Source organism: Candidatus Acidulodesulfobacterium sp. H_13 (assembly GCF_048541835.1).
In the GTDB taxonomy this organism is placed as follows: domain Bacteria; phylum SZUA-79; class SZUA-79; order Acidulodesulfobacterales; family Acidulodesulfobacteraceae; genus QIJE01.
On sequence record NZ_JBLEOY010000002.1, the window covers coordinates 506,830 to 564,500 of the forward strand.

55 protein-coding genes and 5 tRNA genes (1 of these 60 running past the window's edge) are annotated in these 57,671 nt (G+C 35.6%); 43 read left to right on the forward strand and 17 right to left on the reverse strand.

All coding sequences use genetic code 11. The features are described 5' to 3' along the window. Positions 1-208 precede the first annotated feature (208 nt). The 15 genes from ACMCNP_RS06970 (at position 209) to ACMCNP_RS07040 (ending at position 16,312) form a co-directional block, all read left to right on the forward strand. Positions 209-619: a hypothetical protein gene (locus ACMCNP_RS06970; RefSeq protein ID WP_419315648.1), complete on the forward strand. Its 411-nt coding sequence runs from the start codon at positions 209-211 to the stop codon at positions 617-619. Continuing rightward, positions 612-1,586 carry a type I CRISPR-associated protein Cas7 gene (locus ACMCNP_RS06975; protein ID WP_419315649.1) on the forward strand — a complete coding sequence of 325 codons (975 nt, stop codon included), beginning with the start codon at positions 612-614 and terminating at the stop codon, positions 1,584-1,586. Before ACMCNP_RS06970 ends, ACMCNP_RS06975 begins: the two co-directional genes overlap by 8 nt. 70 nt (positions 1,587-1,656) lie before the next feature. Continuing rightward, positions 1,657-2,430 carry a type I-B CRISPR-associated protein Cas5b gene (gene cas5b / locus ACMCNP_RS06980; RefSeq protein ID WP_419315652.1) on the forward strand — a complete coding sequence of 258 codons (774 nt, stop codon included), beginning with the start codon at positions 1,657-1,659 and terminating at the stop codon, positions 2,428-2,430. Between the two features lie 167 nt (positions 2,431-2,597). After that, positions 2,598-5,156: a CRISPR-associated helicase Cas3' gene (gene cas3, locus ACMCNP_RS06985; RefSeq protein WP_419315655.1), complete on the forward strand. Its 2,559-nt coding sequence runs from the start codon at positions 2,598-2,600 to the stop codon at positions 5,154-5,156. Between the two features lie 25 nt (positions 5,157-5,181). Further along, on the forward strand, positions 5,182-5,682 hold the full coding sequence (cas4, locus tag ACMCNP_RS06990; RefSeq protein ID WP_419315657.1) for a CRISPR-associated protein Cas4: 501 nt from the start codon (positions 5,182-5,184) through the stop codon (positions 5,680-5,682). A gap of 26 nt (positions 5,683-5,708) precedes the next feature. Continuing rightward, the gene (locus ACMCNP_RS06995; protein ID WP_419315660.1) at positions 5,709-7,052 is read left to right on the forward strand and encodes a hypothetical protein; all 1,344 of its coding nucleotides are present in this window, start codon (positions 5,709-5,711) and stop codon (positions 7,050-7,052) included. Positions 7,053-7,062: 10 nt separating this feature from the next. After that, positions 7,063-8,493 carry a Cas10/Cmr2 second palm domain-containing protein gene (locus tag ACMCNP_RS07000; protein WP_419315663.1) on the forward strand — a complete coding sequence of 477 codons (1,431 nt, stop codon included), beginning with the start codon at positions 7,063-7,065 and terminating at the stop codon, positions 8,491-8,493. Further along, positions 8,490-9,143 carry an RAMP superfamily CRISPR-associated protein gene (locus ACMCNP_RS07005; RefSeq protein WP_419315666.1) on the forward strand — a complete coding sequence of 218 codons (654 nt, stop codon included), beginning with the start codon at positions 8,490-8,492 and terminating at the stop codon, positions 9,141-9,143. Before ACMCNP_RS07000 ends, ACMCNP_RS07005 begins: the two co-directional genes overlap by 4 nt. Then, on the forward strand, positions 9,124-10,608 hold the full coding sequence (locus tag ACMCNP_RS07010) for a hypothetical protein (RefSeq protein WP_419315669.1): 1,485 nt from the start codon (positions 9,124-9,126) through the stop codon (positions 10,606-10,608). The genes ACMCNP_RS07005 and ACMCNP_RS07010 overlap by 20 nt, the downstream gene beginning before the upstream one ends. Further along, positions 10,608-11,975: an RAMP superfamily CRISPR-associated protein gene (locus ACMCNP_RS07015; RefSeq protein ID WP_419315672.1), complete on the forward strand. Its 1,368-nt coding sequence runs from the start codon at positions 10,608-10,610 to the stop codon at positions 11,973-11,975. The genes ACMCNP_RS07010 and ACMCNP_RS07015 overlap by 1 nt, the downstream gene beginning before the upstream one ends. Next, positions 11,968-12,525 carry a type III-D CRISPR-associated protein Csx19 gene (gene csx19 / locus ACMCNP_RS07020; RefSeq protein WP_419315675.1) on the forward strand — a complete coding sequence of 186 codons (558 nt, stop codon included), beginning with the start codon at positions 11,968-11,970 and terminating at the stop codon, positions 12,523-12,525. The genes ACMCNP_RS07015 and csx19 overlap by 8 nt, the downstream gene beginning before the upstream one ends. Beyond that, entirely contained in the window at positions 12,522-14,552 is a 2,031-nt protein-coding gene (locus ACMCNP_RS07025) for a TIGR03986 family type III CRISPR-associated RAMP protein (RefSeq protein WP_419315678.1), read from the forward strand. The genes csx19 and ACMCNP_RS07025 overlap by 4 nt, the downstream gene beginning before the upstream one ends. A gap of 34 nt (positions 14,553-14,586) precedes the next feature. Next, a complete protein-coding gene (locus tag ACMCNP_RS07030) occupies positions 14,587-15,051 on the forward strand; it encodes an FAD:protein FMN transferase (RefSeq protein ID WP_419315681.1) in 465 nt (154 codons plus the stop codon). A gap of 185 nt (positions 15,052-15,236) precedes the next feature. Further along, positions 15,237-15,710 carry an SsrA-binding protein SmpB gene (gene smpB / locus ACMCNP_RS07035; protein WP_419315684.1) on the forward strand — a complete coding sequence of 158 codons (474 nt, stop codon included), beginning with the start codon at positions 15,237-15,239 and terminating at the stop codon, positions 15,708-15,710. Positions 15,711-15,754: 44 nt separating this feature from the next. Continuing rightward, on the forward strand, positions 15,755-16,312 hold the full coding sequence (locus ACMCNP_RS07040; RefSeq protein WP_419315688.1) for a TlpA family protein disulfide reductase: 558 nt from the start codon (positions 15,755-15,757) through the stop codon (positions 16,310-16,312). Here ACMCNP_RS07040 and ACMCNP_RS07045 read toward each other — a convergent pair. Continuing rightward, positions 16,304-17,284 carry a diguanylate cyclase gene (locus tag ACMCNP_RS07045; RefSeq protein WP_419315691.1) on the reverse strand — a complete coding sequence of 327 codons (981 nt, stop codon included), beginning with the start codon at positions 17,282-17,284 and terminating at the stop codon, positions 16,304-16,306. The two genes, ACMCNP_RS07040 and ACMCNP_RS07045, sit on opposite strands and share 9 nt — an antisense overlap. 215 nt (positions 17,285-17,499) lie before the next feature. On the opposite strand from ACMCNP_RS07045, the gene ACMCNP_RS07050 reads away from it, so the two are divergent. The 5 genes from ACMCNP_RS07050 (at position 17,500) to ACMCNP_RS07070 (ending at position 20,000) form a co-directional block, all read left to right on the forward strand. Further along, complete coding sequence (locus tag ACMCNP_RS07050; RefSeq protein WP_419315694.1) at positions 17,500-18,066, forward strand: protein phosphatase CheZ; 567 nt, start codon at positions 17,500-17,502, stop codon at positions 18,064-18,066. A gap of 72 nt (positions 18,067-18,138) precedes the next feature. Beyond that, positions 18,139-18,215: transfer RNA gene (locus ACMCNP_RS07055), tRNA-Glu, on the forward strand. A 211-nt stretch (positions 18,216-18,426) separates the two neighbouring features. Further along, entirely contained in the window at positions 18,427-19,110 is a 684-nt protein-coding gene (locus ACMCNP_RS07060; protein ID WP_419315697.1) for a hypothetical protein, read from the forward strand. A 44-nt stretch (positions 19,111-19,154) separates the two neighbouring features. Further along, on the forward strand, positions 19,155-19,874 hold the full coding sequence (locus ACMCNP_RS07065; protein ID WP_419315700.1) for a DUF8082 domain-containing protein: 720 nt from the start codon (positions 19,155-19,157) through the stop codon (positions 19,872-19,874). 51 nt (positions 19,875-19,925) lie between these two features. Continuing rightward, a tRNA-Thr gene (locus ACMCNP_RS07070) sits at positions 19,926-20,000 on the forward strand. A gap of 331 nt (positions 20,001-20,331) precedes the next feature. Here ACMCNP_RS07070 and ACMCNP_RS07075 read toward each other — a convergent pair. Continuing rightward, complete coding sequence (locus tag ACMCNP_RS07075; protein WP_419315702.1) at positions 20,332-20,742, reverse strand: Fur family transcriptional regulator; 411 nt, start codon at positions 20,740-20,742, stop codon at positions 20,332-20,334. A 108-nt stretch (positions 20,743-20,850) separates the two neighbouring features. On the opposite strand from ACMCNP_RS07075, the gene rbr reads away from it, so the two are divergent. After that, the gene (gene rbr / locus ACMCNP_RS07080; protein ID WP_419315704.1) at positions 20,851-21,435 is read left to right on the forward strand and encodes a rubrerythrin; all 585 of its coding nucleotides are present in this window, start codon (positions 20,851-20,853) and stop codon (positions 21,433-21,435) included. A gap of 259 nt (positions 21,436-21,694) precedes the next feature. On the opposite strand, the gene ACMCNP_RS07085 is transcribed toward rbr, so the two are convergent. Both ACMCNP_RS07085 and ACMCNP_RS07090 read right to left on the reverse strand, forming a co-directional pair. Beyond that, positions 21,695-21,979, reverse strand: coding sequence for a peptidylprolyl isomerase (locus ACMCNP_RS07085; protein ID WP_419315707.1), 285 nt, complete (start codon positions 21,977-21,979; stop codon positions 21,695-21,697). 766 nt (positions 21,980-22,745) lie between these two features. Further along, positions 22,746-23,651, reverse strand: coding sequence for a c-type heme family protein (locus ACMCNP_RS07090; protein WP_419315709.1), 906 nt, complete (start codon positions 23,649-23,651; stop codon positions 22,746-22,748). Between the two features lie 297 nt (positions 23,652-23,948). On the opposite strand from ACMCNP_RS07090, the gene ACMCNP_RS07095 reads away from it, so the two are divergent. The 6 genes from ACMCNP_RS07095 (at position 23,949) to ACMCNP_RS07120 (ending at position 29,607) form a co-directional block, all read left to right on the forward strand. After that, positions 23,949-24,434: an FxsA family protein gene (locus tag ACMCNP_RS07095; RefSeq protein ID WP_419315712.1), complete on the forward strand. Its 486-nt coding sequence runs from the start codon at positions 23,949-23,951 to the stop codon at positions 24,432-24,434. Next, positions 24,434-25,909, forward strand: a complete 1,476-nt coding sequence (pyk, locus tag ACMCNP_RS07100) for a pyruvate kinase (protein WP_419315715.1) — start codon at positions 24,434-24,436, stop codon at positions 25,907-25,909. Before ACMCNP_RS07095 ends, pyk begins: the two co-directional genes overlap by 1 nt. 23 nt (positions 25,910-25,932) lie before the next feature. Continuing rightward, the gene (locus ACMCNP_RS07105) at positions 25,933-27,168 is read left to right on the forward strand and encodes an EAL and HDOD domain-containing protein (protein ID WP_419315718.1); all 1,236 of its coding nucleotides are present in this window, start codon (positions 25,933-25,935) and stop codon (positions 27,166-27,168) included. Positions 27,169-27,260: 92 nt separating this feature from the next. Next, a tRNA-Ser gene (locus tag ACMCNP_RS07110) sits at positions 27,261-27,355 on the forward strand. A gap of 486 nt (positions 27,356-27,841) precedes the next feature. Then, positions 27,842-28,684 carry a DNA-methyltransferase gene (locus ACMCNP_RS07115; RefSeq protein ID WP_419315721.1) on the forward strand — a complete coding sequence of 281 codons (843 nt, stop codon included), beginning with the start codon at positions 27,842-27,844 and terminating at the stop codon, positions 28,682-28,684. A gap of 2 nt (positions 28,685-28,686) precedes the next feature. After that, positions 28,687-29,607 (forward strand): type II restriction endonuclease, encoded by a 921-nt coding sequence (locus ACMCNP_RS07120; RefSeq protein WP_419315724.1) that lies wholly within the window; start codon positions 28,687-28,689, stop codon positions 29,605-29,607. Positions 29,608-29,753: 146 nt separating this feature from the next. Here the strand turns inward: ACMCNP_RS07120 and recD2 are convergent, their stop codons facing one another. Together recD2 and ACMCNP_RS07130 are read right to left on the reverse strand one after the other, a co-directional pair. After that, the gene (gene recD2, locus ACMCNP_RS07125; protein WP_419315727.1) at positions 29,754-32,195 is read right to left on the reverse strand and encodes an SF1B family DNA helicase RecD2; all 2,442 of its coding nucleotides are present in this window, start codon (positions 32,193-32,195) and stop codon (positions 29,754-29,756) included. 91 nt (positions 32,196-32,286) lie between these two features. Further along, the gene (locus tag ACMCNP_RS07130) at positions 32,287-33,594 is read right to left on the reverse strand and encodes an arsenic transporter (protein ID WP_419315730.1); all 1,308 of its coding nucleotides are present in this window, start codon (positions 33,592-33,594) and stop codon (positions 32,287-32,289) included. A 151-nt stretch (positions 33,595-33,745) separates the two neighbouring features. Here ACMCNP_RS07130 and ACMCNP_RS07135 point away from each other — a divergent pair, with 151 nt between their 5' ends. Next, complete coding sequence (locus tag ACMCNP_RS07135) at positions 33,746-34,198, forward strand: c-type cytochrome (RefSeq protein ID WP_419315733.1); 453 nt, start codon at positions 33,746-33,748, stop codon at positions 34,196-34,198. A 7-nt stretch (positions 34,199-34,205) separates the two neighbouring features. On the opposite strand, the gene ccsB is transcribed toward ACMCNP_RS07135, so the two are convergent. Genes ccsB through ACMCNP_RS07150 form a run of 3 tightly spaced genes read right to left on the reverse strand, consistent with a single transcriptional unit; the run spans position 34,206 to position 37,117 of the window. Next, on the reverse strand, positions 34,206-35,084 hold the full coding sequence (gene ccsB / locus ACMCNP_RS07140) for a c-type cytochrome biogenesis protein CcsB (protein ID WP_419315736.1): 879 nt from the start codon (positions 35,082-35,084) through the stop codon (positions 34,206-34,208). 19 nt (positions 35,085-35,103) lie between these two features. Further along, positions 35,104-36,519 (reverse strand): cytochrome c biogenesis ResB family protein, encoded by a 1,416-nt coding sequence (locus ACMCNP_RS07145; protein WP_419315741.1) that lies wholly within the window; start codon positions 36,517-36,519, stop codon positions 35,104-35,106. Between the two features lie 37 nt (positions 36,520-36,556). Continuing rightward, on the reverse strand, positions 36,557-37,117 hold the full coding sequence (locus ACMCNP_RS07150) for a TlpA disulfide reductase family protein (protein ID WP_419315743.1): 561 nt from the start codon (positions 37,115-37,117) through the stop codon (positions 36,557-36,559). A gap of 723 nt (positions 37,118-37,840) precedes the next feature. Between ACMCNP_RS07150 and ACMCNP_RS07155 the strand changes: the two genes are divergently transcribed. The 6 genes from ACMCNP_RS07155 (at position 37,841) to ACMCNP_RS07180 (ending at position 44,626) form a co-directional block, all read left to right on the forward strand. After that, positions 37,841-38,530 (forward strand): ubiquinone/menaquinone biosynthesis methyltransferase, encoded by a 690-nt coding sequence (locus ACMCNP_RS07155; RefSeq protein WP_419315747.1) that lies wholly within the window; start codon positions 37,841-37,843, stop codon positions 38,528-38,530. A gap of 129 nt (positions 38,531-38,659) precedes the next feature. Next, complete coding sequence (locus ACMCNP_RS07160; RefSeq protein ID WP_419315750.1) at positions 38,660-40,039, forward strand: TolC family protein; 1,380 nt, start codon at positions 38,660-38,662, stop codon at positions 40,037-40,039. Between the two features lie 69 nt (positions 40,040-40,108). After that, positions 40,109-41,290, forward strand: a complete 1,182-nt coding sequence (locus ACMCNP_RS07165; protein WP_419315753.1) for an HlyD family secretion protein — start codon at positions 40,109-40,111, stop codon at positions 41,288-41,290. Positions 41,291-41,306: 16 nt separating this feature from the next. Beyond that, positions 41,307-41,708 (forward strand): c-type cytochrome, encoded by a 402-nt coding sequence (locus ACMCNP_RS07170; RefSeq protein ID WP_419315756.1) that lies wholly within the window; start codon positions 41,307-41,309, stop codon positions 41,706-41,708. Positions 41,709-41,753: 45 nt separating this feature from the next. Next, complete coding sequence (gene ispG, locus ACMCNP_RS07175; RefSeq protein WP_419315758.1) at positions 41,754-42,851, forward strand: flavodoxin-dependent (E)-4-hydroxy-3-methylbut-2-enyl-diphosphate synthase; 1,098 nt, start codon at positions 41,754-41,756, stop codon at positions 42,849-42,851. Positions 42,852-42,895: 44 nt separating this feature from the next. Beyond that, positions 42,896-44,626 carry a proline--tRNA ligase gene (locus tag ACMCNP_RS07180; RefSeq protein WP_419315760.1) on the forward strand — a complete coding sequence of 577 codons (1,731 nt, stop codon included), beginning with the start codon at positions 42,896-42,898 and terminating at the stop codon, positions 44,624-44,626. 48 nt (positions 44,627-44,674) lie between these two features. Here ACMCNP_RS07180 and ACMCNP_RS07185 read toward each other — a convergent pair whose 3' ends face one another. From ACMCNP_RS07185 to ACMCNP_RS07195, 3 genes are all read right to left on the reverse strand, one after another. Beyond that, the gene (locus ACMCNP_RS07185; RefSeq protein ID WP_419315764.1) at positions 44,675-44,884 is read right to left on the reverse strand and encodes an FmdB family zinc ribbon protein; all 210 of its coding nucleotides are present in this window, start codon (positions 44,882-44,884) and stop codon (positions 44,675-44,677) included. A gap of 44 nt (positions 44,885-44,928) precedes the next feature. Then, positions 44,929-45,204: an ArsR/SmtB family transcription factor gene (locus ACMCNP_RS07190; protein ID WP_419315767.1), complete on the reverse strand. Its 276-nt coding sequence runs from the start codon at positions 45,202-45,204 to the stop codon at positions 44,929-44,931. Between the two features lie 205 nt (positions 45,205-45,409). Beyond that, complete coding sequence (locus ACMCNP_RS07195; protein WP_419315770.1) at positions 45,410-45,880, reverse strand: DsrE/DsrF/DrsH-like family protein; 471 nt, start codon at positions 45,878-45,880, stop codon at positions 45,410-45,412. A 338-nt stretch (positions 45,881-46,218) separates the two neighbouring features. Between ACMCNP_RS07195 and ACMCNP_RS07200 the strand changes: the two genes are divergently transcribed. Next, positions 46,219-47,037, forward strand: coding sequence for a lytic transglycosylase domain-containing protein (locus ACMCNP_RS07200; protein ID WP_419315773.1), 819 nt, complete (start codon positions 46,219-46,221; stop codon positions 47,035-47,037). Between the two features lie 188 nt (positions 47,038-47,225). On the opposite strand, the gene ACMCNP_RS07205 is transcribed toward ACMCNP_RS07200, so the two are convergent. Further along, positions 47,226-47,302 (reverse strand) — tRNA-Pro (locus ACMCNP_RS07205). 180 nt (positions 47,303-47,482) lie between these two features. Between ACMCNP_RS07205 and ACMCNP_RS07210 the strand changes: the two genes are divergently transcribed. Then, a complete protein-coding gene (locus ACMCNP_RS07210) occupies positions 47,483-50,209 on the forward strand; it encodes a cation-translocating P-type ATPase (protein WP_419315775.1) in 2,727 nt (908 codons plus the stop codon). A gap of 82 nt (positions 50,210-50,291) precedes the next feature. Further along, the gene (locus ACMCNP_RS07215) at positions 50,292-50,732 is read left to right on the forward strand and encodes an Hsp20/alpha crystallin family protein (protein WP_419315777.1); all 441 of its coding nucleotides are present in this window, start codon (positions 50,292-50,294) and stop codon (positions 50,730-50,732) included. A 109-nt stretch (positions 50,733-50,841) separates the two neighbouring features. On the opposite strand, the gene ACMCNP_RS07220 is transcribed toward ACMCNP_RS07215, so the two are convergent. Next, the gene (locus ACMCNP_RS07220) at positions 50,842-51,744 is read right to left on the reverse strand and encodes an urease accessory protein UreH domain-containing protein (protein WP_419315780.1); all 903 of its coding nucleotides are present in this window, start codon (positions 51,742-51,744) and stop codon (positions 50,842-50,844) included. Positions 51,745-52,208: 464 nt separating this feature from the next. Next, positions 52,209-52,284: transfer RNA gene (locus ACMCNP_RS07225), tRNA-Lys, on the reverse strand. A gap of 333 nt (positions 52,285-52,617) precedes the next feature. Between ACMCNP_RS07225 and ACMCNP_RS07230 the strand changes: the two genes are divergently transcribed. The 3 genes from ACMCNP_RS07230 (at position 52,618) to ACMCNP_RS07240 (ending at position 55,039) form a co-directional block, all read left to right on the forward strand. Then, positions 52,618-53,295 carry a phosphoribosyltransferase gene (locus tag ACMCNP_RS07230; protein WP_419315783.1) on the forward strand — a complete coding sequence of 226 codons (678 nt, stop codon included), beginning with the start codon at positions 52,618-52,620 and terminating at the stop codon, positions 53,293-53,295. A gap of 137 nt (positions 53,296-53,432) precedes the next feature. Next, the gene (locus ACMCNP_RS07235; RefSeq protein ID WP_419315786.1) at positions 53,433-53,741 is read left to right on the forward strand and encodes a metal-sulfur cluster assembly factor; all 309 of its coding nucleotides are present in this window, start codon (positions 53,433-53,435) and stop codon (positions 53,739-53,741) included. A gap of 59 nt (positions 53,742-53,800) precedes the next feature. Continuing rightward, complete coding sequence (locus ACMCNP_RS07240) at positions 53,801-55,039, forward strand: hypothetical protein (RefSeq protein WP_419315788.1); 1,239 nt, start codon at positions 53,801-53,803, stop codon at positions 55,037-55,039. A 23-nt stretch (positions 55,040-55,062) separates the two neighbouring features. Here the strand turns inward: ACMCNP_RS07240 and ACMCNP_RS07245 are convergent, their stop codons facing one another. Both ACMCNP_RS07245 and ACMCNP_RS07250 read right to left on the reverse strand, forming a co-directional pair. Beyond that, a complete protein-coding gene (locus tag ACMCNP_RS07245; RefSeq protein ID WP_419315791.1) occupies positions 55,063-55,605 on the reverse strand; it encodes a DUF2249 domain-containing protein in 543 nt (180 codons plus the stop codon). Positions 55,606-55,634: 29 nt separating this feature from the next. Beyond that, positions 55,635-56,129: a hemerythrin domain-containing protein gene (locus ACMCNP_RS07250; protein WP_419315794.1), complete on the reverse strand. Its 495-nt coding sequence runs from the start codon at positions 56,127-56,129 to the stop codon at positions 55,635-55,637. A gap of 270 nt (positions 56,130-56,399) precedes the next feature. Between ACMCNP_RS07250 and ACMCNP_RS07255 the strand changes: the two genes are divergently transcribed. The 3 genes from ACMCNP_RS07255 to ACMCNP_RS07265 all read left to right on the forward strand — a co-directional run. Then, positions 56,400-56,849 carry a biotin/lipoyl attachment domain-containing protein gene (locus ACMCNP_RS07255; protein ID WP_419315797.1) on the forward strand — a complete coding sequence of 150 codons (450 nt, stop codon included), beginning with the start codon at positions 56,400-56,402 and terminating at the stop codon, positions 56,847-56,849. 56 nt (positions 56,850-56,905) lie between these two features. Then, positions 56,906-57,169, forward strand: a complete 264-nt coding sequence (locus ACMCNP_RS07260) for a thioredoxin family protein (protein ID WP_419315800.1) — start codon at positions 56,906-56,908, stop codon at positions 57,167-57,169. A gap of 336 nt (positions 57,170-57,505) precedes the next feature. Then, positions 57,506-57,671 carry the 5' portion of a hypothetical protein gene (locus ACMCNP_RS07265; RefSeq protein WP_419315803.1) on the forward strand. It continues 830 nt past the right edge of the window, so the window shows 166 of its 996 coding nt (coding positions 1-166); it begins with the start codon at positions 57,506-57,508; the stop codon falls past the right edge of the window.

Consider the following 57,671-nt stretch of genomic DNA (forward strand, 5'->3'; position numbering starts at 1 on the left):
TGGAGATTTACGAAATGATGGAGATTTACGAAATGATGGAGATTTACGAAATGATGGAGATTTACGAAATGATGGAGATTTACGAAATGATGGAGATTTACGAAATGATGGAGATTTACGAAATGATAAAGAGTTTTCAATAAAAGAAAAACTAAATATATGGTTTAGTTTATATAACCATTTTATCGACAATAAAGGGAGGTATGAAATGGCATCAAAAATTCCCGAATTATTGGAAAAAATAAAAAAAGTGGCAAATAATTCCGAGGAACACTTTGAAACACCGGAGGAATTTTCTTTTGGAGCGGGACAAGTAATTTATTTTTTGCTCAGTAAGAGTAAGGCGGGCGAGAGAACACATGCCTTGTTAGAGCCTTTCATTCAAAAAGTCAAAGCAGAGCAACTGCAAAATTCTATTGCGCAAACTATCAATACTTACAAGCATGAGATAAGTTTTGGGCAAGGGCGTTTTGAAAGACTCTCTGCAGAGGTGTTAGGTTTTGATATGGATGAAAATTTGAAGAAGTATCAAAGATTTTTGCTTGCGGGGTATTTCGCAACACCTATTATTTACAAGAAAGAAAATCAAAATGATAAAGGAGAGGTTTCGAATGACTAATGAAAAAGAAGAAAGCAAAAAATTTGAAAGCAGAGCTTATGGATTTGTAGCAATAAAATCAATCAATTCAAACTATAATGCTGATTTTAGCGGACAACCAAGAACATTGCCAAACGGAAAAGTTTATGCAACAGATAAAGCGCTGAAATATACTGTTAGAAATTTTTTAAAGGACATGTATTCTAATGAAACAGTGTTTTATTTTAAAAGATTAAATAAAGAAATGAAACCATTGAGCTTAGATCACGCTTATTCTAAAGTTTTTCCCGAACATAAAGATTTGAATGTGAAGGAAAAAAATAATGATACTAAATCAATCGTTACCAAAGATATTTTAAGTTGCATTGATATTAGATTATTTGGTTCTACTTTTGCAAAAAAAGCAAAGAAGGGGAATATAGCTCTTTCAATCCATGGACCTGTGCAAATAAATCATGGAGTAAATATTTGGGATGAAGGAAATATATTTTCTGAACAAATAACATCACCATTCAACTCTAACGAGGACAGCACCACTAACGAGCAAACTACAATTGGTCGTCAATCAAAGTTAGAGGAAGGCCATTATATCCATCATTTTTCCATAAATCCAAAAAATCTTGAAGATATTGTTTCTAATGGAGCAGAAGGAACTCAAACTTTAACGGAAAATGATATTGAACTTCTAAAAGAGGGGCTTAGAAAAGGAGCAACATATTATGACTCTGCTGCAAAAGCGGGAACGGAAAATGAAATTTTATTTTATCTGGAATTAAAAAAGGATTCCAGACTTGTCTTGCCAAATTTCACTGAAATGGTGAAAATTTCTGATTCAAAAGAAAACGGTAAAAGATATTTTGATTTGCAAAAAATAAAGGAGGAATTAAAAAAACATTCTGCAGAGATTGCAAAATGTGAAATCTATTATAACAATAATATTACAACTATTGATAATTTACCTGAAAGTTGCATAATCAAGGAATTATGATTTTGAAAATTTGTATGCAAAACTTTGAGAAATTTTCTCATAGATTTATATGTTTGGAGAAGGTAAAAATATGAAACAATTACTATCTTTTGTTATTAGGGCTGAAAAGGGTTTTTTAAAAAAACCGGATATAAATGATGGAATTTATCTAACATATAATATGCTTCATAAACCGGCAATTCTTGGAATCCTAGGGGCTATTATCGGTTTAGGAGGATATGAACAGAACTGTGTTTTTCCTGAATATTACAAGAAATTAAAAGATATTCTAATCGGAGTTAAACCAATTGGTGACGAAAATGGCAGTTTTCAGAAAACGATAATCACATATAACAATACGACGGGTTTTGCAAGCGGTGAAGGTGGCGGTAATTTAATAATTACAGAACAGACATTAATCAAACCATCCTATAAAATTTATATTTTGCTTGATTTAGAGAATAGTGACCAGAGACAACTGTATGAAAACATAAAAAATCAAAGAGCAGAATATTTGCCGTACCTTGGTAAAAACGATTATTCTCTTTGGTGGAATAAAGATGAAGTTGAAGAATATGAGTGTGAATCGTTTAAAAAGAAATCAAATTTTACAATATCTACAATTTTTAAAAAAAATAAGCCAATCATAAAATATGTCGTAAAAGCAATTGGAAGAAAATCTTTAAAGGAACAAAATAATTTTTATTATTTTGAGCAAATTCCGATCTCTTTTAACGAAAAGCTATTTCAATACAATATGATTGATTTTGCCTATTCCAATGCAACTTTGATTGATGCTATTGATATTGACTGTGACAATTTATTTATTTTAAAGGATAAAAATGAAGTTATATTTATTTACTGACAACAACTATGAACCTATTTGACTTTGTCTATTCTAATGAAGACCTGAAAAAACTGATTAAGAATCAAGAGTGCTATTTTGGACACATATCGCTTGATGAGCAAGATAAAGAAACCTTGATAGGGCATATATTGTTAGTCCAGGATTATTTCCTGAGATGCATCAAGATGCATCATTTAGAAAAGACAATTATTGGGTTGATAGCCGAGATATCTGATGATCAAATGATTCAAGGGCTTATATTGGAGTTATTTGTAAAATCGGTAGGGTCGCATGATTTTGGAAAAATAAACCCTGAATTTCAAAAACAAAAAATGCAAAATGCAAGGCCATGCTTTAAACATGATCTTTCTTCCGGACACTCCTTGATAAGCGGCTATATTTTTTCATTACTGTCAGAAGCAACTGCCGCTAAAAAAAATATTCCACATGAAAAAGAGTCCTTAATAGATTTTCTTATCCTTTCATTTTCATACCCTATTTTAAAACATCATTCGTCAAAATTAGATTATATTAAAACAGATATTGCATATAAAGAAAAATTATCTGACTTACGAAAGTTTGTAGAGTTTTTCGATTATTCCGAAACACCAGATTTTATTGAGGAAATACATGAATGTGTATTTAAAGAAAGTAAAAAAATTTTTGACCGTGACAACAATGAAATTAAAACTCAATTTCCTTTGTTTGCTCTTATCAAACTAAATTATTCATTATTAACAGTATCAGATTATTATGCTACTACGCATTATATGGATGGCTGGAAAGATATGGCAAATGATTTTGGTACTTTTAATGATAAGTTGAAAAAGAAAATTATAAATAATATTGAAACCACAAAATCATATAACGAAAAGACTTACAAGGAATTGGATAACTATAAATTTAACTTTCCGAAAGCAACCAATAACAAGAACTTAAATAGACTCAGGCAAAATCTTTCAGTAGAAATTATTCAGGGAATAAGGAATAATCTTAATAAGAATCTTTTTTACATTGAAGCTCCTACTGGTGGTGGAAAGACAAATCTTTCAATGGTAGCTCTTGCCGAACTGTTAAGAAATGATGTCAATGAAAGCTTGAACAATATAACTAAAGTCTTTTATGTTTTTCCTTTTACGACGCTTATTACTCAGACTTTTATGGCCTTGCAAGATACTCTCGGATTGGATAATGATGAAATTGTTCAAATTCACTCGAAAACCGGTTTTTCACAAAAGGGTAATGATGATAATTATGGAAATAATAAAGAAAATATTATCGACTATCAATTCGTAAATTATCCCGTAGCGTTGATTTCTCACATTAAATTTTTTAATATACTAAAATCCAATAAAAAAAATTCCAATTATCTATTGCATCGTCTTGCAAATTCAGTTGTTATTATTGATGAATTGCAAGCATATCCACCTAAAGAATGGGATAAAATAATTTATTTTATTAATAGTTATGCCAAATACTTTAATATCAAGTTTATATTGATGTCTGCGACTTTACCTAAAATAGACAAGTTGCTTTCTCCTGAAGCCAGAAAAGAAAATTTTGAAAAAGAAGACTTTGTTTTGTTAAACCGACCAGAATATTTTATGAATCCTAATTTTAAAAACAGAATTGAATTTGATTTCAGTATGCTTAAAAATAGTGATTTCAATAGGGAAAATAGAGAAGATTTTTTATCAAATCTTTGGAATAAAATATTAAGGGAATCCAAGGAATATAAAGATAAAAGCAAATCCGAAACAGTTCATACAATAATTGAATTTATTTATAAACAAACGGCAGACGAATTTGCCAAGCTGGTAAATAATAAAAAAGATTTTTTCGATGAAATATTTATTTTATCGGGAACTATACTCGAGCCGAGACGAAAAGAAATAATAACAAAATTAAAAAGTTCAGAATATCGCTTTAAAAATATTTTGCTTATCACAACGCAAGTTGTTGAAGCTGGAGTGAACATTGATATGGATATAGGTTTTAAAGATTTATCATTAGTAGATTCAGACGAACAACTTGCAGGGCGAATCAACAGAAATTTTAACAAATCAGAATGTAAACTTTTTATTTTTGATTTAGATGATGCTAAAGTGATTTATGCAAAGGATGACAGATATAATAAAATCCAGGATGAATTTAAGTCGGAATATTATGATATATTGAAGGAAAAAACTTTCGACAAAATTTATAATTCGATAATGGAAGACAGAAACAAAATTAATGCCGCGCCTGATTTTATAAATTTAGGAGAGTATGTACGTAAAATTGGTAAACTTGATTTTGCATCAGTGGATAAAGATTTTAAAATAATTGATGATGATTGTCGCAATGTATCAATATTTGTCCCCATAGATATTCCCATTAAAATTTCAAATAGTGAAGAAGTTAATTTCACTAAAGAGGAGTTACAATTTTTAATTGACAAAAAAAAATATTCAAAAGCAGAACCGTTTGTCATAGGTGAAAAGGTTTGGGATTTATATTGCGATATAATCCAAAACAGGGATGAGGATTTTGCAGTGCGAAGAATGCAAAAAGTAATAATGCAAGGATTAATAGCAAAGTTTTCCTTTTCGATAGGAATTTATAGTAAAAATTTTAAATTTTTGTCAACTTGGAGTTGTGAAGGAGAAAAGTATGGATTTTATAAGCTGAATGATTGTGGCAAATTTTACGATTATTATTCCGGAATTAAAACATTAGAATTTAAAGATACAAATTTTTTTTAATATTGCACATTATCTGTCGAATATTATGAAAGTTAACGGTTCTTTGATTCAGGCTTATAATATTTGTCCCCGTCAAGCATGGCTTATGTCAAGGCAGATGTCCTCAAATCAGAACAACTCTTTTCTCGAAATAGGACGGCTGATTGATCAAACTACATTTAAGCGCGAAAAGAAAAAGATATACCTTGCAGAGTTCGCTGCAGAGATTGATTTTATAACCCTTAAAAATGGAAATTTATTTGTAGCGGAAATAAAAAAATCTTCCCGCACGATGGCAAGCGGTATAAAACAGCTAAAATATTATCTCTATCTGCTGAATAAAAAAGGCATTAAGTGTAAAGGGTTAATTAAAATTCCAAAGGAAAAAATATCTATTACGGTAGAGCTCAAAGAAAATGATGAAGCGTTAATAAAAGATGAGATAGATGAAATAGTGGCCTTTTTATCATCGAATGATGACGCTCCGGTTCCTAAAAAGATTAAATTTTGCGGGAAATGCTCATATTTTGAATTTTGCTGGAGTTAGAGATAAACATAAATGGAGGTGCTTTTGTGGCTTCAGATTTTACGGATCTTGTTTTATTAATCGGCACAAACCCGTTGCCCGGTTATGTTGCTGTAAAATATTTTATGAAAAAAAATTCAAAGTTAGACAGGATTTGGATGGTTTGCTCTGCAAAATCGGGTAACCAAAGTTCAACAGTAGAATATGCTGAATCACTGAAAGATTTGTTGAAAGATAGTGAACTTAAATTTCAGGAACTGATATATGTAGATGATATAGACTCTAAAAGCTCTATTCAATCCGAATTAGGAAAAATAATTAATGAATCTGAGAGAGTTCATCTCTTTTTTTCCGGCGGAACAAAAACTATGGCGGCATATTCATATTCATATCTGAAAGATAAGAAGGAAGGAGAGTTTTCTGCATCTTATCTGTCCGCTCGCAGTTTTAAAATAAATTTTGATGATGAAATTGCAAGTAAGGATCTCAGAGATGCAGCAAAGATTACATTCGATGAATTGCTGAAACTTTATTTATTTGAAGAAAAAGAAGAAAAACCCGACAGATATGCGTCTCTTAACAGTGTTGGCATTAAATTTACAGAATTGATCGATGAGAAGAAGATAAACAATTTCTATTCAAAGAAGGGTGGTTTCCGGAGGGATATTTTTAAGATAGATGGGAATGATTTAGACAAAATATTTACAAATTTGTCGGATTCTGAGTCTGATATACGAAAGTCGGCTGTTTGCAAAACGTTTTTTCAAGCTAAGCTTAATAAATTAAAAGGTAATGAAGCAGATAATTTTGAGCGAAGGGTGGATATTTTTAAAAAGATTTTAGAATATAAACCTAACGAAGAATTTCAGGGTATCATCAACGCTTTTCCGGAAGGATTTAGGCTTCGCGAAAACGAAACATTTAATACAGACATAAAGAAAAAAGATTACGATACATGTGTTGAATATATGGATGGTTTTTGGTTTGAAAAATATATTAAAAAACTGATTCAAAATAAATTTAAAGATAACTTTGACGAAATACTGTTCAATAAAGAATTGTTCAAAAAAGATGATTATGAAAATAAATTCGAGTTGGATTTAATCTTGATGAGGGGCTATCAGCTTATCGGTATCAGCTGCACAACAGCAGAAAAAAAGGGCATATGCAAGGAAAAAGGTTTTGAGATTGTTTTAAGAACAGGGCAGATTGGCGGCAAAGAAGCAAAGGCTATTTTAATAACACGTGCCGATACTAAAACAGTGTCGGATCTTCAAAGTGAACTTATATCCAGTACCGGTACAAACAATAAAAATATTCTTGTTTTGGGCATAGACGATTGGTCTGAGAACAAATTTGTGGAAAAAATGAAAGATTATTTTCTTAATTAACGGAGGCAATATGGGTAAAACAGCAGTATTTATCGGGATGATGTCGATACAAAAATATATCTTTGCATCAAACAAGCTCAAAGAAAATATAGGAGCATCCTATATAGTGAAAGATATCTTTAAGAATCTGGAAGAATTTGCCCATAGCTATATTGGCGGAGGAAATGCGCTTATTTACTTTGATTCATTAGAGGAGGCAAAAGATGCAATGAAAGATTGGAGCCGTACCCTGTTGCAGTCAGCCCCTGGTATTATTCCCAATATCACAATAGATGATACATTTGATGATAACAATTACTCCGAATCACGAACAAAACTTATAAGAAAGGCAAAAATGCAAGAGAATAGAACAATACCGCAAACAGAACTCGGTTCATTTGGAATAACGACGGATTGTCCGAGAAGCGGATTATCTGCTGAAATATGGGGATATAAACTGCCTAAAAATGAAGAAGGTTATATTTCTTCAGCAAATTATACGAAAATTTCAGCATCAGAAAAATCTAATGCCGAGCTCCAAGAAGAGTTCGGTTCTGTTATAGGTGATTTTAAATTTACCGATGAAATGGATAAGTTGGGCGGTTCGGCGGGTGAGAATAATCATATTGCAATTGTTCATATTGATGGCAACGATCTTGGAAAAAAGTTTAAGGAAGAAGCAAATGAGGAAGGGGTAAAGGCATTTTCAACAAAATTAGAAGAGGCGGTAGAAAATGCTTTTAAACAAACATTGAAAGAATTGATCAAATTGAAAAGCGAAGACAAAATTTCATTTAAAGAAAATTACTTGCCTGTTCGTCCGATAGTCATCGGCGGAGATGATATAACATTTGTCTGCGATGCCAGGGTGGGCATGTTTCTCACTGTAGAATTCATCAAAGCCTTTGAGAATCAGGGCATCTGTAAAGAAAAAAGCATAACGGCATGCGCGGGCATTTCTATTGTAAAAACCAAATATCCCTTTTATAGGGCTTATAAGATGGCGGAAGCCCTCTGCAAAAATGCAAAGATGGTAAGAAAGGAGTCAAGGAAAGAGGAGGGCAGTTCATTCATAGATTTTCATATTTCATTTGGCGGATTGGGCGGAAGCCTTGAAGAGATTAGGGATGCTAATTATAAAAGCGCCGATGGTCAGACCCTTTATATGAGGCCATACTCAATCAATAATATGCAGAAATTGTTAGGATGCTTAACAGAGATATCTGAACTTCCCCAATCAAATATAAAAAAACTAAGAGAAGCGTTATATGACGGAGAAACTGCTACGGTCGAATTTATTAAAGAGTTGGAATATAGATATAAAAAATTACCCTTTTTTAGTCATTCCGATGAATCTATAAAAGGGTTCTCAAATGGTAAGAGCCCGTACATAGACATGATCGAACTGATTGATTTTTATCCAAAAAACACTTCTAAATCTAAAACAGGGGGAGATCAATGAATGAATATAAGATAAAAATAGATTTTAAATCAGATGTGCTTGTTGGAATAGGGGAGGGTTACGGCACAATTGTGGATTCGGATGTCGTGCTCGATGAAGTTGGGTTGCCCTACATTCCATCAAAACGAATAAAGGGTATTATGCGTGAATCGGCCGAAGAGGTCAACGAAATGCTCGAATCTTTTAATATACATATTGACATTGATAAAATATTCGGGACTGCGGGGGCGGCGGAGGGGGCGCTTCATCTCTCAAACTTTTTTTTAACGGAATATGAAGATTGCAAGGCATGGTTTAAATATCTTATCAACGATAAGAATATCATCAATAAGCAAAACATTACCGAGCAGCTCACATCATTAAGATATTCAACCGCCATTGACATGGGAACAGGATGTGCCAAGGAGCATTCTTTAAGGATAGAACGAGTGATTGAGAAGGATAATACCTTTATCGCGCATGCAGATCTCTATGAAAGTTCTGAGATTTATTTGGCTCTGATATGTCAAAACATACGCAGAATGGGTACCAAGCGGACGAGAGGCTTAGGTGAAATAGATGTTGTCCTGATGAAAAACGAAAAATCTCTTAACGATAATGCTATAAAGTTCTTAAAAAAGGGGGCGAATTGTGAAAGCGATAATGTATAAAATAAAAACTGTAAATCCGGTCATTATCAGATCTACAAGGGGTGATGCCAATATGGTGAATACCAAATCTTATATTCCAGGCAATACCGTCTTAGGCGTATTTACATCTTTATATATCGGAAAGAGAGAATTAAAGGATGCCCATAAGGACAGTATATTTTATGACTGGTTTTTAAAAGGCGATTTGACATTTACGGATGCTCACACATCAGATGATAAAAGAAGGTATTTTCCAAATCCCTATTCGATAAAAGAAGAAAAATACAAGAGACATTTAGCCTATGATCTTATGTTTGAGGGCGATTCTTTTGATAAATCCACAAGATCGGGAGAAGCATTTATTGATATCGAAGGTTCAACTATTTACGATAAACCCGTTAAGAAATCTATTTCTTTTCATCACTCTAAGGAGGATAATGCAGACAATAAAATATTCAACTATGAATCGATTAATGCTAATCAGATTTTTGAGGGTAAAATTATCGGCAGCGAAGAACAGATTTCTGTATTCAAAGAATGTTTTCCTTTGAAGATTACGGCATATATGGGTTTGTCAAAGAACTCTCAATATGGAAGGGTCGCAATTGAATTAGCAGATGTGTCTGATTACTGTCAAGAGATAAAAACCGGCACTGAATCTAATGATAAGGATGTTGTGATGACACTTTTATCCGATACGATTATATATAATGATAATGGGTTTTCTACTGCCGATACGGATAACCTTGAGAAATTACTGGGTGTGAAAATAAAAAATTCCTTTATCAGAAAAGATGTGATAGAGCAATTTGTCGGAGTGTGGAAACTTAAAAACCAAAGTGAAACTGCTTTTAAGGCAGGAAGTTGTTTTAAGTGCGATATATTGCCGGGTAATTATGAAAAACTTCAGATAGAAGGTATTGGCGAAAAAATACATGAAGGGTTTGGGAGGGTTATTTTTGGATGGCAAGTTAAACAAGATGAATACTTAAAAAAATCAGAAAAAGAAACTTCTAAAAAACCGCAGGGCAGTCCGCCTGATTTTGTAAACAAGATTGTAACTCAGATTATGCGAAACAGGATTAAAGATCAAGTTGTTTTAAAAGCCATGCAGGATAAAGACTCATTCTTCAATCTTCCGACAAAATCATTATGCGGAAAAATGCAATCTATTGCGATGAATATTAATACGTTTGATGAGAACTTTAAGAAGGTTGCAAAAAACAAGATTGCGCGAACGCAACTTGAAAAATGTAACAATAAAGGAAAAGTTGAAAATCTCTTGGATTATATTCAGGGTAAAAAGTCTATTGTTGATATAGATAGTTTCTTAAACAAGATAGATAATTTGAACGAGTTTACTAATCCCTTAAAAAACAAAGATGGCTTTTCAAATGAGATGAAAAAAGTTTACCTGAGAACATTCTTTAATTTTATGCGGAAAGGAGTAAATGAGGAAAAGGAACAAAGGGGGGAGAGTAAATAATGAGCGAAAATCATAAATTTGACAGGTATAAAATAGTATTGAATGGTATTATAAGCAATGTATCGCCGCTTCTTGTCGGCGGAGGAGGAGACGAAGAGACCGACAGTGATATTTTGCGGGATAAAAACGGCAAACCCTTTATTCCGGGGGCTTCACTTGCGGGGATTTTGCGGCATCATCTATTTAAACATTATAAAGAATTCGAGAGTAATGATGCGAACGATTCGGGATTGACCCTTCTTGAAAGCTATTTTGGTTCTGCAAATTCTGACAATGGAAATATCAGCAAGATCATATTCAGCGATTTAGTATTGGTGAATGATGCACATATCCAAATCAGAGACGGAATTAGTATCGATAATAAAACAGGAATCACATTCTCTAAGGCAAAATTTGATTATGAGGTGATAGAACCGTGCGCCGAATTTAAATTTAAAATTGAAATTGGCGGAGATAACAGGGATGAACTCTTGGGTTTTATCTCAATATTAGAAGATGATATCAGAGAAGACAAGATAACAATAGGCGCTAAAACAAACCTAGGATTCGGCAGGATTGCGTTAGAGGATAGCAGTCTCAGCTTTTATGATCTAAAAGACAAATGCGACATAATTAAATGGATTAAAAAAGAGGATAACCCCTTTGTCGGCAATTCGTTGAGGCAGTATAAATATCAATCGGACAGCTTTAGAATGGAGTTTGATTTTGTTATCAAGAATTCATTAATTATAAGACACTATTCAGATGATGCCGCCGCACCCGATTCATCTCATATTAAATCTTCAGGACATAATGTTATACCGGGAACGTCTATGAAAGGCGCAATACGAGCAAGGGCCGAGAGGATTTTGAATACACTAAAAACAGCAGACGGAAGTGAGTTGCTGTTAGATTGTATTTTCGGCAACCCTTCAAAACCAAGCAGATTAAAAATTAATGAGGTTGTTGTTGTTCAGAATGTTGTAAGCGATGTTCAGCAACGCATTAAAATTGATAGGTTTACGGGCGGAACGATAGAGGGGGCTCTTTTTGACAGTATGCCCATATTCGCTGAAGATACTAAGAATACCAATAAATTGATAATGGAGCTGTATAAGCCGATAGATACAGAGATCGGATTGCTGCTTTTAATATTAAAAGATTTATGGACAGGTGATTTGCTGATCGGGGGAGAGAAAAATATCGGAAGAGGCGTTCTTGAGGGCAAGAGGGTAAAGATTTCACACAAAGATTTTAATGTGACAATAGATGACATTAATTCTATTTCTGAATCAGACAAAACGAAACTTCAGGAGTATGTTTATGAATTTAATAGTTTTGTCACAAATGAGAACGATTCATCACAGAAGGGGGCCGTAAATGAATAGAATTGAAAATGGTTTGAAATGGACGAGTATCAAAAGCAGCACCAAAACCAAGTTGATATTGGAGGATATTAAAGAGATAAAGGGTTATATAAAAGGAGAATCCAATGTCGTTGCATATCTTGATAATGAGGTATTAATCGGCAGGTATGATGGCAATTTTAGCTTTCCGGAAGACAAACGGATAGAAAAACGATTTATCAGGAGACTGCGTATATTCAATAAAGATGAAGAATTGCATCTATGGCGTTCCAACGGCAGATTAAATGGACGATACAGGTCTGATAGCGAAGGTGAAGAAACTTATGCTATTGAGGCGAATCAGGTTATTTTTGGAACTAAGGCAGAGATTTGCAACGAATATACCATTTTAACCGAGCAAAGGGGGACAAAAATAACAATTCCTGGAAAATGGGAAACAGATAACAAAAGAATGAGGGTAGCGATTAAAACGAGACACTATATAGGTTATAAAAATGGCTATCAGGCTGCATACGTCGATGTAAGGTTTGTGAAATTTGTGCAATTGCCACTTATGGAGGGAGAACGATGATGGAGAAAGCAATTTTACTAACAAGAAAATCTAAAAAGGGCAAGCTCATTGCAGAAGTAAAGATTGGAGATAATCAACCGATGGCCATTCAGGAGGGGTTTGTTGTTGATATGGATATGAATAACGAAGCATGCGAGGTTGAAAGAGTTAGCGGATTAATTACAAGAGTTTTAATTAAAGGTAAAGAATTAGAATTAAAGGCGAGCAAGAATAAAGCTAATGTCTCCAATAAAGCTAATGTCTCCAAAGCAACTGCCCCATATAACTTTGTGCCATTAAATGAGCAAACAGTTATGCAGGATGAACCTGATTCGTTTGATAAATACTACGGAAACACGGGATATATAGGTATGGAAATTGAGACAAAAACGCCGCTATATATCAGAAGATCCGGAAAAGAAGGCGAAGCGGGGGACTCAGATTTCTACAAGCAGGCGGGCAAGTATCGCATCCCCGGAAGTTCCCTGCGGGGAATGATTCGAACGATGGTTGAAATAACAAGTTGGAGCAGGTTTGGGTATTCGATAGCCAGTGATGACGAAGGCAAGGGGATAAAATACTTTTATCGTACATTTGGGTCGAAGGTTGTGAAAAATGATTATAGTAAATGTTTTATCGGAGGGGATAAAGCAAACAATCTTTATGGCAAAGTAAAAGCGGGCTATTTTTATAAGAAGGGGCTTAACAGCTACGAAATAAGATCGGCAAGTATTATCGGTAAAAAACAAATTTTTAGGGTAGAAGATAATTTGGTTGTAGAACAGGGGTTGAATAAAAGTATTTCCATTAAAGATCCTGAAAGTCATAAATTCAAATTAAATAAGGATTATGACGAAAAGTCTGAACATGTTTATTTTAAGTATAGAGAAGAGACAGCCCATAAGCATACGGTACCCATGGAATATACTAAGGTTACGATCAGGAAATATGACGGAAATCCAAAGGCAGATGAAGAATTTGAAGGATATTTAATCTGTTCCGGATATATGCCGAACAACGAAAGAGGAAAACATCTGCATTGGGTTATTTCTCATGAAGATACAAATCCGAAAATATTGAAGATTAGCAAGGATTTGATGGATGCTTACAAAGATGATTGCGATAGAATAAAACCTGCAAAAGACGACAAGGAATCAAAGATAAAAGGAAATGCAGTCCCATGTTTTTATTTGACGGATGAGCGCGGGGATGTTAAGAGTTTTGGTTTTACAGGTTATTTTAGAATTCCTTACGAAAAGAAAGTAACGGATTTTTTACCTAAAGATACACAATGCGGTGTTGATATTGCTGAATCTATTTTCGGAGACAAAGATAGCTTTATGACGCGTGTGTTTTTTGAAGATGCCCTTTTAGCTGAAAATTCCGCTGATAAAGTAACTACAAGTTATAAAATACCTAAAATACTTTCAGGACCAAAACCGACATCATTTCAATTATATTTGGAACAAAGTACAAATGTTATAAAAAACTACAACGATCAAACTAAAATTAGGGGCAATAAACTCTATTGGCATCAAGATGGAAATAATTGGGATGAACGTGCCATAAAAGGGAATGAAACACAATATACCAAAATTAAACCGATTAATGCAGGTGCCAAATTTCAAGGCAGGATAAGATTCGAAAATCTGAGTGATGTTGAAATGGGAGCGCTCTTATTTGTGCTTGACCTGCCGGAAGGTTTGGCGCATAAAATCGGAATGGCAAAGCCGTTGGGCTTGGGATCCATTAGGATGAATGCAAAGCTGTATCTTTCCGACAGGGGTGATAGATATAAAAATCTTTTTGCCGAATGGAACGGTTTGACGGAGGAAAGCGGAAAGGTGGAGCAATTTAAGCAGAAGTTTGAAAAATATATTTTTAATAAAATCGGAGAACGTAAAGACAGTTTATGGGAGACAGGCCGTCTTAAAGAGTTGAGAAGGATGCTTGATCTTGCGCATAAGCCGAATGCCCATAATATTGGATATATGGATTTACAGCAATTTAAAGAAAGAGGTGTTTTGCCATCTCCGACGGGTGTCTGATAAATATTTAAGATTTTAACTACATTCTATAGGTTTGCCGAATGCAAGATTGAGGGCAAACGCTGTAAAAATCATTGCCAAGACTCTTTATAATTATGTCAGGTTTGACAAAATTTTCATGCTTGGAACATCCGGGTTGCTGGACCCGTTAGACAGGAATAAAATAATCAAGGTCATTAGGCTGACGAATTCCTCCGTTGAGACCTCTGCAAACTACGAGAACCATTTTTTTTACAAGGGCAAATCTTACGGACATATAATGAACCCTGCAACGGGAATGCCTGCCGAAACAGATACACTGAGCGATACCATTATAGTTAAAAACAAAGATTTCAAGTTCCCTTCGACTGTTGCCGATGCGCTTTCCTGCTCTTTTTTTATCTTGAACAAAAAGCAAATATCTAATGTTATAAATAAATTCAAAAAACCGGTCAAAGTTATACTCATAAAAAAGCTCAAGGGGCATTTAGAAATATATAATTTATCGTCTAACAGTTAAATGTTCAGAGTGAAACATAGTTTGTCCCTCCAAAACTCTAATATATTAATATGAAATACTAAAATATACTTTTGGTCGAAACGTCGGTGTGGCATTAAGAGGATACATTGGCAAATGTAGCGGTTTATTTCTTGACGAATTCATAATAATTGTGTATCATTCCATATAATCTATATAATACAATAATGTCTATCACAATACGTAAGCAAGGTATAAAAATAGTAGCGGACAACAGAAAGGCATCGTTTCTTTATGAAATTATTGAGAAATACGAAGCCGGAATTTCGCTTTACGGTCCGGAAATAAAATCGATAAAATCCGGCAAGATAAACCTCTCTGACGGATACGTAATAATAAAAGACGGCGAAGCATTTCTCCTTAATGTTCACATAAGTCCTTATGAAAAGGCAACGAGGGAAAATAAAGATCCGTTAAGAACCAGGGTTTTATTATTGCATAAAAATGAAATTTTGAGGCTTTACGGGAAGACAAAAGAAAAGAATCTTACCATAGTTCCATTAAAAGTATATTTAAAAAGAGGTAGAGCCAAGGTTGAAATTGCGCTTGTAAAAGGGAAAAAGATTTACGATAAGAGGGCGTCTATAAAAGAAAAAGAGTGTAAGAGAGAGATGGAAAGGGCGATTAAAAACAGGAGATGAAAGCGAGTAATAACAATATAACAAATGAAAAAAAGGGGGGGTAAATGTTTAAAGCGGCCGATATCGAATCTCGCAAAATTAAAGTATTTGTTTTTACGGTTTTATTACTTGCCGTTGCCTTTATTTTTGTAAATTTTATTAGCATCTCGAATGCTAACGCCGGGGTTAGGCTCAAAAAGGCGCCGAATTTCAATCTTAAAGTGCTTAACATTTTGTCGTCCGGATATACTAATTTTTCATTAGAAAAATATAAAGGGCATGTTGTAATCATTAACTTTTGGGCAACATGGTGCCCGCCGTGCAGGCATGAAACACCGATGTTGGAAAAATTTTATAAAACCGAAGCGGCTAAGGGCGTCATTGTCGTAGGAATAAACGTTAACGACAATCTCTCGGGAGTCAGGTCTTTTATTAAGCTATACGGCGTTACGTATCCGGTTGTATATGCAGATTCCGGGGTAATAGACAATTATGGAGGTATAGACGAAATACCGCAAACATTCTTCATATCTAAAAACGGTAAAATTATGTTTCACTGGGTCGGGGAAATTTTTAAGAGGGCATTATACGGGATTACGAATAAACTTTTGAACCTAAAATGAAATTTTAGTGTTTTCTTTTAAATCATGCTTTGCCGCATACATCGCCTTGTCGGCTTCGACGATAAGTTCATTTGCCGATTTACCTTTTTTATACTGGCTTATGCCTATGGAAAGCCCTATCGCTTTAAAATCTTTACTATTGTTATTTAAAATAATATTTTCTAAACATAAATCGCAGGAAGTATCGGACATTAGTAATTTCAAGCCTTTCTTTAAATTATTTTTAAAATTCGATAAAATTCTATCGGCAACTATCACGGCTCGTTTTGCCGGAGTATTGGGTAAAATTACCGTAAATTCGTCCCCGCCGTATCTATATACCGTATCGATGTTTTTCCTCACGGAATCGATAAGTGCCTTGCTTAAAAGCTTTATGGCCTCGTTGCCGGCTTTATGCCCTAAATTATCATTAAAGAATTTAAAGTTATTTATATCTATAAATAAAATGGATAAGTCGCATTCGTATCGAGAGCACCTCAGCAATTCCTTTTCTAATTCTTCATAGAACGATCTCAAGTTATAAAGCCCGGAAAGGCCGTCAATCTTAACCTCCAACGATAAGAGCATTTCGACATCGATTTCTTTCGTTATATCCCTAATCAGGTATAACATTCCCTTATTTTTACCGGTTTCATCATAGATGTCCACCCTTTCATGTTCGAAATAGTGGTCTTTTCCGCTTATTTCATGGATATGCGATACTTTATAGCCTGTCGGGAGGTCTCTAATCTTGATCGGCACCTTGCATTTTTTTAACAAATTTTCGAAATAAGAAACCGTCTCGATATGTTTGTATAAAAAATTTTCAAGATCGACCATCAGTATTATAGATGCTATATTATTGTAAAAAATTATTCTATTTGCATTATTGGTAACGATGGCCGCTTCTTCGTCAAGCGAATTGAGGAGGTCTTTTATTTCGATGTTTTGAAACAAATCTTCTTGTAAATTATTTAAATTTTCTAATACCATGCAAGATCTTGTTAATAATCAATTAAATCTCATTAAATTAATTAAGTAAAGATAAGATATAATATGAAATGATTATAATTCAGAAAACATAACATAGCAAGTTATTTAATCTTATAGTATTAATTTCAATATTGCAATAGAAATATTTTTCTATTGTTTTTTTATAGGAATTAGTGTATAAAGTTAATGTCGATAAAATTTAAGGAGTAGGTAGTATGGCGATAGACGATATGGTAACGGAGCTTAGAAAACTCGCTAAGGTTGTGGATGATGCCACAAAAAAAATCGGTGAATTAAAAGAGCCGGTTAAAGAAAGTTCCGAAAGCATTCCTATTGCTCAGGACGGAATTTCGGATATTATAAAAGAGACGGAAAAAGCCGCAAATAACATAATGAATCTATTAGACGATATAAACGAAAATTCGAGTGTTATAGATAAAAATTTACGTAATCTCATAGGCTTTAATCCGGTTAAGAAGATTAAGGAAAGCTTGCTTAATCTTAAAGATCTCAATCAAAAAAATATAAGTAAAATTTTAGACGTATTGTCTATTCTCTCTTTTCAGGATATTACCGGGCAGAAACTTTATAAAATACAAAATACTTTAAACGACGCGAAGGTCAAGCTCTTAAAGGTTCTGGTAGATTCCGAGGTAGAGGCTAAAGAGCTTCCGGTTGAGAAGAAACAAGAAATATACGGTAAATTTAACGATTTGGTTTCCAATAATCAAAAGATGGAACAGAGTGATGTTAACTCGATATTAAGCGAACTTGGATTTTAAGCGTCAAGCGTTTTCCCTTGTTTTTTTTATATCAATACATTATAATAAATAACTTATACTAAAAATTATAAAGTCCCCATCGTCTAGCTGGCCCAGGACACCGCCCTTTCACGGCGGCAACACGGGTTCGAATCCCATTGGGGACGCCATCTTTCTATAATTCTTGGATATGATTTTAAGCTTATCTAATTCCTATTTATTATATTTAATTGTCGATATATTTGAATAATTTTATTTCAGTTGACAACCTATAAAATAAAGATATAGAATAATATCGTGTCTTTATCAGAGATATTTTTTTTGATACTATGTGAATGATGTTTATTCAATAAGGTAATAATATTTTTATTATGATAACGTATGGTACTAGAGGATATAAAATACCAATTAGAGCAGTTTTGCAGTTTTGATAATATAAGATTATCTTTTGAGATCTTAGATAAGCAGGGCTTTATATATTTTACGAATGGCAAGATAACAAGCGCCGTCTTAGGGCCCGAGCGGGATATCGACGTATTTAAAGAATTGAAAGATGTCGATGCGCATGTCAATATTCAGGTAAGCATAGGGGAGCCTTCTCCGGAAAATACTCTTAACAAATCCTTTGACGAAATCTCAGGAATTCTTTACGATCAAAACGATAATAAGCTTGCCGTCGGTTTGAATAAGGAAGATTCGGTCATTGAGAATAACGATGCAGAAGATAGTCCGGCATTGGTGGCTAAAATTGCTGAGGGTCTTGCAAATATTGCAGGCGTAGAATCTATTCTTGCGGTAAGCCCCGAAGGGGAGCTTTTATACTCAAAAGGCGTTGGAGACGACGCGGAATTTGAATCCGCCGATACGATATTTCTGTATAATCAGTCTAAAGAATTAGGGGATATATTAAATTTTGAGGCTTTAAGGAGTACTATATGTGAGGCTAATAATTATAAAAAAGTAATTATTAATAATAAAAACATACTATATAGTATTAAGCTATCTTCGGGAACCCAGCCTCTTAAGGCGAGGATGGAAGCAGTTAAGCTGCTGCAAGATATATAAAATAAATAAATGCTTAGCTCTTAATATTTTAGATTTACGACCCCATGGATAATAAAGATAATAGTATAATAGATAAAATACTCAAGATTGCAGGCGTAAATGCCTGTGCGGTGTCTTCTTTGGACGGAGAAGTCTTGAGATATGAAACGAAAGACGGCGGAATACCCCCCAATTTAATAAATAGGGTTTCTTCTGAAATAAGCAAGCTATTTGCTTCCTATTCTATTTCTTCCATAGACATATCATCTCTTTACCTTAATTTCGAAGATATGAATATAATCATAAACGGGTTCGGAAGCGGTTTTATTTTTATCGTCAGCCAAAAAAATTCCAATGTAAATCTTCTTAAAATGGAGACGTCTTATTTAGAAAGCGAGTTTGTTAAAATTGTTAACCAATCTCTTGTAGGTATCACATCGAAGCCTTTTGCCGAAGGAATAGACTCGGGTGAACAAAATTTTATGCAAAAAAAAGAAGAAGATGTGTTTAATTCTTTGCTCGGGGAAAAATCCGGAGGCACGATTAGGGCTCATGAAATAATTTCTAAAATTAAATTGGATTCCGTTAAGGAAATTTTTTCTTCAAACTTGGGTCCGATATCCTCAATGCTTTTTGATGAAAAAATTAAAGAATTAAATGAGGATGTCAACGATTTTAATGTCAAAAATATCAAAGATTTGATAAATAGTCTATCGGAAGAGATAGAGGACGGAAAAGATAGACTTAATTTTGTCAAAAGTGCGAGAAATATTATAAATTCGTAAAGCCGCTTACGCCTTTTTTGTCTGCGTAAGGTAGATGTTTTCGTATTTATTGCCGGCGTGGCTCAGAGGTAGAGCAGCTGATTCGTAATCAGCAGGTCGGGAGTTCGATTCTCCCCGCCGGCTCCATTCCTTTCAAAGATTATAGTAATAAACACAAGCCTTTGCTTTCTTTCAAGAAATACCCCCACAGTGAGGTTCGGAGCAGATAACAGACCGCAGCGTATGATCGCTATCTAAAATTTCCGGCGCTACTGAAAATGAGGTCGGCAAATTGTTTTTTTAATCTGAAATCTAAGATATCGATTCATAATAATAAGTGGAAATGCTTGAACAATACATTTGCATGCAAGCATTAAGTTTCATAAAAGATCATCTTCTTTCATTATCTATCTGCAATATCAGGCATTGTTATTGGGTTATGAACTATAAAAAATAAACACTGCAGGAAAAAACAAGATTATTTGCGGCAATCAGGGCAAATTCCATAGCAATAAATGGCAGGATTTGTCGTTTCATAACCCTTGCTCTTTATCTGCTTAACAAGATCCTCTGTGTCAATATAAATATCGGATATTCTTCCGCAAACCGTACAGACATGGTGAGCATGAGGACTTTTTTTCATTTCATATATCTTTTTCTTACCAGCAATATGAATTTCTTTTATAATTTCGTTATGAAGGAATGTAGCGATAATTTTATAAATAGTGGTAAGAGAAATTGCAGGAAATTCATATTTCATACTTTTATATATCTGCTCAACAGAGGCATGTCCTGCTTTATAGGTCGTATCTATTAGCGCAATTCTTTGAGGGGTCACTTTAAATCCTTTCGATCTCAGTATATCTATAATCCAATTTTCTTTCATCATGCCGATAAGTATAATACAGATTGCTTAAAATAGCAAATAATAATTTTTTTCCTTTGATAATTTATAAATTTATGATATATTTATAACATAATAAATCAGGAGGGTATCATGGATAAAACGATTGAAAATTTGGTTAAGGCATTTGTGGGAGAATCCCAGGCAAGAAACAGGTACACGATGTACTCTAGTATTGCAAGAAAAGAGGGTTATGAGCAGATATCTGCTATTTTTACTGAAACGGCTGACAATGAGACGGAACATGCCGAGTGGTTTTTCAGAATGGCAAATGAGTTGAACAAAGCATCGACTGAAAGGTTGAATGAGATGAATGTGAAAACTGCCGCACCTTTAATTTCGGGAGATACGGCTGAAAATCTGAAAGCCGCTGTTGCAGGTGAGCATTTTGAGACTTCGGTTTTGTATCCTGAGTTTGCAGACATTGCCGAAAGCGAGGGGCATAAAGAAATGGCCGTTAGAATCAGGGCAATATCCGTTGCCGAAGCTCATCACGAAGCAAGATACAAAGAACTTCTTCAAAATGTAGAACAGAACAGTGTCTTTAAGAAGGAACAGAAGGTTTATTGGATTTGCAGAAAATGCGGTTATGTTCATGAAGGCACGAAGCCTCCGGTAGCATGCCCGTCGTGCGGTCATGCCGAAAGTTATTTTCAGGTCTTGGTTGAAAAATATTAGTATCTTATCCCTAAACGGTTTTAGTATCAAATTCTAACGCCGTTTGGGGGATGCAAATTGCTTTCGCCGGGGCAGATACAGATGATTTTTTAGCGTATTTAGTACGGAAATAATGGAATATCATGCAGCAGTGGTCCATTATTAAAAAAACATAACCGAGTACTGCCTATTTATTTACTCTATTGCCAGCCGATACCGGTCGGCAATAGAGATCTTATGACAATACATGGAAAGTCAAATGTCAAAATAGCAGGTTATGCTATTTTTTATTGAGGCTTGTTACCTCAATGAGATGATAACCGAACTGTGTTTTAACGGGTCCCGTCAGCTTACCTACCTCACCCTCAAATACGGCCTTATCGAACTCCCTTACCATTTGCCCCGGATTAAATTCACCCAAGTCGCCTCCTTGCTTGCCTGACGGGCATGCGGAATATTCTTTAGCCATTTGAGCGAAATCGCTCCCATCTTCAATCTTTTTTTTAATTTCCATGCACTTTTCTTCGCTGTCAACCAAGATATGTCTTGCTGTAGCTTTCATCAAAATACCCCCATAATAATTTTTAAATTATATGATACATGTTTGCGGTTTAAAAAACAACCCGTGTTAAAATCTGATGACAAGATATGTAAATGTGTTTATCATTGCAAAACGGCATTTTGCAACGACATGGGTACGAATGAGTAGGATTAGAATATAATCCGAATATCGTATGGGCAAGAATTAAATTGCAAGGATATCCTACTCCGCCGGCAACAAACGAAGTGGTGGTTTCCTTGTGAAATCATATTACAATATCAAAGAAATTCAGCTCAATAGCTTTTAATGGAGAGCCAAAAAGAGACTGAAAAGATTAAATGCTATGATTTTATTGCGTATAAGTGCTACAATCAAAAAATGCAGCATATAAGAAGTGGAAATACTCATCGGTAAACCCGTCAAGGCTGAAAAATATCTTGGATGGAAGGCAGAGATCACCCTTGAAGATATGATAAAAGAGATGGTGGATTAAACAATGCATGTAGGTATTTCTTCAGGCAGAGAGCCGTTTCGGAGGGATTGGAGACTATATTCGTAGACACGGCAATGTCTGTTTTGTTTATGACTTTCTGCCTATATGGACAAGTAAAGGCGAGGAATTCGGATGTCCATTATCGTTCGTGACATTCCGGTCTTTCGTGATGTAGCGGATAAATATGCATCTGCTGTTTTCCAAACTCTCTCCGACTCCATTTAAAAATTACTTAAGTGTAATAGCGTTGAACTTTCGGCATAGATTGATAATATCGCAAACAGCATCTGATTGTCCCTATTTATCCTTTTTATTTTTTTCCGTTAACAGTTGAACTGCTTTTAAATAGCTTTTTTTAAGCCTATTAAAGGATTTTGCAAGAGCGCTTATTTCATCGTTTCCCTCTACCTTGAAATCTTCGTTGGATTTTCCGACAGATACGTCTTCCGCTAATTTGGTCATATCGTGTATAGGCTTTATTATCACCTTGTTTATAAAAAATAGGGCTATTATAAGCGCAAAAAAGGGTAATACGAATATTGCCCCCATTATTATGATAGAGTTTTTCAGAGCAGCCTGATCTATATATTTAGTAGGGACTAAGATATTCAGTGCTCCGACGACCGTCCCCGTTTTCCAACCCCAACCATGAGTTCTCCCGTATCTTCTCGTTATAATTTGAGTTATAGAGGATTTATTGTTAGGATTACCGTGACAAGTCATGCATTCTTGCTTGGCTACAACCGGTTTCATAACATAAAAATAGGATATATTGTTAAACGTATGATAGCCGCTGATTGATTTTAAAGAACGATCTGCCCTGAATTTGGCTATGATCGTTTCCTGAAATTTGTTTGCCTTACTTTTTAAATTTAAGGGATTAAGGGTTGGTTCGGAGTATACGTAGTGCGGGAGAAATTTATTAATTAATTTTGCAACGCCTAAAGATACAAATGTTGCAGATTCCGCCTGTATGATAAATTTATTGGTCGATTTCATAACGGCAGGCCTCAGTTCGCCGGCGGTATAGCCCCTTACCGACTTTTCCGCAAAAAGCATTATATTGGCTTCGTGTATTAGTTCATTTTTTCTAAATCTTTGAATATAGTAGAACGCACCTATTGCGACCGTAATATTCGCAACAAAACCGACGATTAGCATGATTGCGGTAAATTTCATTTTTAATGAAAGATTTTTAAACATAAACCCCCCCGATTTTTTATTTCTTACGGATGATGGTCCGCACTAAACTTTAGTTGATTTTATATGCCCGCTTCGCATGTCTAAATATTAATCTATTTATATTTATTACAATTTAACTATAAATAGCTATTACTTGATTTAATCAAACTCATTATAGATAATATTTATATTTATTGCAATTCCTTAAATACCTGTTCAAATATTAGCGGATTGGTAAGAGGGCGCGAGCGAGTTTGTTTTTGCTACAACCGCCGTAGAAGTTTTGCAAACAATTACGATATGTTATATAATAACCATATGAATATTTTAGCAAAGATATTTTTTACTATTTTAATTTATTTATTTGTCGAAATTTATGTCTTCGTGGAGGTATCTATGAAGATAGGGTTTTTTTTCGCCGCTATCTTATTAATATTTTTTAGCATGGTAGGATATATGATTGCAAAAAAGATAAAGAGCACTTCCTTCCAAGATGCTCTTATTGATTATTCCAACGGCAGACCTACCGGCAAGAATTTAATCAGGTCGGCAAGTTTTTTCGTATCCGGAATTTTGTTTCTCATGCCCGGATTTGTTACGGATTTTATTGCTATATTTTTTTTAATTCCGTTCTTAAATTATTATCTTATATATATAATATTGAAATATTTAAAGAACAAGTTCTCCGGCCATTTTACCTATAATACATATCAAAGCCACAATGAAAACGAAAGTTATGATGTTAAGGATAAAACATTCACTTTCATTTCATTACCTTTCAATGATAAGAAGAAGGAAAAATAATGCGTGTGTTGTTCGAAAGCAAAAAAGTAAAAATAGTTGCCACTTTAGGACCGGCAAGCGCAGATAAAACCACCATCAAGAATATTATAAAAAACGGCGCAAATGTCTTAAGATTAAATTTTTCTCATGGAGACCCTGTTTTTTTTGCCAAACTTATAAAAAATATAAGAGGGATATCTTTAGACGCAGGTATTTTGATTGACCTGCCCGGACCTAAAATTAGAACAGGCGGATTATCGAAAGAAGAAATTTTTCTCAATAAAGGCGCTAAGATAATATTAACCGGAAAACACGTCGTATCCGACGGTAAAACGATATTTATAGATTATCCGTATCTCGGCAAAGATATAAAGCCGAATAGTTTGGTTTATATAGACGACGGAAAGATAAAGCTAAAAATTATAGACAAGATAAGTGAATATGAGCTTTTGTCAGAGGTTTTAACCCCCGGTACCCTTAAACCGGAAAAGGGTGTAAATTTCCCCGACGCAGTTTTAAGCATTCCTTCCGTTACCGAAAAAGACATGGAGTATTTGAGATTCGGAGCAGAGCATAACGTGGATATGTTTGCCGTTTCTTTCGTAAGGAGACCGGAGGATATAATATCGGTAAAAAATTTCTTAAAAGAAAACTATCCCGAAAAAGATTTTTTGATAATCGCAAAAATAGAAAAATTAGAAGCGGTAAGAAATGTGAAAAAAATAGCAGGGGTTGCCGATGCCCTTATGGTTGCAAGGGGTGACCTGGGAGTAGAGGCTCCGGTAGAAAATATACCCATTGAGCAAAAAAATATAATATCGGTTGCCGGTTTTTATAAAAAACCGGTTGTAACGGCAACGCAGATGCTTCTATCTATGGTTGAAAACGAATCTCCGACAAGGGCGGAGGTCACGGATGTTTCTAATGCTATTTTTGACGGGACGGATTCCGTAATGCTATCCGAAGAAACCGCTATCGGCAAACACCCTGTTTTGACCGTCCGTTATATGTCTAAAATAATAACGGCTACCGAAAACAGCGGTATTTTTAATAAGATTAATCGTGGTCTGAACAATCATTGCGGCAGCGACGGTAACGATAAAGACCGCAAAAGCATAGCAGATGTTTCATCTATAATCGCAAAAACGGCTGTTGCGGCTTCCAAACTCTTAGGCGGTTCCGTTATAGTGGCGATAACAAGGTCGGGTTATACGGCTAATTTAATATCGTCCTTAAAGCCCTATGCGCCCATTTTGGCTGTAGTTCCCAATGAGAGAGTCAAGAGAAAGCTATCTTTAAATTACGGGGTCACATGTATAGTCATGGAGGGCATAGCAGACGAAACCATTAATTTAAAAGACGTAATTAATTTGACTAAAAACAGGTTTGCAAATATCGGAAAAAATAAATCTCCGAATTATGCAATACTGACCGGCGGAGTGCCTATCGGCGAACCGGGTTCTACTGATTTTATAAAAATAATTAAAATAAAATAGCCGTGCGGTAGGGGGTATAGATAGTGAAAAAGTCAATTTTTATCGGAAGACAGCCTATCATAAGCGGCGACAAGAGTATATTCGGTTATGAGGTTTTGTTTAGAAAAACCGCTGAAAATTTTGCTGATATAAAGGTATCCGATAATTTGAGTGCTACCGCAAATGTGTTAGAAAATATATATGATATCGGCATCAAAACATTAATGGGCGAAAAGCCTGCATTCATTAATATAATCCCGGATGTTTTAGAAAAAGGCATGATTCAATTATTACCTAAGGATAAGATCGTTTTAGAAATATTAGAGACGAGCAGAATAGACGACAATGCCGTTTCTATCATAAAAGAGTTTAAAGACGAGGGTTTCGGTATCTCCTTAGACGATTTTGTTTACAGCGAGGCGTGGGAGCCGCTTCTTAGGCTGTCCGATTACGTAAAATTAGATGTTTTGCAGTATTCTAAGGCGGAAATAAAGGAAGTGCTTTTATTATTCAAGGATTACGGAATAAAATTTATAGCCGAAAAGGTCGAAAGATTTGAAGATTTTCAATTTTACAAGGATCTCGGTTTCAATCTATTTCAGGGCTATTTTTTTCAAAAACCCACGGTGCTTTCATCCTCGACTTTAGACCCGGATTATATGATGTTGATTGATATATTCAATGCTTTTCAGTCTAATAGAAACATAAAAGAGATAGAAGCATTATTTAAAATGACGCCCGAGCTCATTTATAGATTGCTTACGCTCATTAACTCCGTGGCTTACGAATTTATAGTAAGAATATCTTCCGTTAAACAGGCTATTGCGCTTTTAGGATATGATAATATTTCTCGATGGATACTCACCATAATCCTTGCTTCCAAAAAAAGCGATTTCAGATCTGATCCCTTATTGGAAAGTGCCGTGATTAAAGGGAAGATGATGGAAGATATATGCGAAAAATATATAGACAAAGACCTTTCCGACAAGGCTTTTCTGATGGGAATGCTCTCCCTGGTCAATGTTGCTCTGGGAATATCACTGGAAGATTTACTTGATAAAATAAACATTGATACAATAATTTATGAGGCATTAATAGAACATAAGGGTAAACTTGGGGATTTAGTCGAATTTATGGAAAAATATGGTGAAAACGACTATGTTTCGGCCAATGTTATTCTGAAAAAAATTAATCCTTCCGCTTTGATTTCCGATATTTTTGAAATAGATACCGTCGCTTTGATGTATCTTGAGAACGTTAAAAAAACAAAGATGCTCTAAAAGAGGGATTATTTACCGTTTTTATCGCTTTGTTTATTGCACTTGAATAATTAACATTCTAATGTTATATTATTATGTAAATAAAAGTTGAAGGAGAGATGGCCGAGCTGGTCGAAGGCGTTCGCCTGCTAAGCGAATGTATGTCCTAAAAGATGTACCGAGGGTTCGAATCCCTCTCTCTCCGCCAGTTCATAATCTCAGCGTTTTTGGAAAGATTTGTTTCTTCCTGTTACAGTGGCGGCAGGCTCATCATGCACAACGCGCATGGCAACTTTAAACTTCTGAGTACGATAGGAACAAGTGGTAATTCTGTTGGTGTATTTCCGCTCGTCTCCGCTAAGCTACGGCGAACCAGAGAAGCGTGAAAACACTATAATTTGAATCGCAAAAAGGAAAGGAATTTTTGCCCTTTTGCTTCCACGCTCGCCTTACGAACGCAACGACAGAGATTTTTAGATAAAACTGTTGAGTAAAAATATCATTCACGTTATCATATAAATGAAAGGTAATAATACCTTACACACTAATGCTATCATACTTTCTTTGGAAACTATGAAAAGTCAAAATAATAATTGTGTGAATATTAGGTATAAAATAAAGAAAATCCGAGCAAAAAAAGCGGATCTTCCCTGCACAACACTAACAAACATTTACAATTTATTAAAATAAACTTATGCGAAAACCATATTACAAAAAACCGAATTTTACCTTGTATCAAGCAGATACTCCGGAATTTCTAAAAGAAGTTCCGGAAAATTCTGTTGATATGATTTTTGCCGACCCCCCATATTTTTTATCCAGTGGATCTTTTAGTTGCCAAAACGGAAAGATGGTCAGTGTAAAAAAAGGCAATTGGGATTTGAGCAACGGGACAAAAAAGAATTTTGAATTTCATAATGAATGGATCAAAGGGTGTCGGCGAGTTTTGAAACCAAACGGCACAATTTGGATAAGCGGAACTTACCACTCAATTTATCAGTGTGGCTTTGCCTTGGAAATAAATGAGTTTCATTTTCTTAATGATATAATTTGGTTCAAACCAAATGCATCGCCAAATTTAAGTTGTCGCTTTTTTACTGCAAGCCACGAAACTTTGATTTGGGCGAGAAAGGAAAAGAAAGAAAAACATACTTTCAATTATAAGACTATGGTTGATTGGGAAAATAACTACCGAAAAGAAATTAAATGTAAGCATTGTGGCGAAAAAGATTATCATGAGATCTTGCACGAGAAAGGAAAACAAATGCGCAGCGTTTGGGCGATAAACACACCACAAAGAGTTGAAAAAACTTTCGGTAAGCATCCAACACAAAAATCAGCAGAATTATTAAAAAGAGTCGTTTTAGCAAGCACAAACGAAGGCGATGTAATTCTCGATCCATTTACGGGAAGCTCGACAACAGGATTGGCGGCATATTTGTTTGGGCGAGAATTTATCGGGATAGATAATGAAAAAAAATATCTTGATTTATCAATCAATCGATTTGAAGAATTAGACGAAAATATGAAAAAATAATTATGAAAAACTTAAAATTTTACAAAACAGTGTTAAAGTGCGATACGGAAGATCAAGTTTTTAAATTTCTCATTTCAAACTTAAAACCAAGCAATACAGAGTGGTCATATTTTGTGAATTGGGAAAAGGTTTTTGCTAATACAAAACAAATCGAGCTTGCCTTAATTATCTTTAACTATTTGATAGGTAAAGATAATTTTGATGACGAATTCAGATTTTTGCTCAAAGAAAATCCGAGCATTGCAAGAGTCATACCCGCTTTAGTAGTCAGGGATGGAAAGCATGCTGCAAAATTCAACATTCTGGTTGATTATAAAAACAAGAAACTTGCTTATGAAAATTATGATTTTTCCAAAAAAGATATTTCTGATGAGGATATAGAAAAATATTTGCGATTTGTAAAAGGAACAAAGTTGGATGCTTTATTCGCGAATAATAAAATAAAAAATCTTGTTGATTACATGATCGGCGTTGAAGCCGGGCTTGATAGTAACGGACGAAAAAATCGCGGCGGTCACGTAATGGAAAATATCGTTGATGTATTTATCAAAGATATTTGCAAGAAAAATAAGTTTAGATACTTGAAAGAAGCCAATGCCGATAAAATCAAAAGTGAACTTGCTTATAACGTACCGATTGATAAGTCATCGCGACGTTATGATTTTGTAATTGATAACGGAAAAGAATTGTTCATCATTGAAACTAATTTTTACGGTGGCGGTGGTTCAAAGTTAAAATCAACAGCGGGAGAATACCGTAATTTATCCGATGTCTTGAAAGATAAATTTAAGTTTTTTTGGATTACGGACGGTAACGGCTGGAAAACAACGACAAAGCCGTTACGAGAAACTTTTGATCACAACGATTATCTTTTCAATCTCACAATGCTTGAAAAAGGTATTTTGGAATTTTTATTGAAATAATAAAATTTTTTCAAGAGTAGTGTCTTCAATAAAAGCATAATTTAGAGTTCGAATTTAAAAGGGCACGCTGGTCGATTTTTTCCTTTAAACCGGAATATGATTTAAACAATGAAAAGAATTTGCAGGGCAGTCCGTCCTCCCGATAGTTAAAGCAAAAGAGTTTGTAATCTGTCTCTTAATCCAGAGTTTCTCTTCTCTTCCTTTGAGTTCATTGCAATACCGAAGGCTTTAAATGTTCCGAAAATAATCACATTTTTTTTACCGCGAGTAATGGCCGTGTATAGTAAATTTTTCTTTAGCATCAGATAATGCGTCTGATGAAACAAAACTATTACATTATTAAACTCGCTGCCCTGAGCCTTATGAATTGAAAGGGCATATGACAGCATTATATTTTCGTAAACATCTAAAAAATTGTATTTTATTATTTTTTTGGCATCGTTTGACACAATCTCGTTGAATGTTCCTGAAAAATCTACCGATAAGGTTTTTTCCGTATGGTCTATATTGTAAATGTATCCCGCATCACCGTTAAACACATCCAAGTTGTAATTATTTCTTCTCTGAATCACTCTGTCGTGAAGTCTAAATTGCGTTCCGTTGCAGATAAAAATTCCGCCGGCAGATTCTGCGGTATCGTTAGCCGGCATACCTGACGGATTAAATATATCCTGCAATATATTATTTAAATTATTATAACCGAGTTCGCCCCTTCTCATGGGAGTCAGAACCTGAATGTCATCAAAAGCTTTGGGTTCGACCGGACCATCATCTTGCCTGCTTATTCCTTTAGTTCTCTTATCCCTTACTTTTTTAACGAACAGGATGAAATCGTTTAATAGCTCGCTTTTACCGGTTACAGCCGTGTCGTAGCCTTTCCTGTACTTAATAGTGAATTCTTTTTTGCCTTCCCCCGTTTTGTCGGTAATAAACCTCTTATTATTTAACAGATTGTGGGCGTTTAAATTTATTAAGCCGCCCTCATTTTGCCTGAATACTTTAGTTAGAAACGTAACCGGAAAAAATGCATCCGGATATATTAAATCTTTTAAAACATCGCCGGGACTGACGGACGGAATTTGGTTGGCGTCTCCCACTAAAACTAGAGTAGCGCCGTCTTTCACGGCCTTTAACAGTTTATAGAAGATAATCACGTCTGTCATGCTCATTTCGTCTATCACTATAAGATCGTGCGGCAATCTGTTGTTTTCGTTATAAGTAAAAAAAGATTCATTAGTCTGTCTATCATATTGCGCTTTTAAAAGCCTGTGTATAGTCGATATATCAAGATTATTTTTATAGGGTTCGTTTTTATTTTTGTTGTTTGCATTTATAATATCCGAGAGCCTTTGTGCCGCTTTCCCTGATAATGAAGTCAAGGCCGTCCTCTTTCCGTCGAATAAACCCGTAATAGTTTTTATTATCGTAGATTTTCCGGTTCCGGGGCCTCCCGATATTATGGATATTTTATGCCTTAAGGCATTCAATGCGGCAGTCTTTTGTTCTTCGGTAAGAGACATTTTATTTTCCTGTGAATCAATAAACTTTTTGAGCTCTTCAACCGGCTGAATTCTATCAAAATCGTTCTCTGCCGTTAGCCTCTTCAACTCTTTCGCTATGCCTATCTCGGAGTAATAATAAATCGGAGGGTATATCCTTAGAAGATTTATTGCATTGCTTTTAACATCGTTTAAATTGGACACGGCGTCGTTCTCTATATTACCGCCTGAAACAGATATATCTTTATTATCGGTTAATATCTTTTTTTCCCTGATTAAATCGTTTAAATAACCCTTCAGTTCGGATTCATCCACGTCTACGTCTTCTATTACGTCCTTAAGTCCGTCTTTAATATGCCTATAATAGACATAGCAATTTCCGGAATTTTCGCAAATTTGGTTAATGATATACTTTACGGCTTCTTTAATTCTATTGGGGTCATTTTTTTTGATTCCAAGTTTTTCAGCCATTATATCGGCTTTTTTAAAACCGATACCCTTGATTTCAGTGAATAGAAACGGATTTTCTTCGGCTATCGCAACAGCCTTGTCTTTGAACTGGTTATAAACGGCTTTAATCTGATAGTCACTAAATTGATATGGCTTAAAAAACATTACGGCCTTCCTTAGACCGTAGCTTTCTTTGAGTCCGTCAAGAATGGTGGAAAGTTTGACCGAGCCTATCCCGCTCACCTCTTTGAGTTTTTCAGGTTCATTATCTATTACGTCCAGCGTTTTTTCTTTAAATTTTTCATAAATTTGTTTTGCCGTAAACTTTCCGATTCCCTTAAAAATATTAGAAGATAAATAATTTATTATTGCCGATTCAGTATTTGACAACGATATTTCATAGCGGTTGAAGTTAAATTGATACCCGTATTTTTTGTGATGGATAAATTCTCCCGTCAGTTTTACCTTTGAATCGGAAAGGGGTTTTTCGAAAAAAATGCCGGATGCGGTTATAAATCTGTCGTTTGACAATATATTCAGGATGGTAAATCCGTTTTCGGCGTTTTGGAATATAACCCTTTTTATAACCCCGGAAATCGTTTTGGTTGTTTTCGCCGTCCCGTTTTTAATGTTGTCCATAATCTCTGCTAATTCAATTAATATATAGGGTATATTGCAGTATTATAGCACCAAACAAAATTAAATCGAAGCGGATAAGGCGGAATATGTTTTAAAATAGAAATAGTCTCAAGTATAGACCGAGCAGGGTGATAAAAAGCACGGGTATAGTTATGATAAACCCGACTTTCAGGTAATATCCCCAGCTAATTTTTATTCCCTTTTTTTCAAGAATATTGAGCCATAAAAGTGTCGCAAGGGAGCCTATCGGCGTTAATTTAGGACCCAAATCGCTCCCTATAACATTGGCATAAACCGCCGGTTTGAACATCGTCGGTTTAAGACCTGCCGAATGAATTGCGAGCGAGTTTATCATAACGGTAGGCATATTGTTCATAATAGAAGATATAAATGCTGCCAAATATCCCATGTAAATCGTAAGAATGAAACCCCCAAAGCCGGCAAAATAAGCGATAGATTTTCCGAGCAAATATGTTAACCCCGCGTTTTTTAATCCGAAAACTACAAGATACATACCGAGGGAGAACACGACGATATTCCACGGGGCATTCTTAAAAACGGCTTTTACGTTGACTGCAGGGCTTCTAAGCGATAGGAAGATGAATATTACGGCAAAGCCGGCGGCAAAGACAGAAACCGGTAAACGTAAAAATTCGCTTAAAAAATAGCCCCCGAGAAGAAGCGCTAATATTAAAAAGGAGAGCTTGAAGAGGCGTATATCCTTAATCGCATCTTTAGGATTTTTTAATGATTTAACATCGTAACTTTTGGGGATATCTTTTCTGAAAAAAAGGTATAAAAAGAGCATTGATGCGGCTATAGAAAATAAATCAGGCACGTACATATCCATAAAATAAGTGAAAAAACCTATATTAAAGTAGTCTGCCGAAACGATATTAACCAGATTGGAAATCTTAAACGGAATGCTTGCGGTATCGGCGATAAACCCGCCTGCCATGATGAACGGAAGCATATTTCTTCTATTAAACTTGAGGGCTTTCATTTTTTCATAAACTATGGGTGTTATTATAATTGCCGCTCCGTCATTGGCAAAAAATGCCGCAACTAAAGCGCCGAGAATAATTACGTAAACAAACATTTTCTTTCCGCTACCCCCGGCAAATCTTGCCATATGGAGGGCTGCCCATTCGAAAAAACCGATTTCGTCAAGTATGATGGAAATTATAATAATAGCTACAAAAGTAAACGTAGCATCCCAGACTATGTCAAAGACCCTTACAATATCTTTAAGGGCTATTACGTTAAAAATGAAGGCTAAGACTGCTCCTATGACGGCACTGTATCCTATTCCTATGTTGTAAGGTTTTTTAACTATCAGGAAAAGGGTAAATAAGAATATTATAACGGAGGCAACGATTAAATAACCTTGAAAATGCATGATATCCTCATGTGTGATTATTATATGAATATATATTCATATTTTATATTAGCATAAATATATCTCACGAGTCAATAATATTTCCCTACGTATATCGGTAAATGTTATAATTTTTTATAAACTTAAATTTAAAATTTGAAGGGGAGATAAAATGAAAAAAATATTGGTTTTAATTGCCCTTGTCGTTCTAACGGTCGGGTTGGGAACATATCTGTATTCATCCGGAAAATTGGCGCAAATGGCGGGTGGTATTACGAGTATGATAGGCGGCGGAATGATGGGCATGATGGGCGGCGGATTCAGCGGCAGCGCATATGTCGGTTCCGGTCCAAAGGGGTATAGATTATTTAGGGCCAACGGGTGCATCAGGTGTCATACAATCAAGGGTTCCGGCGGAACTATGGGACCGGATCTTTCCCATATAGGTTCAAAAAGAAGCTTCCCATGGATTGTTACTCAAATAGCATATCCGTCGGCACATTTTAAACGCGGCTCCATCGTTGCGATTAACGGCAAAACTTATCCGGTCATAATGCCTAATTATGAACATATGCCTAAATCGCAGGTCATAACTATTTCAAAATATCTTGAATCGCTTAAATAAAATTTACCTATGATGCATAAGAGTGAAGACCCGGCAAAAGAATATCGACTCCAAGATAAGCAAATATTAGAATGAAGAATCCTATAACGGCTATCCATGCCATTTTTCTTTCCGTCCAGCCCCTCGTAATTTTTGCGTGTAAAAAGAGTGCATAGATAAGCCATGTTACCAACGCCCATGTTTCCTTGGGGTCCCAGCTCCAATACCCCCCCCATGCATTGTCTGCCCAAGCCGCACCTATAACGTTTCCGATGGTATCAAGGAGAAATCCGAAAACGATGGTTTTATAAATAGCTTCATCTAAAATATTACTTGAAGGAATAAGCCTTAAAAAGCGATTTTCTTTTTTTTGAGGATTCTTTTCTTTATTAAATTTTATCAGGAAAAGTACACCAAGCCCGCAAGACGTTGCAAAAGCGCCGTAAGCCAGAAAAAGCGCCAATATATGATAGAGTATCCAGTAGCTCTTCAATGCCGGAAGCCCCGGTTCGATTATGCTGGATGAAATCGGAGAAAAAGTCGCAAATGTTAAAGCGGCTCCGGCAATAAACGTTATAATTAATCCCAACGCGTCAAAGTCGTAAAAAGTTCTTAGTAAAATAAAACCCAGAATAATAACGTATGAGAAAAGCACTAAGGAATCATAAAGATCTACCAAAGGCGGCATGTCAATGCCGATTTTATAAGAATACAGCCATCTTACGGCAAAGGCAAAAGTTTGAAGGGCTAAAGTCAGTATCAAAACAGCCAAAGATATCTTTGCAAATATTTTTTTGCCTTTGCTTAATATATAGATTAGATAACCCGCAAAAGATAAAGCTATTAAAAACAATGAAATAGCAAAATACAAAGAACCGTCTAAACTTGCAATATTCGCATGAATCATTTTTAATCTCCCTATGGACTTAAATATAATTTTTAAATTCGGTTATTGTTTTATCAATTTTATCGTAATATGAAATAGATTTTTTATTGGAACCCATTAAAATTTCCGTCGTACTTCCTTCCCCATTTTCCGAAGGGTAAATTTTCATCCGTAAAGTTTTATGATTAAAGTAAAAAGAGAAGAATAATGAAATAATCATAAAAATGGAGCCTATCCAAATAATCCATGTGTATGAGTTTTTAGCTATTTCCAGACCGCTGTAATAGTATACTTTTACCCCTGCGAATATAAAAGCAAGCTTTTCTTTATACGTCGCAAGTATCAAAGGAAACTTATGCGCCCCTGCAATGCCCGGATGTTCGAAGAATGTAAGATTTTTCAAGTGCTTCTCGTTTTTATATAAAGATATATAAAACGGGATTTTATGTTTACCGGAGTTTCTTAATGGACTAAATTTAAATTTTAATCCCTTTATACCCGTATCGTACAATGTCCCCGGTTCAGCAAAGATTGTACGCTTCTTAAAATGAGTGCCCCCTAAATTCACTAAAAGTAATCTGGCGGCCGAAGGCAAATAGTGCCCGTAGCTTACCTGATAAATAGTGAGCCCGTCATACGTAAGGGGGTGGTTTACCCGTATTGATTTTGTAAGGATTACCTTATGGTTCTTGATTATGCTCAATTTACTGATATAAGCCGCGGGTACTCCGTCCTTGTAATACTTTGTCGTATATTTATCAAGCCTTATTTTAAATGGCAATTTAACGGGTTTTCCGTTTCTGTTTTTATCGCTCAACATATATGAATAACCGGTTGACAGCCCTTCATTGATATTTACGTACGACCTGAATCCGTGAGTAATGTTTAAAATTACTCCGAATATTATAATTATTATAGCTAAATGAACCGCATAGGGAGACAGACGGAATATTCCGTTTTTAGAAAAATACAGTTCAGACTGTTTGCCGTCATATTTTTCCTTGGGTTTACCGAATTTCTTTGAAAACATATTTTTCGATATAGACAATACCTCTTCCTGGCTTTTTGAAGAATCTAAACTATAGTATCTTGTTTTTTTAGATTTTCCTTCCTTAGCGTCGCTTGAAGAGATATTCGGAAACGACGGATCGGGGTTAAAGATAATTTTAAGGGTGTTAGGTATCCTGTCTATGGAGCATACAATTAAATTGACGGCAAATAAGCCGCCTAAGGCTACGAAATACCATGAACGGTAAACATTTAAAAAGCCGAGTCCGTAAAGTATATTAAAAAAAAACGGACCGTACGCCGTTTTATATACTACTAAAGGTTCGCCCTGTTCTATAATAGTGCCTATTATGGATACTGCAGAAATTAAAATAAATAAAATCATAGCCAATTTTACGGAAGAAAAAAGCCTTTTCAACTTTGATAAAATGACGATTATAAGCTTCATACGCTACCTCAATTGTTAATTATTGAATTATGCCTTATTATATTTTTTTATTAATTTTTTTAAACTCGTATTTCAGAAAACCCGGCGGTAGTTCTCCCGTAAAATGGGTAACGACAATCCCTTTTCTATTTATTATAAAGGACTGCGGTATCTCGTAAATATTGCCGTAAGCCTTGGATATGCTGCGGGTAGCCATTCCTACCGGATACGTGATGATACCCCCCTTAAAGGTCTTTATGAAATTAAGCACCGCTACCGGTCCACTATTGTTAACGGAGAGACCGAAGATTACGAAGCCATCCTTTTTATGCGATTTATAAAATTTTTCAAGCCTCGGCATTTCATCTCTGCAAGGGGGACACCATGTAGCCCAGAAATTGATGAGAATAATCTTGCCCCTAAATTTTTTTAAAGATAGAGTCATTCCAGGATAGTTAATACTTTTAACGGAAAATTGGGGGGCAAGAGTTTCCCTGCCCGATTTAGTTATTTTAGTGTTTTTCATTAAGCCTGAAAACTTAATCGCTAAAATGGATGCTGCAATAATGACAATTATAAAAATTATTATTTTGGTTGTCCGTTTGGAATTTTTATTCATTATAACCTCCTTCTTTTTTACCGCTGCATAACCGTATGGCTAAGTTCATAGCTCATATGAGATTACAAACGGCATAAACAATATAATAACAAGTTAAAAACTTACATTTAGATCATATAGATTAAACAGAAAGGAACTTAGGGGGATGATTTATGGGAAATATTAAGAGTTTCTGAAGAAAAATATATAGTAAAAAAATGAGCATAAAAGTTGCGCCGAAATTGCCGGTAGAATCAAATATATTCGTGAATATATTTTGGCATTCTATGCCGCATATTGACTGGATTTGTTGCAAGTGTTTGCTGCTCGAACTCAATAAAGCGTAAAATACAGAATTCTTGAAGACCGATTTGTTTTGAATAGTTATCGGTTTTTTAGGATGATATATTTTGGCAGAAAATCCTATATTTGAAGACGCCGGATAAGCATAGCTCAGTTCGGTTACGCATATTAAATAAGTTATACTCAGGAAAGATAAAACAAAAAATGCGACATATAAATACCTTTTTAAAGCCACGTTAAACGCTCCTTTCCTTATCCGTATATACTTTTTTCATCTTGCTCTCAATGTTACTACGAATAAACAGCGGTGTCAATCTTATAAATTTTCAACGCCCTCGAATCAAAGTAAAGCCTTGAAATCCAACTTCTGTTATTGTAAAAATCCGTTGAGATTTATTATAATGTAAAGAAAAGGTTAAAAAACAGAGGGGGCACAATAATATGTCGGAAAATATTAATGGTATTTTTTCTTCTATCGCTAATGTTTATGATTTTATGGGGCATTTTTTCAGTTTAGGAATAGACGGAATATGGCGAAAGATTGTTGCAGGGGAGGCTATGGTAGAAAAAACCGACTATAAAGTACTTGATGTCGCTACCGGAACGGGTTCTATCGCAATCGATATTGCCGAGAAAGCAAGGAGAGTTAAAAAACAGGTTGAAATCGTCGCCGTAGATTTCAACAAAGATATGCTTAACATAGCCAGGAATAAAATAAAAAGAAAAAGAATAGTCAATATACGCGTTAAAATCGAAGATGCTATGAGACTCGACGAGCCCTGTTGCAGTTATGATGTTGTGACTGCGGGATTCTTGCTCAGGAATATCGATGATACTGAAGTTTTTGCTAAAGAGTTAAAAAGGATTTTGAAAAAGGATGGAAAATTTATATTATTGGAAATGGGTAAACCTCAGAATAGAATTTCTAAGATATTTTTCGAAATATATTTTTTTATAATCAGATTTTTAGGTTCGATTATAAATAAAAATGCGTATAACTGGCTGACATACAGCATAATGGCTTTTGATAGAAACGAGATGCTGAATATTTTAGCGAACAAGGGATTTAGAGATCTAAAGATTAAAAATCTGCCTTTTCATGTAGGTTTTGTAATAACCGGCATAAAATGAGATAGTTCTAAACAACAACATTGATTAAATAGAAAAATATTGACTTATAACCTTTAAGTCGTTACAATAGACCATAGTGATAAACGTTTTTAATTTAATGCTTTTTAACGAATAAACATTAAATAAATTATGAACAGTAAAGCCCCTCATCTTTTCCGTTTTTTTTTACTTTCTATTTTCTTCTTGTTTTACCTGTCGTATTTATCGGGCTTCGGCGATAATGATGCCCTTGCATTCCATGCAAGACCTTTGCGCATTATTACACTGAATAATGCTTATATTCTTGCGGCTCATCGTAACGACACTATAAAGGCTGCAAAAGAGAGTTATTATCAGTCTACGCTTTTAAAATGGTCTGCCGTCGGCATGATATTGCCGAATATCCGGCTTATATATAAAGACCAAAGAATGCATTTTAACTCACCTGCAGCTCCCTCATCTTCAGGCGGCGGTACCTTTTTGTTTTTATATCCGAATTATGAATATAGTTTTATGTTGAGCCAACCTATTCTTAACATAGGAGCAATTCCGGCATATCAGGCAGCGCAAAATATGATAGCTTTTAATAAGATGAATCTTAATAATGTATCCTCTGCAACGCTTTACAATGTAGCGGTAGATTACTATACGGTTATAAACGACTTAAGTTTGATTAAGGCGGATAGTAAGACTTTAAATGAGGCAAAAACACATCTTAGACTGTCCGAGGCTAGACTTGGAGCGGGGCTTGCTATAGTTACCGATGTTCTTCAGGCGAAATCTCAATTTTATGCCGCAAGACAACAGTTGTTAAGCTCAAAAAATGCATTAAAGACGGTAAAGGCCGATCTCGCCGCACTTCTCGGTATAGGCCGGTACTTCGGGGTCGTAAAACCGTCCGAGCCCGTTTTCAAAAAGGCGCCGTTAAAAACGTACATTACATCGGCATATAAAAATAATTCCGGATTAAAGGCTTTAAGGTTTGCCAAAAAGGCTGCCGACGATAAGGTCGTATATTACGAATCGCAATATATTCCCACTATTAACTTTACCGCTTCCTATAATGCACTTTCGAGCAGCCATTTTATACCGGATGGTTCGTTAAGTTACTGGACTGCCGGCGCGACATTGACTATGCCTATATTTCAGGGTTCAACAAGAATAGTTTCCATAGAAAAAGCACGTTCGGCGGCAAATCAATCAATGTACAATACGACCCAGACAAAACGGAATTTAAAGGCACGGGTTATATCGGAGTTTTATAATATTCAAAATCTTAAATATGAAGTGATTACGCTTAAGCATGAAGAGAAATTTGCATCTAAAAATTATGAGCTCGTAGAAGAAGAATATAAGGCCGGTGTTGCAACAAGCGTAGACGTTATAACCGCTATGGCGGAGCTAACTAAGGCAAGACATAATCTTTTATCTGCCGGATTAAGTTATGATAAATCCGTTTTAGGACTAAAAAGACTGACAGGTTCGTTCAAAGAAAAACTTGTAAACTTGACAGAGGATAGGTTTAATTGATTTTCAAATTGTAGCAGGCGATGCATATGTGGCTTTGTAATTAATATATGGCTAAAACGGTTGGATTAAATGGATAAAGATGATGAGAAAATCGGCGAAACCGAGGAAAACTATTCAGTTACCGCAGGTACTAAATTTACCAAAAAAAATATCGTCATAGCTTCTATTATATTTTCGTTTGCAATAGTTGTAGGTATATTTGTTTTTAGGTGGTATCTTTTAGGGCTTACGCATGTATACACTGAAGACGCGGAAATTAACGGGCATTTGATTTCCGTAAGTACAATGGTTCCCGGGAATATTAAGGCCGTTTACGTCCATAAGAACGAGTCTGTTAAAAAGGGTGAGTTCATTGCAAGAATAGATGATTCCGCATATTATCCCGCAATGCTTCAGGCAAGAGCCTATTACAAACTTGCAAGGGCAAAACTTTTTAGTGCCGGCGCGGATATCGCCGGATTTATCGGAACTAATTATAATTCTTTTTATCTCTCTAAGCTTGCATATAAAATGGCTTTGGCCGACCTTGGTAAGGCAAAGCTTACATACGAATTACATAGAAGAGATTATAAGCGAGATTTATTGCTTTTAAAGAAAGAATTTATTACTAAGCAACAGTTTGATTCGGTTAGGACGGCATATCTGGTGTCTAAGCAGGCTTATCTTGCTGCGGTATCCGCCCTTGGAACCGCTAAAAGGAACTATTTCCAGTCAAGCTATATGAAAAACAATATAGCCGCTAATAATCTGACTACACTTAAACCGCTCGAAGCAAACGTTAAAATTGCTAAAGCCGCATACGAGGTTGCCCTTGCCGATTATAAAAATACCTTTATACGTTCTCCGATAAACGGAGTCGTAGCCAAAGAGATGTCTTATATAGGGGAATATGTTACGCCGGGTACGCCGATAATCATAGAAAATAATTTAAGAAACGTGTGGGTTACGGCGAATGTAAAAGAAACCGTTATCGAGAATATTAAAAGGGGCGATCCCGTTAAGATCATCGTGGATTCTTTTCCCGGCAGGGTTTTTAATGGAAGGGTAGAATTTGTCGGATCCGTCAGCACGTCCAAGTTCGCATTGATTCCGACGAATAATCCATCCGGAACATTTACCAAGGTAACGCATAGGCTTCCGGTGAGAATTAAGATTCTAAATGACTACGGACATATTTTAAAGCCAGGAATGATGGTTGAGGTAACTATAAGTACGGCTAAAATAAAATCTAAAGATAAATTCGTTAAGTAAACAATTAATATATAGTATGAATATTAAAAATACAGGCAAGACATTTTTATTCGTTGCGTTATTTTCGGTTTTGTCAATATTCGCATTCTATTCGGTATATCCTAAGGCTGCATATTCACATTATAGTCAGAATAGCGGAGGGAAATATTTTTTTAACTATTATAATTGCATAGATTGTCATGTCATAAACGGCATAGGCGGAACGCTCGGTCCTTCGTTGTCTGATTACGGAAATGAAGGCAAAATCTATCGGTGGACGGTTGCCCAGATTAAAAATCCGCGGGTTCATTTCAAGGTGGGTTCCAAGATTAAAATAAACGGCAGGGTCTATTATGCCATTATGCCGTCCTATAATTATATTTCTAAGTCTGATATTAAAGTACTTGTGGCATATCTATATTCATTAAAAAATAAATAGATAAAAATTATTAATTATAATTTAAGATGATTACGGCATATCGGTTTGGAAATTAAAAATCAGAGAAGACCCTCCCGGACAATTAAAATAGGTAGTGTTTCAATCGGTTCGGACGCCCCTATAAGCGTTCAATCCATGACAAATACTATTACCGAAGATATTCCTTCCACAGTAAGGCAAATCAAAGATTTAGAGGACTACAACTGTGAAATAGTTAGAATCGCAGTGAATACGGATAATGCTGCAAGGTCTTTGCGGGAGATAGTGAAGCAGGTCAAAGTGCCTATAGTTGCAGATATCCATTTTGACCATAAACTTGCCGTGGCTTCTTTAGAAGCAGGGGTTAGCGGTTTAAGGATTAATCCGGGGAATATCGGGGATAAAAAAAAAGTGAAAGAGGTTGTTGCCGCATGTAAAGATAGGGCAATTCCAATAAGGATAGGGGTTAATTCCGGATCCTTGGAAAAAGGCTTGCTCGAAAAAAACAGGGGGGATTTTGCTGCAGCAATGGTTGATAGCGCCCTTAAGCATATTAATATTTTAGAAGATGAATCTTTTTACGATATAAAAATATCGTTAAAATCTACCGATATTTTAACGACGATAAGGGGATACGAACTACTTGCGGAAAAGGTAGATTATCCGTTTCATATAGGCATAACCGAGTCGGGAACAGTCCTCTCGGGAACCGTAAAATCCGGCGTAGGAATAGGTATTTTACTTTATAAAGGAATAGGGGATACCGTAAGGGTTTCTTTAAGCGATAACCCTGTTACGGAAGTTATTGTCGCTTATCATATTTTAAGGGATTTAGGTTTAAGAAGCGGAGGCGTCCAACTTTTATCCTGCCCGACTTGCGGAAGGACGGAGATAGATATCGTCAAGATAGCAAGGGATTTTGAGAGAGTTTCCGCTAAGATAAAGTCGAATATAAAGGTTGCGATAATGGGATGTGTAGTGAACGGTCCCGGTGAATCTATGCATGCGGATGTCGGTATTGCTGGAGGAAAAGAAAAATCGGTTTTATTTTCTAAGGGTAAAATTATAGGTAGGTACGACAATAAGGAAATATTCGATGTATTGATAAAGGAAGTAGAAAATATTACCGGAGAAAAGATTTCTTTGGATTCTATGCTTTTATAGACAATATACGGTTGGTATATTGTAATTATTCTTACGAGGTAAACATGAGATATTCGAAGTTTTTTATACCGTCATTAAAAGAAGACCCTAGAGAGGCCGTCCTTAAAAGCCATAAATTACTTTTAAGAGCGGGTTATATGAGGCAACTTGCCGGAGGTGTTTATATTTATCTGCCGCTTGGCTATAAAAGCCTTAAAAAGTTGGAAGAGATAATAAGACAGGAAATGAGTGCCGTCGGAGCGATAGAGCTTTCCATGCCGTTTGTTCAACCCTTAGATTTATGGAAAGAGTCGGGTAGGGACGAGGATTACGGAAGAGAACTGCTGAGGTTTAAGGATAGACAGGATAGGGGTTTTTGTCTTGCGCCTACTTATGAAGAGGTTATAACGGATTTGGTTAAAAAAAACGTAAAATCATACAAAGAACTACCCATGACATTATATCAGATACACCTTAAGTTTAGAGATGAGATGCGTCCGAGATTTGGTCTAATGAGGGCTAAGGAATTTATCATGAAGGACGCTTATAGTTTTGATCGGGACGAAGCAGGTTTAAATGTAAGCTATGAAAAGATGAAGCATGCTTATGAAAATATATTTGTAAGGCTCGGGTTTGATTTTAAATTTATCAAAGCGGAGGCGGGAGAAATCGGTGGGAGTTATTCCGAAGAGCTTATGGTTTTCTCCGAGTATGGAGAGGATAAAATAGTTATTTGCGAAAATTGCGGATATGCCGTCTCCATAGACGAAGCCGATTCTATAAGCGATCGTCAAGATCCCCTCGAATCGTGCAGGCAACCCAAAATGACTAAACTATTTACACCCGGCAAGAAATCGGTCGAGGAAGTCGGTGAATACCTCAAGTTGAATAAAACTTATTTTGCAAAAACGATTATTTATAAGACGGAATCGGGATTTATCGCAGGGGTTGTCAGGGGAGACAGGGAAATAAACGAACGCAAGCTAAAAAAGGCTGCCGGTGTTAAAAACTTATTTCTCGCAGAAAAAAGCGAAGTAGAAAGAATAACCGGAGCGCCATGCGGCTTTGCCGGTCCGTTTGGGTTAAAGGAAGGCTCAGCGCTTGTCGTTATAGACGAGGAGATTGATAATTCAGAATACTGGATAACCGGAGCTAACGAAAAGGATGCCCATATGGCAAACGTAAAACCGGGCAGGGATTTTATTCCCGACGTGGTAGCAAATATAAGAAGTGTTCAAGTCGGAGATAAGTGCATAAAGTGTTCTGGAGATCTAAAAATTAAAAACTCCATAGAATTGGGACACATCTTTAAGCTCGGAGAGAAGTATTCGCGCATTTTAAATGCAAAATTCTTAGATGAAAAAGGAAAAACCAAGTTTTTTGTTATGGGTTGTTACGGAATCGGCGTAGGGAGAACACTGCAAACGCTCATAGAGGTTTTTTCCGACGAATTCGGAATAAATCTTCCGGTAGCATTGAGTCCGTTTACGATGGCAGTTGTTGCCCTTAATATGGGCAATGAGCAAATAGCCGCTCTTTCCGAAAGTATTTATAAAAATATAACGAATATGGGAATAGACGTCCTTTACGACGACAGGAAATTGTCTCCAGGTATCAAGCTGAAAGATATTGACTTAATAGGGGTACCTTTTAAAATAGTTATAGGCAATAGAACTATTAAAGATAAGAAATACGAGATTATTGTAAGAATAGACAATAAAAAAGAGATTTACGATAATCTCGAAAGCCTTTATGAGAGAGTAAGAGAACTATCGAAGATAGAAACTTTTTTATAATATAATGGTGTTGATAAAAAAAACAGGCAGACCGCCCGTTTTTTATGCTCAGCCAAAACCGCTACTCTGTCCGCCTCCGCATGAACCCGAGTTGGAAGAATACTCATTATTTCCAAGACTGCTAAAAGAACTTACTCTTTTCTCCGGCTTCTCTGCTCCGCAGGCGGGACATTTAACGTCTTCGCTTTTTTCACTGAGTCTCTGATAAATTTCAAATATTTTTCCGCACTTTTTACATTCATATTCGTATATAGGCATATTTAAACACACTCCCTTCCTATTGCATGATCATCGTTATTGCATTATTTTAAATATTCGAATATTTTCTCGATCCGTTTATCGCTGAGTTCATAACACATCATTACTCCATCCCGTTTAGAGCGAACTATCCCTTTGTTTTTGAGATAAACAAGATGTTGTGAAACCGTTGCCTGAGGAAGTTCCAATGCCGCCCATATATTTTTTACGCAGGATTTGTTATTTATTAACACTTCTATTATTTTAAGCCTTATGGGGTGCCCCAGTGTTTTAAGAAGTTCTGCTTCGGCAATATAGCATTCCTCGTTCTTGTTATTCATAATTACTCTTTCGTCAAAAATAAAACAAAAATTATTATTAATTATCATATGAAGTTCATATATTAATATTCATATAATAACATATTTATTATATTTAATTTTTTAAAAAATGTCAATAAAAATAAAAGCCTCTGCTATTGAGCAGAGGCTCCCCCTAAAACTTTTACTATTTTAAATATCGTCGTTATTCAGTTTGGATTTATGCTTAAAATGATAAATGAATTTGAGATTTAGCGGCATATTCTATAAATGATGCTGCCCCCGCATATTCCACTCCGTCAATCATATCTTCCTTCTTAAAGTTAAAAAGGTCCATTGTCATTTGGCATGCAATCAGCCTGACGCCAGTTTCTTGACACAAGGAAATAAGCTCAGGAACCGTTGCGACCCCATTTTTCTTAATCATTGATTTCATCATGGATGTAGCCATTGAAGTCATTCCGGGCAATGTGCCGATAATATTCGGAACAGGCATAGGCATAGCCGGATTAGCAATCGGAGCTACTTTGAGTTTTTCCCCGGCGTCTTTTTTTAAGATTGATAAACCGTAAAAAGTAAAAAATATCGCGCTTTCGATATCCATCGTTGCAGCCGTAGAAGCAATAATAAGTGGCGGATAAGCCATATCCAGTGTTCCATGAATGGAAATAATAGCCATTTTAGTTTGATCAGCCATTTTAGTTCTCCTTTTTAAAAAGTTTAAATAATTTTGTTAAAATAAGAAAATAAACTAGTCCCAACGAATCCTTAGCAGGTTAATCAAATTTTATTTTCAAATTTATCATTTTTAAAAACAAATAGCAAGAAAATAATTATTTAAAATAACATAAAAATTATTGATTTTTATATAATCTTGTTCAGTCTAAATATGCATATTTTTAAGCAAAAAATTACGTAAATTTGACTTTTATTGTAAATTGTGGTTAAATTTTAATGTAAAAATCAGATTTTTGTTTATTTTTGAGTAAATTAGATATTATTATAGTCAATTTTTTAAATATTTTGGGGAAGGTTTTGAAAAAAATTAAAAAAGTTTTGAATAAATTGCGAATATTTTTCGAAAAATTAATCAGCAAGATCGAATTTAAGTATTTTTTGCCCTATTTTTTATTGGCATCCATTGCGATTTTTATGGCGGTTTCATCTTATTATTATGTTATCCCGATGTATCACGGTTATTTAAGAGAGCAACTGGAGATAAAGTCGCTTAAAAATAAAATCCGCATAGATTATGAAAAGGTAAGAATTTTTAAGATTATAGCCTCTTTTAATTCTGGACTTCCGGAGGTTAAAGAAAAAAAGGTTGCTAATCTTATTTTTAATATGGGAGAAAGGTACAAGATAAATCCTGCATTAATTTTGGCAGTCATAAGAGTTGAGAGTTCGTTCAATAATTTTTCCTATTCCGACAGAGGGGCTGTAGGACTTATGCAGATTAGGCCTGTTACCGGTCTTTATTTGATAAAAAAATACGGCATAAAATCTAAAAAATTTAATTATAACGTAAAATATATGGAATATCTTCCGGTAAATTATTTGTATAACCCGTCTTTAAATATAAAAATAGGCGTTAGATATTTATTGAGTCTATTATATGAGTTCAAGAATCTAAAGTTTGCGTTATTTGCGTATAATGCCGGTCCTACCTTAGCTCATAGGACTTTAAATTCCGCCGGGAAAAGCGCAAAACTTAGCTATTCAGGGAGTACAAACAGGTTGTTTTCCGATTTTTATTACGGATATTACAAAAGGGTTAAAAAATACTTCGCTATTTACAACAAGGATATTTTTACGGATAATCCGGCAATAATCGGTAACGCGTATAGCGAATAAAAGTCAGTATTTATTGTTCATCTCTCTATTTAATAGGTCGGGACGACTGGATTTGAACCGGGGGTTTTTACGCTTACGATATTAGATAATCGTAAAAAATAGATACAGTCTTTAGCTGTTGCGTAGTTTACGATACAATGAGATACCATCTAACTTCCGATATTAAATATTCCAAATTATGGTCTGAGTGGTCGGGACGACTGGATTCGAACCAGCGACCCCCTGCACCCCATGCAGGTGCGCTACCAAGCTGCGCCACGTCCCGATACTTTATTGATTATACTATTTTCTTAAAAAAAATCAAAGCGGATTTTTAAAAATATTATTTATTACCAAATTTGAAATAGTAATGTATAATTTAGTTATGTGAATTCATTTGGGAATAAGCGCAATGATATTATCTGTTTCTAAGTTTAAATACAGACGGTACGATTTCTAATTGAATATGAAAGAGACAGAGTGGTACAAAAGATCGATAGACGATACCTTTTCAATTCTAACCTCCAGCCCCTTAGGGCTCTCCGATATTGAGGTAAATAACAGACTCAGACAGTATGGTTATAATGAATTAATATTTAAAAAACGATCGGCTTTCATCAGGTTTCTCAACCAATTCCGTGGTCCCTTGGTATATGTTTTGTTAATCACGTCCTTCGTGACAGCCGCTCTGAAAGAGTGGCCGGAAACGGTAGTTATTTTATTATGTGTCGCTATTAATACCGTAATCGGATTTGTTCAGGAAGGCAAAGCCGAGTCGTCTATAAATGCGCTCAAAAAGATGATGGTTCTTGAATGCTTATGCGTGAGAAACGGTCGAAAGATAACCGTACCTGCGCGAGAATTAGTACCGGGAGACATAGTGATACTTGAAGCCGGCAATAAGATTCCGGCCGATTTGCGTTTATTTAATGCAAGAAATCTTGCGGTGGACGAATCATTGCTTACCGGAGAATCAGTTCCCGCAAATAAGGATACCGAGCATATTTCTGCGGACAATTTGTCTCCAGCAGACCAACGCTGTATGGTTTTTAGCGGTACTTTTGTCAGCAGGGGGTACGGGGAGGGGATGGTAACGGCTACCGGCGCAAGGACGGAATTCGGAAAGATTGCCGAATCCATAAAAGAGACAGACAAAATTGCTACGCCTTTGATGCGCAAAATTACGGAATTTACCCGATTCTGGATGATCGTCGTTGCTGCACTTGCTATCTTTAATTTTTTGTTAGCCTTATTATTTAAATATATCCTTGTATATGCCGTTCTTGCTTCTATTTCACTTGCCGTAGCGGCCATTCCGGAAATGCTGCCTGCAGTAATAGTAACCATTTTGGCTTTTGCGTCCATTTCGATGGCCAAAAGAAATGCATTGATAAGAAGATTGCCTGCGGTAGAAACCTTAGGCTGTACTACGGTGATATGTTCCGACAAAACCGGAACTCTTACCAAGAATGCCATGACGGTTACAAAGATATATAGTGGGAGACGAAACTATAGCCTAACGGGTGCGGGATATGAACTCAATGGGGAATTTACCTTGAACGGAGTAGCGATTAATCCTGCCGATGAACCGAAAGAACTAATTGAAACCTTAAAGGCGGGTTACTTCTGTAATAATGCCGTTTTGTCGGAAGGTAAAGAGAATCGCGATATAATCGGCGATTCAACGGAAAAGGCGTTAGTCGTATCGGCACTTAAGGGAGGCATTAAAGACAAATCGGCTATTTTAGATGAAATACCTTTTGAATCGGAACATCAGTATATGTCCACGCTGCATCGTTCGGAAAACGGAAATGTCATATATATCAAAGGGTCTCCCGAAAAGATATTAGGGCAATGTCGAGATCAGTTAATTAATGGAAAAACCGTTTCCGTAGAAATAGGGAATGTATCGTCCGCAATTGATGAAATGGCGACAGATGCCCTTCGGGTTCTCGGTATGGCATACAAGACCGTGGATAGAGACAAGACCATAATTACGATAGAAGATATACAGGGTTTTACCTTTCTTGGTCTCCAGGGCATGATTGATCCCCCGAGGGAAGAGGTTTTTGAAGCAGTGAGAAAGTGTCGGATATCAGGTATAAGAGTGATTATGATGACGGGCGACCATATTGAAACGGCTAAGGCTATTGCCAGGCAATTAGGAATTATCAGAGAAGGCGATATGGCAATAACGGGGAGAGAGTTATCCGAGATGAGTGATGAAGATCTATATGAAGCCGTTCAAAAAGTCTCCGTATTTGCGCGCATTGCCCCTGAACACAAATTGAGGATTACCGTTCAAATGCAGAAAAGGGGCAATGTTGTTGCCGTCACGGGTGACGGAGTAAACGATGCTCCCGCTTTGAGAGCGGCAGATATCGGTATTGCAATGGGCGTGACCGGTACGGAAGTAAGCAAAGAAGCAGCAGATATGATTTTAACCGACGATAATTTTGCCACCATTGTTGCTGCAGTCGAAGAAGGCAGGCATGCCTGGAATAATTTTCAGAAGGCCGTTATTTATACGCTTCCTACGAATGTGGGACAGGCATTGTTGATAATGGGCGCAATATCGCTTGCCCCATTTATCCCTTTGTTTATCCTTCGTCTTCCGTTGGAACCCATACATATTCTTTGGATAAATTTGGCAGATTCGCTTTTTTTTACAATACCGCTCATGATGGAACCGAAAGAGAAGGGTTTACTTGAAGGACCGCCGCGCGATATCAAGGAAAGAATAGCCAATAGTTTGTTTATTATAAGGGTTAGCCTGGTATCTATACTGATGGCGGCTACCGGATTTTTGCTGTATTATCACTTTGCGGCACAGGCTGTTTCATCGGATCCGGATTACTTATTGAAGCTGACTCAGGCGCAGACGGCGGCGTTTGTCGGTGTTCAGTTGATTGAGGTGGGATATTTGATTACCGCAAGGTCGATATATGATTCGGCATTTACTTTCAGTCCGTTTTCCAACAAATGGTTGCTCGCGGGGGTAGGAATGGCGTTAGCCGCCATGCTTTTAATAGTTTACACGCCGTTCGGAAATGCTTTATTCAGGACGCATCCTTTTCCTGACGGGTGGTGGGCGGTTATAATACTGGCTTTGTTGCCCGGGTTTGCAGTGACGGAAATCGAGAAGTTTATAAGACGACTGAATATTGCTACTCATACGTCTGATTTACATTGACGATAAGATATACCGACTTGAAATTATAAAAATAGGTGATATAATTAAATTAATAGAATAAAAAAAAGGGGGTTGATTAATTATGTCTAATATTTCTATTTGGGAACCGGTAAATGTTATTAGAAATGATTTTGAAAGATTGTTTTCCGATTTCGTTCCGACGGGTGTTAAAAAATTATGGGGGTATGATGAGTCCGGCTCAGTGGAGCCTGCGGTTGACGTTATAGAGAAGGAAGACTCCATAATTGTTAGGGCTGAGCTTCCCGGAGTTTCAAGGGATGAGGTTAAACTTGAAATTCATGAAAGCAGACTTACGATAAAAGGAGAGCATAAAGCGGAAGAGGAAGATAAAAAAGAGGATTATTATCGCAAGGAAATTGGTTTAGGTACATTTTGCAGGAATATAGAGCTTCCTTCCGGCGTTGATTCATCTTCGGCAAGTGCATCAATGAAAGACGGTATTTTGGAAGTAACTATAAGAAAGAATGAACCTGCTAAATCGATAGCAATAGAAGTTAAATAAGTAAAGAGGCCAAAAATTTTATCGGCCAATGAAAATATGCCGTTGTCGGTTAATGGTTAGATCCCTTGAACGAGATGAAGGGAGATTGCGGCGACGGCATATTTTTTTATTAGGCAGTAAATTCCATATTATGATTTTTTACGTATTTGAGTGATTTTATAAAAGATGTTATCATTACAAACAAGACTATAAAGATTACTAAAAAGAATCCTATGCCAAGGGTGTGGAGATTATGTATTTTTATAGGGGTTATGAATCCTAATAAAATAAGCTCCGGGAAAATAATTTCTAATATTGCAGCTAAAATAAAAGCTAATCCTCCCCAAAATAGTGTTAATCCTGATGTTCTCTTTGCAATATATGCTATGCCTTTTTTTGGAACTTTTAACCGCTCCATAAATCTGCCCGCAAGCATGCCTATAATTATTTGCGTTACCATCGTTCCGATTCCGAATAAGAGTCCGGGTAAAAATCCAGTATATGCATTCGGCATTTTAGGCGCAAGGACCGTATAAATGATAATGGCAAATGCTCCCGTGCCCCATCCTGCAATAAATCCATGTAACAGTACCATATAGATAGGGATCGGTCTCGATTCATCGTTACCGTTTTTCGGGTGTGATTTAATTTTTAAAAATTTAGACAGGTTATGTTCTATCCCTTTGAATAACTCGAAATTATTTCCTAAGCCCATTATATATGCTCCGGCAAAAGACATGACGATGCCGACGAATATATATATAATCGGCATTACATCCGGTCTTGTGAGTATTTTTCCTAAAGCAAAATAGGATAGTTCCGAGGCTATAGCCCTTTGAAAAGTGAAAGCGGCAGAGAATAAAAGCCCTGTTTTAAAGCCTCCCTTAGTGCTATAGCTGCCTATGGAATAACTAAAGGTGATAGGCCACGTGTGTTCGTCGGGAGTGAATCCGTGAATGATTCCTAAAAGAAAAGCCGTAAACAATATGGAAAATATCGACGAGAAGATTTGCGGATTATAAAGGTTAATCATTAAGATAATAGATATACGACAAAATTACTGCCGAGTGTAAAATTTTAAAAATATTAATAAATCAGGACTCGTAAAATTATATCACAATTAGGATTAATACGGTATCAAATTAACCATCCTTAGTTCCGACGAAGGTCTTTATGTTTAACGAAGGAATAATTAACAAGGATTTACTTTTTAGGTTATAATATCTTAAATTCAGGGGTTAAACGTGCTTAAAATAAATCATGAAATCGTCTCAGGAGACTCAAGAACGATGGAGGAGCTTTTTAAATAAAAGTGTTCATCTTGTTGTCACATCTCCGTTTCAATAGCAGATAGAAGATAATCATATTTATCAAGAAATAATAAATAAACTTTCTTGATATTTTACCGCCTCTTTTTACGACAAAGATTGAATAAATTTTGTGTATTTTATATGAATTATGAACAATGCGGAATGCCTTATTTACTGCGGTTTTGAATGGTGGGCTGTGTCGGGATCGAACCGACGACCTACTGATTAAGAGTCAGTTGCTCTACCAATTGAGCTAACAGCCCGAACATTAAAAATTGACTAATGTAACCGATATAATTGTATAATATTCATAATTTTTAGTCAATCATTTTAAGGCGTCTCCGAATGCCGATACAAACCATCGTCGCGCCGTCTTGAAATTTTGATATAACTGGGATATAATCCAATATATAAAGAATTGTAGCGAAGAAGCTAATATTGTCAAATATTCGGCTAACTTCTTTAAGGACTTTTTATTTACTACCGATGAAACAAATCCTGTAAAAATCACGCCGGATATTTTGTATGATTCTTTTAATTTATTTTAAAAATATATGGATTAAGGGGGCGGATAAGGGATTATCCCGAAAAGGCATATGATATTTAAAAACAGAAGGGAAGCCGGAAGGCTTTTAGGAAAAGAGTTATCGGAAAGACTGTTTAAAAATGGATATGATGTGGAAAAGGCCGTTGTTATAGGTTTGTTGCGCGGAGGGGTGCCCGTCGCCTATGAGGTTGCCACCGCGTTAAAGGTACCCCTTGACGTCGCCATAGTAAAAAAGATAGGGGCTCCGAATCAGGAAGAGTTAGCGATAGGGGCAGTAGTGGACGGTAAAACCCCTAAAATTTATCTTAATCAAACATTGTTGTCTAATATAGGCGTATCCGATGGGTATATAAACAGAATTAAGGAGATTAAACTTGGAGAGATACGGGAGAAAGAAAAGTTTTATAGGAGCGAAAGAAAAAGGATAGATGTTTACGGTAAAATCGTGATAGTAGTAGACGACGGCATTGCGACAGGGGCATCAATAGCGGTTGTCGTAGGGGCGTTAAAGGAAGAAAAACCTGAAAAGATTATCATTGCCGTTCCAGTAGCTTCCGCCTATACTCTGAAGGAATTAGAGGGGGCAGTGGATGATGTCGTAGTTTTGAGTGCGCCGGAAGAGTTTCATACAGTTGGAGAGTTTTATTCGGATTTTAGTCAAACCGATGATGGCGAAGTAATAACACTTCTTAAAAAAGCCGAATTAAACAGGGTCGTTTCCGATTAAGAAAAGCGCGGTAAATATAACATGTAATTTTTAAAGATATTTTGATTTAAGTCAATTCAATTTAGTTGAAAACCTGATAAACTTTTATACTATAAAGAACTTTAAATAGTTAATTTTATATAATAATGGAGTTTATCATGAAGACAATAAACGAAAACGATATACTGAAAAAATTAAAAGGGGTAATCGATCCGGAGCTTGGAATAGACATAATAGATTTAGGACTCGTATATAAGATAAATTCCGATGAAGATGGGAATATTGTTTTAGATATGACCTTAACTGCAAAGGCTTGTCCAATCGGGAATGTCATAAAGTATGAGGTAGAAGAGGTGTTAAAAAGTATTTCCGGTGTTAAGGGTGTCACCGTAAATATCGTTTGGGAGCCCGAATGGAATCGTTCTATGATAAAAACAGATGCATTAAAGAGACTAAAATCACATTAACTTCGCCTCGCGTTTTAACCTGAGGCTTTGCAGTTAAAAATAATAGGGGTAATCAATATATGAATGCAACGGACAGCTCTATAAATATAGCATTAAGACACATCAAGACGGCGCTTATATTTTTGCCGATTTTTTTTATCGTAATGTTTTTAGATTCAAAAAGTTTTAACGTATATTTTTTTATGAACACGAATATTATCGCTTTAACCCATATATTTACCCTCGGGTTTTTGATGATGGTAATCATAGGCGCTTCATATATGCTTTTACCGGTGGCGTTAGGCGTAAAAATAGCATATGAAAAGCTTTTTTTCCCGGTTTATTATGTTTTTGTAATATCTTTACTGCTGTTTATCGTGGGAATGTATTATTTTATTCCCATTCTAATTGCTTCCGGCGGAATCCTTTTGTTTATATCCGTCTTGGCGTATGACCTGAATATGTTATTAAGTTTAAAAAAGGTAAAAAAATGGGATTATACCGCTATAGGGATTGCCTTTGCCTATTCCTATCTTTTTATCGGTCTGTCCGTAGGATTATATTTAGCTTTATCGTTTTATTTTAAAACGGGTTTCGATATTTATGGAATATTAAAAGACCATGTTTACCTTATGTTTGTCGGTTTTGTGGTTATGCTTTTTATAGCTATTTCATATAGGCTTCTTCCTATGTTTTATATGACTAAAAGCCCGGGTAATCTCAGTTGGAAAACAGATTTGGCAGTTATAAACGGCGGTATAATCTTCTTATTGGTTTCGTCGTTTTTCGGAACGGAAACGGCAGTTTATACTTATTTAAATGATATAGGGGGCTGGCTTTTAGGTATAGGAACGCTTATGTACTCTTTAATATTTTTTAATTTAATGCTAAAAAGGCTTAAGAAAAAATTTGACGTCACGACCTTTTATCTGTTTAGCGGCGCTACATTTTTAATAATTTCAACTATTATCGGATTTTTATTGATAATTATATCGGAAAAGACTGCAAATATTAATTACGGTATATATTATTATTTCGGATTTACGGCGTTATTCGGCTTTGCAGGTATGGTTATTATAGGTTTTTTGCATAAAATATTTCCCTTTTTGATAAGCCTTAAGATATTTGAAAAAGCAAAAAAAGGGGCTTACGGCAAACTTTTTTCTAATATGCAGACAAAATATTTTGAATATTTGATATTCGGGCTTTTTTTATCAGGTATAATTATTTGGCTTTTTTATTTGATTAAAATATCTTCCATTATTCTCCTCATTGCCTCCCTATTGCTTTTGCTTCATATATTTTCCATGGAGTGGTAAGGGCGGCAATGAGGTTTAAGAATCTATTTCCATATTTTGATGGTATAAAGGTCGTCTCCCTTTTCCTCTGTTAAAAATTTATAGCCGGCGTCCTTTAGCCTCGGGTATAAATGTATCGGTTTTCTCTCGTGTGTCACGTACAGTGCCTCATCGTCTTTCAGGTTTTCAAGAATTGCAAAAATTTTAAGAAGAGGCTGCGGCGGTTCAAGTCCCCTTGCGTCCAATTCCGTGATATCTTTTTTATGGGCCAAATTCTTTAAGTCTTCGTCGGTAAATTCATTCTCATCTGCTTCTTCCGAAATCTTAAAGGATTCTTTTTCCGTTTTATCTCCTCTGAAAAATATTATTCTGAATCCCTCCGGTATTTTTTCCGTAGTATGTTCGAATCCTTTATTTTTTAAAACGGAATAAAGGGGAAACGGTTCAAAATCATTTATTAAATCTAAAACCTCGTCATTCTTTAATTGATTAACTGCCGTCATAATCTTTTGAAATGGGTCGGCGCCATTCTTAATGTCATCTCTTACGTCAAGTTTAACCCTTTTTAAATTGTCCATGCCTTCCATAATTATCAATCCTCATTTGTTTGTTTTGTCTATTTTATTGTGCGCATCTTTTCCATGATATCGCTCTTTTCGTCTTCGGATAGGTGCATACTCGCCATATTAAATAATATATTTTCTTCTTTATCTATATGTTCCGATAGAAGCGAAGCAAAGGAATTTCCTGCTCCGATAAGAGTGTTATAGTCTCCGTTAGTCTGATAATCGCCTATTTTCGCCTTGAACTCCGTAGAAAGTTCCCTGCTTTGTTCATGCTCTATAAGCATAACGTGTATAGGTCCGGTTTCTACCCCCACGTAATTTCCGAGAACCGGAAATAAAGCCTCTTCTTCCTTTCTAAAATGTGTTTCCAAGTCTTTGTCGATAAAAGAGGTTATTTCGTCAAGCTGGTTTATTAGATTTTTTCTAAGGTTATCCGATGAGCTTGAACCTATTTTTTTTAAATATCCGTCAAGATTATTTAAGACCCCTCTGACTGCTTCGTGTTCACTCCTTAAAGACATAATCGGGTCAAGATTTGTATCCATAACAAAAACTCCTTTTTATTAAAATTTTAAGTTGTTTATCCTGTAGATATACCATGATATATCTGTATTTTCTTAATTTTATCATATAATTATTTTATTGCAATGACAAATATCACAAAGATATAATATGAAGAAATATCGGCGGAATTTAAAAAATAAAAAAGTAGAAACTGTGGTATAATTTTACTTATAATAAATTTGGTAAATAGATAAGGCGTTATAACCAGAACTAATGAGAGTCGTGCGGTTATGCGGCAAGAGGGATAACAAATGGCAGAGATACAGGGTTGCGAGCTTCCGGAAAATTTATACTACGACATCGAAAAAGATGTGTGGGCAAAGCCTTTAGACGGCAATATTGTGATGCTCGGCATGACTGATGTGGCTCAAACGCAGGCCGGAAAGATTTTGCACGTAACATTTAAAAAAGTCGGAAGTATAGTTCGAAAAAGGGGTAATACGGCGACTATAGAAAGCGGAAAATGGGTAGGACCGATTCCGTCTCCGGTTTCCGGTGAGATAATAGAGGTTAACGAGGTTCTCTTAAAAGACCCTTTGCTCCTAAATATATCTCCATATGAAGATGCATGGGTTAGTAAAGTGAAGGCATCCGATTTAAGCGAATTGAGCGGTCTTTTAACCGGAAAAGAAGCGGTTGAAAAATACAGAGAGAAAATAATCAAGGATCAAATTCAATGCATGAGGTGTTCAAGCCAGTAATCAGCTGGATTTGACGAGTAAAATTTGTCAAGATTAAAAAGGGTATATTAGTATATATGAATGAGAAAAAGCATGATGTTATACTTCTTGTTTCGAAATGGTGCTCGGAGTGTGTTCCGGCGGATAATGCGTGGAAAAGGCTGTACGATGAGCGAAAAGATTTTAATTATAGATTATTAGACGTGGCGGATCCTGAGGGTAGGCGTATCTCAATTGATCTTTATATAAGAAGCGTTCCGTCCACGATTATTGATGGAAAACTCTCCTATGTCGGAATTCTCACCAAGGAAGAAGCCGAAGAATTATTGGATATGCCGTAAAAGACTATAAGAAGTCAGGTTTTAAACATTAGCTTTTACGGGAGGATTACCGATAATTATATAACCTGCAAATGCAACCGGCATATACAATACAATAAATCAGATACATATAGTGCTAAAAAAAGAATATCGGCGATAAGTCAAAAGTTGACTGGGGGGGGTGCGTTTATGCGATATTCATATGATTATTAATATATCTCAATTATCATATGTTTTTATTTAAAATAGTTAAAATTTGTAATTGATTTATTTATTCTAATATGTTAAAAAATATTAAGGCGTTAATTCATATGAATTAATTTCAAAAAATTACGAAAAAACGTGGAGGAAATGGCTATGAAGCAAACAAGATTAAAATTTTTATCATTATTTGTTTTAGGTTTCTTGCTGACATTCTTGATGGCGGGCAATGTATTCGCGGAAACTTACGGTGTATTTACCCAGATATCCGTTAACGTTCCCGGAAATGTTTCATCCGTAGTAAAAAAGGTTAAATCGGTCC

Excerpts from the sequence above, each read along its gene's own strand:
- ACMCNP_RS06970 (WP_419315648.1), top strand. The coding sequence starts at position 209 with ATGGCATCAAAAATTCCCGAATTATTGGAAAAAATAAAAAAAGTGGCA.
- ACMCNP_RS06975 (WP_419315649.1), top strand. The coding sequence starts at position 612 with ATGACTAATGAAAAAGAAGAAAGCAAAAAATTTGAAAGCAGAGCTTAT.
- cas5b (WP_419315652.1), top strand. The coding sequence starts at position 1,657 with ATGAAACAATTACTATCTTTTGTTATTAGGGCTGAAAAGGGTTTTTTA.
- cas3 (WP_419315655.1), top strand. The coding sequence starts at position 2,598 with ATGCATCATTTAGAAAAGACAATTATTGGGTTGATAGCCGAGATATCT.
- cas4 (WP_419315657.1), top strand. The coding sequence starts at position 5,182 with ATGAAAGTTAACGGTTCTTTGATTCAGGCTTATAATATTTGTCCCCGT.
- ACMCNP_RS07000 (WP_419315663.1), top strand. The coding sequence starts at position 7,063 with ATGGGTAAAACAGCAGTATTTATCGGGATGATGTCGATACAAAAATAT.
- ACMCNP_RS07005 (WP_419315666.1), top strand. The coding sequence starts at position 8,490 with ATGAATGAATATAAGATAAAAATAGATTTTAAATCAGATGTGCTTGTT.
- ACMCNP_RS07015 (WP_419315672.1), top strand. The coding sequence starts at position 10,608 with ATGAGCGAAAATCATAAATTTGACAGGTATAAAATAGTATTGAATGGT.
- csx19 (WP_419315675.1), top strand. The coding sequence starts at position 11,968 with ATGAATAGAATTGAAAATGGTTTGAAATGGACGAGTATCAAAAGCAGC.
- ACMCNP_RS07025 (WP_419315678.1), top strand. The coding sequence starts at position 12,522 with ATGATGGAGAAAGCAATTTTACTAACAAGAAAATCTAAAAAGGGCAAG.
- smpB (WP_419315684.1), top strand. The coding sequence starts at position 15,237 with ATGTCTATCACAATACGTAAGCAAGGTATAAAAATAGTAGCGGACAAC.
- ACMCNP_RS07040 (WP_419315688.1), top strand. The coding sequence starts at position 15,755 with ATGTTTAAAGCGGCCGATATCGAATCTCGCAAAATTAAAGTATTTGTT.
- ACMCNP_RS07045 (WP_419315691.1), bottom strand. The coding sequence starts at position 17,284 with ATGGTATTAGAAAATTTAAATAATTTACAAGAAGATTTGTTTCAAAAC.
- ACMCNP_RS07050 (WP_419315694.1), top strand. The coding sequence starts at position 17,500 with ATGGCGATAGACGATATGGTAACGGAGCTTAGAAAACTCGCTAAGGTT.
- ACMCNP_RS07060 (WP_419315697.1), top strand. The coding sequence starts at position 18,427 with ATGGTACTAGAGGATATAAAATACCAATTAGAGCAGTTTTGCAGTTTT.
- ACMCNP_RS07065 (WP_419315700.1), top strand. The coding sequence starts at position 19,155 with ATGGATAATAAAGATAATAGTATAATAGATAAAATACTCAAGATTGCA.
- ACMCNP_RS07075 (WP_419315702.1), bottom strand. The coding sequence starts at position 20,742 with ATGATGAAAGAAAATTGGATTATAGATATACTGAGATCGAAAGGATTT.
- rbr (WP_419315704.1), top strand. The coding sequence starts at position 20,851 with ATGGATAAAACGATTGAAAATTTGGTTAAGGCATTTGTGGGAGAATCC.
- ACMCNP_RS07090 (WP_419315709.1), bottom strand. The coding sequence starts at position 23,651 with ATGTTTAAAAATCTTTCATTAAAAATGAAATTTACCGCAATCATGCTA.
- ACMCNP_RS07095 (WP_419315712.1), top strand. The coding sequence starts at position 23,949 with ATGAATATTTTAGCAAAGATATTTTTTACTATTTTAATTTATTTATTT.
- pyk (WP_419315715.1), top strand. The coding sequence starts at position 24,434 with ATGCGTGTGTTGTTCGAAAGCAAAAAAGTAAAAATAGTTGCCACTTTA.
- ACMCNP_RS07115 (WP_419315721.1), top strand. The coding sequence starts at position 27,842 with ATGCGAAAACCATATTACAAAAAACCGAATTTTACCTTGTATCAAGCA.
- ACMCNP_RS07120 (WP_419315724.1), top strand. The coding sequence starts at position 28,687 with ATGAAAAACTTAAAATTTTACAAAACAGTGTTAAAGTGCGATACGGAA.
- recD2 (WP_419315727.1), bottom strand. The coding sequence starts at position 32,195 with ATGGACAACATTAAAAACGGGACGGCGAAAACAACCAAAACGATTTCC.
- ACMCNP_RS07130 (WP_419315730.1), bottom strand. The coding sequence starts at position 33,594 with ATGCATTTTCAAGGTTATTTAATCGTTGCCTCCGTTATAATATTCTTA.
- ACMCNP_RS07135 (WP_419315733.1), top strand. The coding sequence starts at position 33,746 with ATGAAAAAAATATTGGTTTTAATTGCCCTTGTCGTTCTAACGGTCGGG.
- ccsB (WP_419315736.1), bottom strand. The coding sequence starts at position 35,084 with ATGATTCATGCGAATATTGCAAGTTTAGACGGTTCTTTGTATTTTGCT.
- ACMCNP_RS07145 (WP_419315741.1), bottom strand. The coding sequence starts at position 36,519 with ATGAAGCTTATAATCGTCATTTTATCAAAGTTGAAAAGGCTTTTTTCT.
- ACMCNP_RS07150 (WP_419315743.1), bottom strand. The coding sequence starts at position 37,117 with ATGAATAAAAATTCCAAACGGACAACCAAAATAATAATTTTTATAATT.
- ACMCNP_RS07155 (WP_419315747.1), top strand. The coding sequence starts at position 37,841 with ATGTCGGAAAATATTAATGGTATTTTTTCTTCTATCGCTAATGTTTAT.
- ACMCNP_RS07160 (WP_419315750.1), top strand. The coding sequence starts at position 38,660 with ATGAACAGTAAAGCCCCTCATCTTTTCCGTTTTTTTTTACTTTCTATT.
- ACMCNP_RS07165 (WP_419315753.1), top strand. The coding sequence starts at position 40,109 with ATGGATAAAGATGATGAGAAAATCGGCGAAACCGAGGAAAACTATTCA.
- ACMCNP_RS07170 (WP_419315756.1), top strand. The coding sequence starts at position 41,307 with ATGAATATTAAAAATACAGGCAAGACATTTTTATTCGTTGCGTTATTT.
- ACMCNP_RS07180 (WP_419315760.1), top strand. The coding sequence starts at position 42,896 with ATGAGATATTCGAAGTTTTTTATACCGTCATTAAAAGAAGACCCTAGA.
- ACMCNP_RS07185 (WP_419315764.1), bottom strand. The coding sequence starts at position 44,884 with ATGCCTATATACGAATATGAATGTAAAAAGTGCGGAAAAATATTTGAA.
- ACMCNP_RS07190 (WP_419315767.1), bottom strand. The coding sequence starts at position 45,204 with ATGAATAACAAGAACGAGGAATGCTATATTGCCGAAGCAGAACTTCTT.
- ACMCNP_RS07195 (WP_419315770.1), bottom strand. The coding sequence starts at position 45,880 with ATGGCTGATCAAACTAAAATGGCTATTATTTCCATTCATGGAACACTG.
- ACMCNP_RS07210 (WP_419315775.1), top strand. The coding sequence starts at position 47,483 with ATGAAAGAGACAGAGTGGTACAAAAGATCGATAGACGATACCTTTTCA.
- ACMCNP_RS07215 (WP_419315777.1), top strand. The coding sequence starts at position 50,292 with ATGTCTAATATTTCTATTTGGGAACCGGTAAATGTTATTAGAAATGAT.
- ACMCNP_RS07220 (WP_419315780.1), bottom strand. The coding sequence starts at position 51,744 with ATGATTAACCTTTATAATCCGCAAATCTTCTCGTCGATATTTTCCATA.
- ACMCNP_RS07230 (WP_419315783.1), top strand. The coding sequence starts at position 52,618 with ATGATATTTAAAAACAGAAGGGAAGCCGGAAGGCTTTTAGGAAAAGAG.
- ACMCNP_RS07235 (WP_419315786.1), top strand. The coding sequence starts at position 53,433 with ATGAAGACAATAAACGAAAACGATATACTGAAAAAATTAAAAGGGGTA.
- ACMCNP_RS07240 (WP_419315788.1), top strand. The coding sequence starts at position 53,801 with ATGAATGCAACGGACAGCTCTATAAATATAGCATTAAGACACATCAAG.
- ACMCNP_RS07245 (WP_419315791.1), bottom strand. The coding sequence starts at position 55,605 with ATGGAAGGCATGGACAATTTAAAAAGGGTTAAACTTGACGTAAGAGAT.
- ACMCNP_RS07250 (WP_419315794.1), bottom strand. The coding sequence starts at position 56,129 with ATGGATACAAATCTTGACCCGATTATGTCTTTAAGGAGTGAACACGAA.
- ACMCNP_RS07255 (WP_419315797.1), top strand. The coding sequence starts at position 56,400 with ATGGCAGAGATACAGGGTTGCGAGCTTCCGGAAAATTTATACTACGAC.
- ACMCNP_RS07260 (WP_419315800.1), top strand. The coding sequence starts at position 56,906 with ATGAATGAGAAAAAGCATGATGTTATACTTCTTGTTTCGAAATGGTGC.